This is a genomic window from Sulfurimonas sp. (genome assembly GCF_028713515.1).
Taxonomy (GTDB): Bacteria; Campylobacterota; Campylobacteria; order Campylobacterales; family Sulfurimonadaceae; genus Sulfurimonas.
Window position 1 is genome coordinate 113,679 of sequence record NZ_JAQTOD010000002.1, and the last position, 57,671, is coordinate 171,349.

Here is a 57,671-nt window from a genome sequence, read left to right on the forward strand (position 1 = left end):
TATTTTTTAACGCCGATAGCATAAACAGACTCAATTTTCTCTAGTCTTGCCATCTCTTCATATGAAGCTGTAAAAATGTTAAAGCGGTGGGCAAATGGTACCAAAAAGAGCAAAAACATAATCCAAATTGTGTAATTAAAACTATCAACTATAAGTGTGTATCCAAAAGCTTCCTGCGACACGCCAAGAGCCGAACCGACGGCTATCATGTTTGCTGTTCCACCAATCCAGCTTCCGCTCAACGCACCAAAAGAAGCTGCCATCTCTTTGTTAAAATCAAAAATCAAAGAGACAGAGATAAAAGCAACAAACAGTGAAAAAATTGCCAGTACATAGGCTATAAGTAAAGATTTGCCGAGTTTAAAAAAGTCTCTTAAATCAACTCGCAGCAGCATCAAAAAAAGCATAGATGGGAGCAGAATTTTTTGCAGATTGCTATAAACTTCATCTATATTTTTGTTTTGCTCAAACACTCCAATGCCAGCCAGAAACATACATGAGAGATAAATCATAACAACCACAGGAACAAATTTAAATACTTTTAGCTTGGTTTTTCTCTCCAGCAAAACAAACAACAAGACAACCAATGCAAGAGTAGCGAGATAGGCAAATGTGGAACTAATCATCTGTCTCTTTGGCACATAAAGCACCCTTGAATCCCTCTATCTTCTCTCTCACTTCTCTCATAAATCTCTTTGATGGGTCATCTTTATATGTCCTGTAGCCTCTATCTGCCTCGAGCCAAAGTGGGCTTTTCTCTAAGCACTTATACTCATAATGCCCTATCACATACTCAATTGTTGGGAATTTCTTCTTAAGCTCATTTATAAGCTCTATGTTTGCCTTAAGTTGCGCAGGAGTTAAGTTGTCTTTTGAGTGCGCACCACCAACATTTTCTATACCGATGGAGTTGTAGTTTAGCCCTATAACATGTCTTGCCATGATGTCAAGCGGCATCAACTGATGGATGGTTCCATCTTGCTCAACCATAAAGTGAGCGGAGACATTTACGCTTCCGCCTTTGGTGATTTCTGGTCTATCACTAGGAAGTGTTTGCGAGGTGAAACGAGATAGTGACTCGTTAAAATCGTCTATTGCAGTATGATGAATAACTATAATTTTTGGAACTATCTTGATGTTTTGAACATCTAGTTTGTAGTGCTCTTTTATGTATTGCTTTGTCAGTTCAACTCTTGTTTCACCAAAATTTATGGGCGTTTGTGTCATCTCAATGGCGCCAACTTGTAAGCAAAGTAGAACCGATAGTAAAATAGTTTTATACATCAAATATCCTCATCTAGGGTAGGAGTTTAACATATTGCTATTTTAAAGCTAATAAAGTCTAGGGTTTATTTTATCTTCAAACCCTAGGCATCTTGTATATTAATCTTTAAGTACAAACCTACGATAGAGTATAGGAAGCAAGATTAGAGTTAGAAATGTTGAAGAGACAAGCCCATTTACGACTACTATTGCTAACGGTTTTTGTATCTCAGAACCAGGGCCAGTTGCCAAAAGCATAGGAACAAGCCCGAGCGCTGCAATGAACGCAGTCATCAGAACTGGTCGAACTCTTCTTATTGCACCCTGTTTTACTACCTCTAGCGGATTATCAATCTTCTCTGCTAACTGATTAAAATAACTTACCATAACAATTCCATTTAAAACCGCAATACCCATCAGAGCAATAAATCCAACACTTGCAGGAATACTCATATACTCACTGTTTAGATAAAGCCCAATGATTCCGCCAATAAGCGCAAAAGGAATATTCATGATAATAAGAAACGCTTGAAGCGTTGACCTAAATGTAACAAGCAACAAAATAAAGATAAGCAAAATTGCAATTGGAATGACAATAGTCAATTTTTTAGAGGCTCTTTGTTGATTTTTATACTCTCCGGCATACTCTATAAAATATCCACTAGGAAGTTTTATCTCTTTTTCAATCTTTGTGCTAAGCTCATCAACAAAACCAACCAAGTCACGACCCTCTACATTTATCATAACTGAACTTTTTCTCATTGTGTTTTCATGCTCAACTTGAACTGCGCCTTGAGTCATTTTAAACTCAACAAGCTCATTTAACTCAACGCTTGAGCCATCTTTTAATATGTATTGAAGATTTGCATTTTGACTCATGCTTGTTCGCATCTCATTTGAGCCACTTATTACAAGAGGTATTCGTCTGAGTTCCTCTTGAATAATACCAACCTTAACTCCATCAACAACACTCTTTAGATAGGCGGAGAGCTCATCTCTGCTTACTCCATATCTTGACATCGCATCATCTTTAAAATTCAGCTCCCAGTAGGCAACCCCCTCATTGCTCTTCTTGTAAACATCGCTATTTCCCTTTATACTTTTTGCGATTTTTACTACATTTTTTGAGATACTATCAAGTTTCTCGCTCCCTTCGCCATATGTTTTTACAACAATATCTCCCCTTGAACCGCTCAGCATTTCCGATATTCTCATCTGAATCGGCTGAGTAAAACTATACTTAACCCCTATAAATTCATCGAGTACTTTGCGGATTCTCTCCAATAATACCTCTTTTGATGGATTGCGCCACTCCTTTTTTGGCTTTAGAACTAAAAATGTATCTGTCTCATTTAGTCCCATAGGGTCTAGTCCTATTTCATCACTTCCACTACGAGCGACAATTGAGATTATTTCCGGTACATCTCGCATAAGAGCTTTTTGAATTTTTGTATCAATCTCTCTGCTTGCTTCAAGAGAGATAGATGAGCTCTTTTCAACACTGATTATAATGTTACCCTCATCAAGATTTGGCATAAATGTTTTGCCGACCTGCGTAAAAGCCCCGATTGTTGCTATCCACAAAATCAGCACTGCAATAAAAATATGTTTCTGATGAGACAGCGCATAATCAAGAACAATTCCATAATTTTTCTCTAAAAAAAGCACAATAGCAGACTTCGCATGAGTCTCTTGCTTTAAGACATACAGACTCACAATTGGTATAAATGTAAGTGTGAGCAACAGCGAAGCAGCAAGAGCAAAAACTACACTTAACGCAACTGGAACAAATAGTTTTCCCTCTAAGCCCTCAAGCGTAAGAAGAGGTAAAAAAACTATGATTATGATTAGCACGCCGATAAAAATTGAGTTTGAGACCTCTTTTGCGGACTCTAAAACAACACTATATTTTGGAATATTTTTATATCTCTCACTCTGGAGTCTCTCACTTATATTCTCAACCATAACAACACTTGCATCAACAAGCATTCCAATGGCAATAGAAACCCCGCCCAAACTCATAAGATTAGCACTTATTCCAAAATAATCCATAGAGATAAATGTCATCAAAATTGCAAACGGAAGTATGATTGCAACATTAAAAGATGCCCTAAAGTTTCCTAAAAAAACATACAATATTATAACTATCAGCAAAAGTGCCTCTAAAAGCGCTTTTGCTACTGTATTTATAGCTTTTCCAACTAGATCGGAGCGGTCATAAAATATCTCTATTTTTGTACCTTTTGGCAAATCTTTTTGTATCTTTTGAATTTCCGCCTTTACATTTTTGAGCAGTAACGAAGCATCAACACCCTTTCTTGCAAGAATCAAGCCCTCAACAGCCTCGCCTTTTCCGTCTTTTGTTACAAATCCAGAGCGAACAAGCGAACCTATCTCAACGCTACTCACATCAGAGATTCGTATGTTTGCTCCACCGTCTTGCTTGATAATCAGATTTGAAATTTCATCTATATTTTTTACTCTTCCCTCAGAACGCACAAATAGACTCTGCTCTCCAAGCGAAAGCCTTCCAATACCATCATTTTGGTTATTTTTGATGATAGTATCTTGAAGATTTTGCATCGTAATGCCATGTTGCTTCATCTTAAGATAGTCTGGGATTATCTCATAGCTTTTTACAAATCCGCCAAGAGCATTAACTTCAGCAACTCCGTCAATAGGACGAATTCTCTTGTTTATTACCCAATCAAGTAGAGTTCTTTTTTCTGTTAGACTTAGCGTTTTTGACTCCACGCTAAACATCAAAACTTCACCAAGCGGAGTCGTAATTGGTGCCAATCCACCACTTATGCCAGAAGGCAGATCATCCATTGCTTCGCTAAGCTTTTGTGCAACTTGTGCCCTCGCCCAGTAGATATCAACCCCATCCTTAAAATCAATCGTAATATCACAAATACCATACTTCGACAAAGAACGAGTTACTGTCTGATTTGGTATATTTTGCATATTCTGCTCAATCGGAACCACTACACGAGACTCTATTTCAGCTGGAGTCATTCCAGAGGATTTCAATATAATTTTTACCTGATTTGGTGACACATCTGGATACGCATCAACGGGCAACCTTGTAATAGAGTAGATACCAAAAGCAATAATAATCAAAGAGACAATAAGTATAAAGACTCTCTGAGATAGTGCAAAAGTGACTAATCTTTCACTCATCTCGTGCTCTCTAATGCGCTATGAAGAGCAGAAGTTGAGCTTATGGCTAGCTCATCACTCTCTTTTAGATTTGAATCTACAATATAACTATCTGCTTCTTCACTAATAATTTTTACCTCTACGGCATCAAAACCAGATGTAACTCTCTTAAAAACCAAAGATCTACTTCCATCAAACACTAAGGCACTTTTTTTAATCTTGAGAGCTCGTTTTATAACTTTTGATATAGTGACTCCATAGATTCTGTTTATCAAAACATCTCCACTCTTTTCAATCACCGCCCTTACTTGAACTGATTGTGATGAACCATTAACTACATTTGAGATGTTGACAATTTTGGCACTATACTTATCAAAAGAGCAGATGTCGCCACGAGATAAATTCTGCGAAACCCTCAAAGGTACACTCATCTCTATAAATCTTTGTCCAACTCCATTTATTGTTAAAATTGGGCTTTGTGGCATAATAATTCCGCCAGTATTTATGTTGATTTTATCCACAAATCCATCTCTGGGTGCCACAATACTTATCTCAGCAATAGGCATATGTGTTTTTTGCAACCTAGCAAAAAGTGCCGCTGTAAAACCACTTTGAAGAAGTTGATTTTTACTCATGTTCACTCTCAAATCACTACTTTGTTTCTCGCTTTGTGAGCTAAGAACCCTTTTTTGCGCAATAACTCCATCACTATAAAGTTTTAGATCTCTATTATAAATTCTATCTACACTTTGACTCTGAATTTGTGCCTCAAGATAATCTTTTTGAAGACTCAAAAGCTCACTAGAGCGAATCGAGAGAAGTTTTTGACCTTTTTTTACAAAATCAAACTCTCTAACATATATAGCAGACGCTACTGCTTGTATGTTTGAACTGACAAGCAAAATATCTTTTTTATCCAGAGTTACACTCCCATTATATGGTCCATATAAAATATTATTAACTCTCTGCACAACCTCACTTTTCACTCCCAGATCACTCTGCTGTTTTTGTGTAATAACAACACTCTTTGCTCCAAATAGTGATAGATTTATTAAAATTAAACTAACTATTATTCTCATATTATTTCTCCAAATTCTTTGTCGGCTACTTTATAGAGCTCAAACAGCTCTTTATAGTAACTTTTTTTTATCTCTAACATTTCCAACATATTTTCTGAATAAGAGCGACTAGCATCTATGTACTCCAAAATCATCCCCTCACCCTCATCAAGTGCTATTTTTGAGAGTTTTACCAACTCTTCGCTAAGAGGTATCACCTCATTTTTCAGATTATAATGCTCATTATAGAGCGTTTTGATGCGTATCTGAAGTGATTTTGACGATAGTTCTATCTCTTTTTTTAATGACTCTTTCTGTAAGCCAATCGACGATGAGTGATTGAGATACTTTGTTCTCGCTTGTTCTTTTTGCGCCGTCAGTGAACTAAGAGGGATACTTATGCCAACTGCATATCTTTTTGTGTCAAGTTCATCAGCAAATGAAGCAAAGTATCCAATAGAGCTAAGCGGTGCACTATAAACATCATAAGAGGCAAGGGAAGATTTCTGTTGAAACTCTAAATCTTTTATCTCATCATGCTCATCAATATTTCCAAGCTTTACATCTTCCGTTAGATTTAGAAGGTCACTACATGAGAGGCTGTTTATCTCTATATTCTCAGCACTCTGTTGCAGTGATGAGAGCTCTTGAAGATACTCTCTTTTGTAGCCATTAGTTTTTTTACTCAACTTTACCAAATCTAGCTTATTAAAAAGCATATCTTTTTTAGAAACCTCTCCTAGCTCATAAGCTTTTTTAACCTTAGCAAATCTCTCATTTTGCATAGAAAGAAGCATAGCGGCACTCTCTTGCATCTCCTTCGCAACACAAGCGCTATGATACTTTGACGCAACCTCCAATGATGCAATGTGCATATCATGAACTGCTGCTTGTTTAAATGATTTTGTTGCAAAGTCAGTTGCATTTTTCTTACTGCCAGAGGAAAAAGGGTGGGATATATTTTGTGAAAATATAACTGTATATTCGCTCCCACTTCTTTGTGTATCTTTTGCATGAGCAACTGTTGCTCCTAACGATGGAGCATCATACGAGAAGAGCAGTTCATTGTTGGCTATCTCCGAATCTCGCTTAGCTTTTATGGAATTTATCTTTTTGCTTTTAGCTAGTGAGTCTAAAATCTCCTGCAGATTTTGAGCATACACACTAACAGCCATCGATAAAATTAGAAATATTTTTAATCTCATTATGAGCCTTTATTATGATCTGTTTGTATTAACTGATTTTTATAACTGTGACTAAAATAGCATTAAAGCGATATTTAGTATTTTATATTAGAGGGGGGTGATTAGTTGATTGGTGGTCGCTGAAGAACGAGTTTGCTTATTGAGGCTAAACTATCTCTAAAGAAGAAAAGTTCTTTTTTTTTGGAGATAAATACTATTTTTAGCTCACTTATAATTGGGACCGACAAAATAGTGTGAATATTATCATGGATTTGAAAAGTAGCACCGATATTTGTACTAGTATGTTTTGAGCAACAGATTTCATAATTGGTATCATAGTTTTTATCTTGCACAACATAATCATGTGCAACAAGAAAGGAAAAACTTAAAAGTAGAACCAATATTATTTTAAACTTTACTCTTTTCATAGTAGGCATTATATACACTATTGTTTATTTGATACTTAAAAATATAGACTACAAATTTCTCTAGTTAATTCACAGAAGCTTTAGCAGCCAATTCTCTGGCTTTATCTTTTTTACTTTTTCCTTTGCCTTTTATAGGTTCTTTGCCTTGCTCTTTTATTGGAGTCTCTCCACTAAGTTCAAAACCTGCAATCTGCTCTCTCTCTAGCTTAACTCCAGAGCGTTTTTCTATAAGAGAGAAATGCTCTTTATCTTCATGCCCGATAAAAGATACCGCAACTCCATCTCTGCCAGCTCTTCCTGTTCGCCCAATTCTGTGAATATAATCTAGCGGTGAGCGAGGAAGGTCAAAGTTTACAACGCACGATATCCCATCGATATCAAGCCCTCTTGCGGCGATGTCCGTAGCAAACAGAATATTTATCTTTTTAGCTCTAAAGCGTTCTAGCGTAAAGATTCGCTCCTCTTGGAGTAAGTCGCCATGAAGTGAATCTGCTAAAAAACCATACTTCTTAAACTTCTGCGCAATATTATCAGCGGAGCGCCTATTTGCCATAAAAACAAGCGCTTGTTCCCACTTTTCACTACCCAGCAGATACCGTAGTAGCGGACCTCTATTTTCACGATTTACCAAAATTGCGCGCTGAAGTATGCTCTGCACAGCAACTTCTTTGCCAGAAGATGAGATGTGGAGTGGATCTTTAGTGATTTTAGATGCAATAAGTTGCATTTTTGGAGGATAAGTTGCAGAAAAAAGAAGATTTTGACGCTTTAATGGTAGCTCTTTTAAAATAAGATCAAGCTCCTCTGAAAAGCCCAAATCAAGCATTCTATCTGCCTCATCAAGAACAAAAAAATCAAGGTGCGATAAGTTCATCTGTTTTTTAGTGACGATGTCAAGCAATCTTCCAGAAGTTGCAACCAAAATATCGCAACCTTGCTGAATATCATAAAGCTGATTACCGATACTCTCTCCGCCGATAATACTAAGAACTTTTGGTTTTCTATCTAAAAAGACTCCAAATGTAGAAAATGCATCAGCTATCTGGATGGTTAACTCACGAGTTGGAGTTAAAACTAGCACTTTTATCTTCGCTTTGCCCTCTCCAACTTGCTTCAACCATAGTTCTAAAATAGGCAAAATGAAACTAGCACTCTTCCCACTTCCTGTCTCAGCCCTGACTATGATGTCGTGCTTTGCTAGAACAAGAGGAATTACCTCTTTTTGTATTGGCGTAGGCTGCGTAAATCCACGATGCTTGAGTGCTTTTTGTACAGGAGATGAAAGTCCTAGTTGTGAAAATGACATTTAAAACTCCTGTTTTGATAATCTTATTTTATACGAAATTCAATTAAATATTGATGTTACGCGCTAAAGCAAATAAGGCTCCTGCATAAGAGTGAAAAAGTTAAGGGTTTTTCTTTATAATTTGAGATTGTATTGAAGTTCTTGCAAAACCAAAGAACAGACCTGCCAAGGCTTTGCTTTGCTGCAAAATCGTTCGCTTAGTTTTTTATTTTTACAAGAAGTCTATTTAAAAACAGGATGGTAAATTTGGCAAAAAGATATATTATTTTAGATACAGAGACAACCGGTGTGGATGAAAAAGATAGAGTAATCCAACTCGGCTTTATGGTTCTTGGAGAAAAAGAGGTGGAAGTTCAAAATGAGTTTTTCAGCTCTGATGTTCCTATAAGCATAAAAGCAATGGAGACCCATGGAATCACGCCAGAGATGCTCGAGGGCAAAGCACCATGCAGAGAGAGCCAATCATATAAAAGACTTCTTGAACTAAATATAAATGACAACTATCTCATCATCCACAATGCCCCTTTTGATATAAAAATGCTTGAAAAAGAGGGCTTCAAGACGCAAATGAGAGTTATTGATACGCTAAGAGTTGCAAAACATATATTTGCAGACGAAGAGGCTCACAGACTTCAATATTTTCGCTATAAAATGCAACTCTACAAAGATGAACAAAAAGAGGCGGATACGCTGGGTGTAGTTGTAAAGGCTCATGATGCAATTGGAGATGTTTTAGTTTTAAAACTATTTTTATCCAGATTAAAAGATGAAGTCGCAAAACAATTTCCACATGATAATCCGGTCGATAAAATGGTTAGCTTAACAAATACTCCAATTCTCATAAGCTCATTTAAATTTGGAAAATACAAAGGCAAAACTCTTCAAGAGGTAGCAGCAAGCGATACGCCATACCTAAAATGGATGCTTGCAAACATGGAAAATCTAGATGAAGATATGCGTTATTCCATAAACAGTGCTTTAGGAGTTTAAGTAAATCAATGTAATATTTAGTTAGGTATGAAATTTTTGAAGCTTATTGTTAAGTTCAGCGGTATTTATACCAATACCATTCGCAACATTAGTGATTAAGCTGATACTATCTGTATTTGAGCAGGCAATAGCATTAATGGAATCAATTTTTGATGAGATTATACTCATCCCTGCTCCAATATTTATAAGCCCCATATTTGAATCATGGACACTTTTTGTAGCAATACTCATTAAAGACGAGGATGTTTTAATTATGGCTTGAACATCATTGGAATCCTTAGAAACTATTAAGATTGAACTAGTAGATTTATCCATTTTAAAACTAGTAGTAGTAATGGCATCTACAATAGTGCCAATGGTGTTATTTATTTGAGACAAACTATCTTGTGTGCGCTCTGCTAATTTACGAACTTCATCTGCAACAACTGCAAATCCTCGACCGTGATCGCCAGCGCGCGCAGCTTCAATTGCTGCATTAAGAGCCAACAGATTAGTCTGATTGGCAATATCTCCAATAATATCAAGAACTCCCTTAACCTCTTGTGCGCTAGAAGATAGGATTTTTAAGTCATCTGAGAGCAGCTTCTGTGTTTGGGCAACAGCTTGAATGTCTGTATTCATTTGAGAAATTTGATTACTTGCTTTTGCGAGATGGTTAGACGCCTCGCCAATTTTTATATTTGTATCGTCCGAGGCCACTGAAGCTGAGTGGACAATATCTTGCAGGGTAATGATCTGCCCATGAGTTTGTGATATATCCGATGCACTCTCTTCTAGTCGATCTTTAATGACTTCGCAAACTTTATTTAGTTCTTGGGCTGAAGAGATACCGTTATGAGAAGAAGATTTCATGCCATTAACTATTTTTTGCAGCTCATCCATTGAGTCATTCATATCTTTTGCAGCAGTTGAAAGTTCATCTTCTCCGCTTGAATCTATACGCTCAAGCAAATCTCCAGACCGAAGATGTTGCGCCATTTTAGTCAAATTAGCAATTTTTTTGAGTAAATATTTAGTAATAAAATGTAAGACAGTATGGACAAGTACCATGCCTAGCAGAAAAATAACAGTAATGAGAAAAAGAGTCTTCTTAAACTCTTTTTGAGCCACAAGATAAAGGTTATTTGCATTCGTGATTTGAAGCTCAATCAAACCGTCCAACTCTGCACTTGCAGGAGCAATACTGTATGGAAAATCACTTTGGAGTAGATCAAGTATGCTCATAAGCTCTTTTTTTTGTATTGCCTCTTCTAGCAAAATAATCGACTTATCGGCACGATTCATAATCTCTTTAGCTTTTAAAAATTGCTGCATTTCCTGTGCAGTCATTACACCCTTGGAATATATATTCCATTTTGTCGTAAAAAGATAATGCGATTTTTGAACAGAGTTAAGGGTTGACTCATAATTCCCAACTCCCTCGGATAGATTCTTGGCGTTTAGTAAAATATCTTTATCAAGTATGTTTTTACAAAAGCGAAGGTTCTGCAGAGGCTGGAGACTCTGTGTGTGAATTGTATTTAAAGAAGCGTTAGATAAAAAAATACCAATAACCCCAATAATGATTGCTACAAAAGCAAAAATCTGAGCCATAACAACAATCAAAGTAATTTTCTGTCGTATTGAAAGGCGAGCAAACAGTGATGATGATTTTTGAGAAACCATAAAAGAACCTTTATATAAAAAGTTCAGAAGTTTAAATACTTATGGTTACGATAGAATAACATCAAGTGTGGACAATTTAGAATGCCGAAGAATCAAAGTGACTTCTTCGTTAAAAATAAACTAAAAAATAGTCTGCTAAGAGATAAAACTAAAAACTACAAATAGCACTAAAGCAACTGCTCCGCTTATAAGTGCGTATGGCAGTTGGGTTCTTACATGTTCCATGATGTCACAATCACTTGCCATAGCGGATATGATAGTTGTATCTGAAACTGGTGAGCAGTGATCTCCAAAAACACCGCCAGAGATTACAGCACCAATACAGAGAGCAATATTTGCATCCATAGAAGCAGCCATAGGAACAGCAACGGGCATCATAATGCTAAATGTGCCCCAGCTTGTTCCGGTTGAAAATGAGATAATAGCGCCAATTAGAAAAATAACCGCTCCAAGCATATAGACACTAAGGTTCTCATTTGCTAAAGAAGAGAGATAAAGACCTGTTTTAAGTGTAACCGTACTCTCACCAAGAGCAAAAGCCAAAAGAAGTATAAAAGCGATTGGGACAAGCGTAACAGCTCCGGAAAACGCCGTTTCACCCCACTGTGTAAAACTCATATTTTTTGTACCGATGAAGTAAAAAAACATAAAAACGAGTGTGGCAACCATTGTGTAGAATATACTGCTTGAGCCACTGCCTTTAAGCATATCCCCATCTCCTGTGATATATAAAAAAACAAACACCAAACCGACCATAAGCGTTATAGGAATTAGCATTAAAAACATGCTTGCCGGTTTTTGAGAGAGCATCATCGTCTTGTGTGGCTTGAGCGTGGCATTTTTCATAGCACCTATGTCAATGTTATACCAGATAGACACAAAAGTGACAACAAGAGCACTCATAGCATAAAAGTTATAGAGTACCGAATCCATTAAAATATCTATACCGTTGCCGCTAATTTGTCCTAATGAAATCTGAGTTGCTATAAGCCCCAAAAGAAGTGCGCCCCATCCATTAAAAAGTATAAGTGAGCTTACGGGAGCAGATGTTGAGTCGCACACAAAAGCAAGCTTAGCTCGGGGGACTTGATACTTATCGCACAACGGTTTTCCAACGGCACCAGCCACAAGCGATGTTATGCTTGATTCTACAAAGATTATAACTCCAACAATATAGCTAAGCATAAGAGACGATCTTGCGTTTGTTACAAACGAGTTTTTATTGTCAACGAAATCAACAAAACCCTCAATTCCACCGGACTTTTCAATAAGTGCCATGATACTTCCGACCAAAATAGCAAAACCCAATGTTTTGAGTATCCACATTTGAGACAACAGCGATAAAAAGAGTGAAAAAATTGATTTAAGAGAGGCAAAAAATGTAAAATCGTTTAAGACAAATTGAGCCAAAACTATACCGCCAAGAAGAGCAACAAGAACATTTCTCAGGTAAAGCGCTAAAGCGATAGCAAGAACCGATGGGAGAAGAGAGAGATATGTAGGTTCTATAAATGACCCCTAAAAATAGGGATTATTTTTTGTGGTTCATTTGTGTGTATCAAAACTCATAAGCCAATAAGATTAGACCAGCTCTTCCAAATTTTTCTCTATATAGCTCACACTCTATAGTCTGAATCTCTTTAAATCCAAGCTTTTTATAATAAAGAAGTGTCTCTAGTGAGCCTATTTCTACAATGGTTTGAACTATGCGATAGCCTTTTAGTCTTGCGCTAAGGAGGCTTTTTTGCATCAATGCCTTAAGTACGCCAACATCCACAAAACCATCAAACTCTTCCATAAAATCAAACATAAGCGTTCTTTTGTTTAGTTCAAAATTACAACTATTTAAAATCTCCATAAACTCTGATTTTTTACTATCTACACCAATCTCTTCAAGAGCATCACAAAGCATCTGTCTTGTAGCGATTCTGGGCTCATAACTACACAGAGTACCAACGCTCTTTCCATTCATCTCAGCAACTAAAAAGTTACTAAAATGACAACTACTTTTTGCATTAGTTGTTGTTAATTTCTCTAAATTTTTCAGGGTTTCTTTATTATCTGATGCGCTAAATATCAAATCGTATAAACCGAATTTTTTCTCAGCCCTAGAGCTCTTTAAAATCATTTCTGCTAAAAATGGTGCATCTTCACTTTTAGCATTTCTTATGTTTATACTCATATTGGTTCCATTATTAATCTCGTTCAAATTATAGTAATAGTAACATACTTTATGGTAAAAAGTTTCTTAATTATTGCATTTGTTCAAATGTTTCTATATGCTAGCTCACAAATTATTTTAGTCGTGAGTGAAAACATAGATTCTAAAAAAGCAGTGCTAATGAGTTTTGAAAACTCAAAAGAGGTTTTTGCTCCATTTGATGTAAATATTGGCTTAAATGGACTAGCCTATGGCGTTGGAGAGATAGAGATAGGGCAAGAACAAGATGAACCACTAAAATATGAGGGTGACAAAAAAGCACCTTTAGGAATTTTTTTGCTTGATAGTCTGTTTGGGTACGAAGAGAATAACCAAAGTAAAATGCCTTATCAAAAGTCAGACAAAGAGCTTATTTGCATTGATGATACAGACTCAGAGCAATACAATAAAATTATTAGGGTTGATTTTACAAAGCCGGAAAATATCCCAAAAAGCTTTGAGTATATGAGACGGGATGATGGCCAATACGAGTTTGGAGTAGTTGTTTTACACAACAAAGAGCAGTTTAAAGGCCGAGGTTCTTGTATATTTTTACATGTCCAAGCATCACAAAATGCACCTACTAGCGGATGCACTTCAATGAGTCTAGAAAATATGAAAAAAATTGTTGGTTGGCTAGATAAGAGTAAAAATCCTATCTTAATTCAAATAACCAAATCAAGACTAGATGAGATTTTAGAACTATTTCCAGAGCTAAAAGGCTATGCTGGATTTACTAAAAAAGAAGACTAGATTGTCTCCTCTTCTTTGCTCATATAATCTTTTGCCTTTATACCCATCAAAGAGAGTCCTACTCTAAGAGAGAGGGCAACGAGAGTTAATAGTTTTAAGAATTTTGCTTCATCTTTCGTTCCAATAATTCTGCAATCGTAGTAAAATTTATGTGTTGACGCAGCTAGAGATTTCAGATACTCTGGGAGTTTTTGAATCTGTCTTGAAGCAAAAGCATCTTCTACTATTTCAGGAAGTAAAAGAGCATCAAACATCAAAATATCTGCATTTTCATCAAGATTTTTCAGTGTTGCTGACATAATCTCATCTTCAGTCAAACTACTTTTAGAGATAACTGTTTTTATCCTCGCGTGAGCATACTGAATATAGAAAATTGGATTTGAGCTATCCTGTTTTTTAAACTCAGCTAAGTCAAACTCTAAAGCAGTATCACTTTTTTTAGAAGCAAATATAAATCTAAGCGCATCAGAACCTATCTCTTCGACGATATCGCTCATCAAGATAACATTACCCGCTCGTTTGCTCATCTTGTATGGTTCGCCATCTTTAAGTAGACTAACCATCTGCGACAAAAGTATCTCAAGTTTGTTGCCGTCGTAGCCTAAAAACTCAACAGATGCTTTTACTCTGGCAATATAACCATGATGATCAGCACCCCAAATATTGATATAGTGATCATAAGCCTGCTCAAACTTTTGGTTGTGATAAACTATATCTCCTGCCAAATATGTTGGTCTGCCATCTTCGCGGACAACAACCCTGTCGTTATCATCACCCTTTTGAGTAGATGCTATCCAAATTTTGTCATCTTTTTCATAGATGCCACTACCCATCTTTACCATAACCCTATCCCAGTCGGCATAAAGTGATGATTCGTTTACAAAATTGTCAAAGAAGATATTTGTATCTGCCAAATCTTTAGTAATAATCTCCATAACGCCATCTTTAGCCCAGAGAGCTAGCTCTTTTTGGCGAGACTCATCACTCAAAATTTCTTTACCAAATCTACTTACTGCTTCCTCTGCTAATTTTGTAAGATACTCGCCACGATAGTAGCTTTGCGGATACTCTACACTCTCTTTTAATATATTTTCACGACCATCAAGTTGGATTGAGAGACCAAGCAAATCAATCTGATTTCCAGCATCATTTACATAGTACTCAGCCGTGATATCGTAACCCAAATGTTTTGCCAATCTATAAAGAGTATCCCCATAAACAGCGCCTCGAGCATGACCTATGTGAAGAGGTCCTGTAGGATTTGCACTAACAAACTCTAGAAGAATTTTCTCTTTTTTATCTTGCTTTGCAAACTCATCTTGGTTTTGTAGTGCCCATGAGGCATAATCATTTAAAAAATTTTCACTTAGGCGAAAATTGAGATACCCTTTTACAGACTCTACACTATTAAAAACATCAGATTGTTCAAAAGAAGATGCTAACTCATCAGAGATAGCCATTGGAGATTTTTTTAGCTCTTTCGCTAGTGAAAAAGCTATTGGGGTGGCAAAATGACCAAAAGAGCGATCTTTTGGCTTCTCTAAAACAACTTCACGACCAAACTTTTCGCGCAAAAGCGCCGATACTCGTTGTTTCAAAAGTTACGCTTGAGTTGTAGTTTTTGTAGTCTCAGAAGATGCTGTATCGTGATGTGCACCATTAACTTCTTTAGGTGTTGTTGTAGAAGCAGTTTTGATATCATCAGCGTCATTTGAATCACTCTTCATCTCTTCTTTGAAGTTTTTAATCCCTTTTCCTAGGCCTTTTGCTAGTTCAGGTATTTTTTTTGCTCCAAAAAGTATAACTACGATTGCCAATATTAATAATAACTCTTGTCCGCCGATTCCCATATCAAATCCTTCTATAAAATTAAGTCAAGATTATAGCCGTAAGAAGCTGTAATTTATCTTATCGTATATACATAAGTAACACTCAAGAATTATTCAACATCTTCCCAGTTTTGGACAAATTCATTTATCACATTATCTGGAATTTTCATTCTTGCTGCTTTTGCAATTATTCTTAAAATTTCAGCTGCTTTTTTAAGATCATCATTTATTAAAAGATAATCATATTCACTAATTCTTTGTATCTCTCTTTTTGCCATTTTAATTCGACGATCTATAACTTCTTGTGAGTCAGTTGAACGAGCAACTAGGCGTTTTTTTAACTCCGAGAGAGTGGGCGGAGAGATAAATACAGATGTTGTTATGTCACCAAGTCTATTATTGACAAGCGTATTTCCCTGCACATCTATATCAAAAAGGACCAACTTGCCATTATTGAGTGCTTCTTTTACAGCTTTTAGCGAAGTGCCATAATAATTGCCATGTACAAGAGCATACTCTAGAAAATTTTCTTCTTTTATATCTTTTTTAAACTCTTCTTCGCTTACAAAATGGTACTCAACACCATCTGTTTCGCCATTTCTAATTTCACGAGTTGTTGTTGAAATAGAGAAGTAACAATCTCCAATATCATTGATAATTTCTTTCAATAATGAACTTTTTCCAGCACCACTAGGACCAGATAAAACCAGTATTGCACCTGATTTCCAATTCACTATTTTCCGCCTAAAGTTATATTAATGCTTATTTTCATGCCCTTCAAAGAAGCGGCTACATTTTCATTTGAAAGAGCGCTCAGAAGTTTTTTTAATGATTCCACTCCATTACTATCGTCATTCTCATCCTCTTCTTCTATTGTCTCTTCATTTTCCATCATTTCAGACAAATCCTGATCTGACTCTTTGTTGTCTGATAGATCATCTGCTATCTCTTCTATTCCTTGTATTTCATCTTCACTCAACTCTTCGCCAATTGCAATTTTAAAGTCTCTACTAGTTAATGAATTTAAATCAAATAAAATATCTTCATCTATCTCACTCTGCAAATCTTCTTCGCTCAAATCTTGCATGGCTTCCTCTATTTTAGATTCTATATCTTCAGCTGCCTCGTCATCTTCCATATCCTCTAGGTTATCTTCGAATGCCTCTGTTTCGCTATCTGTCTCTAAAGACTCATCAATAAACTCTTCATCATCTTCAAAACTTAGCTCATCTTCTATTTCATCTTTCTTTTCATCACCAAGAACAACTTCTTCCGTTTTGTCTTCAAAATTATCTTCGTCATCTTCAAATAACACTACTCCTTGCGTAACGCTCTCTGGCTTATCAACTAATTCTTCTTCAAGCTCTTCATCAAAATCAAAACTATCTTCTAAATTTTCTTTAGCTTCTTCTATCTCTTCTTCATCATCAAAATCTAATTCAAAATCATTATCTTCTTCTTTTTCAGTCTCTTTAAGAAGCGTTTGCACCTCTTTTAGATCATCTTTGTCAAGTATTGAAGAGATATCTTCTCTTGACTCATCACTGCTAAAATCTATTTTATTACTTTGTACATCATCAAAATCATCAAAAGCATCCAAATCTTCTAGTGTCTCTGACTCATCAAGAGCATCGAGCTCATCCAGAGTCTCCAACTCATCAAAAGTATCCAAATCATCTATTGCTTCTAGCTCATCAAAGCCACTGTTTTTAATCTCTTTTGAGTACTCATCCACATCAAAATCATCTACTATCTCATCTATCTCATCCGAAACAATACTTTTGGCTATTTGTTCTGCTGGTTCATCTAAGGCAACAACCGTAACGCTTCTACTAAAGCCTATAAACAACTCAACCAAATCGGTTGGTAAAAAAGGTTTTTTTAGTGTGGCAGTAAAAGATTCAACCGGTTCTGCATTTCTTGAACATATATATAATGATTTTTTAAACTCTACTCTAGCATTTAACTCATCCATATTTTCCTGTGAATAAAGTGAATCATCGACGACGACGAGATCATATTTATCGGAAGAAATTTCATCGATGCTTTCGACGACATCAAGCTTATCTGAGCTTTTTTGTGCGCTAAGCGTCACTAATTTAGTTACGACTGGATTGTTGTTTAAAAGCAGTATGTTCATCATTAAGTTCCCTTTGGAATCCCTATTTTGACATTATTGTATCAAAAAAAACTAAAAAAGTATCTCTAAAAAATTAAATGCAGCAAGCATCTGAGTCTTTAAAATCAGCATAGTTGCGCCTAGAGTTGTGATAAGTATAACGAATGCAACTGTTATTTTTATAGGAAAACCTATAACAAGAAGGTTAAATTGTGGCATAGTTTTCATAAGCATTCCAAATATCACATCAGACAAAAGAGATAGTGCTGTGATAGGGAATGCTATAACAAAACCAACCATAAACATATTTGCTGTCGCACTCAAAATATAATTGAAAAGGTTTTCGCTCATCACAAAACCACCAAGTGGAACTTTATGCAAAGACTCTTCTATAAAAAGGAGTATCCAGTGGTGCATATCCATTGAAAAAAGAATCATCAAAGCCATTAAAGATAAAAACTGTGAGATAATCGGCATAGAGACACCAGACTGTGGATCTATGGCGCTTGCCATCGAAAAACCCATCATAAAAGATATTTGGCCTCCGGCAAAAGATATAACATTAAATGCAAGTTGCAACACAATTCCTACTGCTAAACCAAACAGTATTTCGCTAAGTATTGCGATAGCTATGCTTGGAGTTGTTATTGGAATATTTATTACCGGCATTGAAGAGTAAAAAACTATCGCAAAGAAAAATGCCATAGCCGCTTTTAGGCTCGGAATAATTGAGTTGTGAGAAAATATAGGAGTGGCTATAAAAAGTGCAGCAAATCTAAAAAAAAGTAGAATAAAACCAACTATGTATGCCTCACTAAAAACATGTGCCCAATCCATTATTTGACTTTTATCAGCTCTCTATTTTCAAGTCTATAAACTTTATGACACTTAAAAGCTAGCTGTTCATCATGAGTAACAAGCACCATGCCGGCGCTATTTTCTTCTATATATTCAAAAAAAATATCCATAACTTCACTTGCAGTTATTTTGTCCAGATTTCCCGTTGGCTCATCAACAAATAGTATCTTTGGTTTTTTAGTTAGCACTCTAGCAATTGAGACTCGCTGCTGTTGTCCGCCGGAGAGCTCTGTTACCTTTTGATTTATAACCTCATTTATATTTAATCTCCCAAGTAACTGCGCGTCAATATCTTGACATGAGAGAATAGAAGCTACTTCAAGGTTTTCAAGCGCACTAAACCCCTTAAAAAGGTAGTGGGATTGAAAAACAAGACCTATATCATCTCTCTTTATGTCTGCTAATTTTTTTCTATTTAAATCCTTAATATCACTACCAAAGAGAGATATGGAGCCACCGTTTGGGATTAAGAGAGTGGATAAAATATGTAAAAGAGTGGATTTACCACTTCCACTAATGCCAATAATTGCTATAGACTCTTTTGCCTCTAAATCAATATTAACATTACGAAATAATTCATATTCAAATGTGTGAGATAGGTTTTTTGCGGATAATAAATTCATGAAACGATTATAGCAAATTTAACTACAAAATATCTTTTTGCATCCTCTATGTGAGCGAATATCCAACCTTTTAGCATAGATTTTCTCAACTAATTTTTTTAGAATATAGGCAAAATAACCGCTAAAGTAGAGATCAAAAATCTTTGACGCAGCATAATTTCTTCCAAGTGCAACTAACACGCCACGAGATTTTATACTGTGTTCAACTAATACTCTGCCATATATTAAATTTTCTATATTTTTAGCACATATCTCCGCCATCTGTTCTGCTGTATCTGCGGTAGGAGCAACTATTCTGTCATTGTGATAGATCGTTGTACAATCTCCTATTGCAAAAACATCGCAATATGTCTCTGTTTGTAAAAATTTATTTGTTGCTATGTATCCAGCGCTATTTTTTTGTAAATTAAGATTATAAACCAAAGCACTTGGCTCTATTCCACCTGCAAAAATTAAAAAATCCATAGGTATAATTTCACCGCAACTAAGCTTAACGCTATCTTTTGTTAGTTCAACAACTTTTCTATTGTTTTTAACAACAACTTCCAAATCATCTAACCTCTTTGCCGACTTATGCACCAAACGCTTATCAATTCCCTTTAGTATGTGCTCGCCGGAATTTACTATCATTATATTTAGTTTTCTACAAATAAAGTTATTGTTGCTATAAAACTCTCTGGAATAAGATGCCATTTGAGCCGCTATCTCAACCCCACTAAGTCCACCTCCTGCAACAATAATATTTAAAGCATTGCAACTAGTGCCATTTTCTTCTACTCTATTAAACAGAGACATTTCAAATTTTTGTTTAAAGTACATAGCACGATAAAGGGCTTTTACGCCGTATCCATACTCTTTAAGCCCTATAACATCTGGTAAAAACTTAGTACGAGAACCAACTGCAATAACTAAATAATCGTATCTATATCTCTGAATAGGGGTAATAATTTTTTTATTTGTAAAATCAATGTTCGTAACATCTTGTTTTATGAATGTTACATTATTATCGAAACCACTGCAAAAAGTAAAGAGATCAACACTTACATGAGCAAAGTCCTCTTCGTTTGCAATTAAGTCATAGACATCTGTTTGCATAAAGTGATATGAATTCCTATCAAATAAAACTATCTCATTTTTAGGATTTTTGGCTAATTTCTCAATAGTTCGTAAACCTGCATAGCCACCACCAATTACAACAATTTTATTTTTATTCAAAAGTAGCCCTTTGGATTATTTGAAAAAATTATATCTATTTTTTATTATTTTGAAGTGAATTTTGAATTATCTGATTGTGGAATATAAGAACTGTGGGGAATTGTGACGAGTTAAGGGAAATCCCTTAACTTATTTGAGCTGCAACTTCAGCAGCGAAATTGTCGACTTTTTTCTCTAAGCCTTCACCAACTTCATATTTGATAAATTCTACTAACTCAGCCGTTCCGCCATGTTTTTCTGCTTCTTTTGCGATTGCCTCTGCAACGCTCATAGAGTCATCCATTACATAGTTTTGGTCTAGTAGCGCAAGCTCTTTATCTAAAGTTGTGTTATCAGCGATAAAACGAGCCATTTTCCCAGGAATAATATTTCCCCAGATTTTCTCAGGTTTACCCTCCGACGCAAGTTCTGCCTTGATTGCATCTTCTGCTGTTTTTAAAACATCAGGAGTTAGTTGTGACATTGAAATATATAATGGAACATTTTTCAATGGTTTTTTCAAACGACCAAGCTCTTCATTTTCTGTCTTAATAGCTTCGATGCGACCAATAGTTTCAGCCTCTACAAACGCAGGATCAAAATCTTTTGATGTAAGAGTTGTAGGTTTCATAGCTGCTGCGTGCATTGCAACATTTTTAAGCATTGGAGCAAGTGCTGCTGCAACTTTTGCATCACTACACTTTGCAGCAACTAAAACTCCTATGCGTCCATTTGAATGAACATAACCATTAACACAACCATTTTCAGCTGCATTAAGAGTTATGAAGCGACGAACTACAATTTTTTCACCAATGCGTGCAACTTGAGCACTGAAATATTCAGAGAAAGTATCAGTCTCGTACGATGACTCATTTAACTCTTCAACACTGCTTGATTTAGTTACAAAAACTTGTGCCGCTGTGTTATTAACAAGGTTTATAAAACCATCATTTTTTGCAACAAAGTCAGTTTCAGAGTTAATCTCTACAAGTGAAGCCGATGTAAAAGTATCTGAAACTTTAAGACCTAAAAGTCCCTCAGCAGCGATACGGTCAGCTTTTTTAGCGCTTTGAGCCATACCACGATCGCGTAACCACTCTTTAGCTTTTTCCATGTCGCCATTAGATTCACTAAGAGCTTTTTTACAATCCATCATTGGTGCATCAGTTGCCTGACGCAAATCTTTTACCATTCCTGCTGTAACTTCCATAATTACGCTTCCTCTGATGTTTTTTCTTCAAACGATGCTTCGCTTAACTCTTCTGTAACTTCTTCAGAAGCAGCAGTTGAACCACCATTAGCTAGTGCTTTACCTTCGTTTATAGCTTCTTTCATCTCATTACAGAAAAGTTGAATGGCACGGATTGCATCATCATTTCCAGGAATTGGGTAAGTGATAAGGTCTGGATCACAGTTTGTATCAAGTGGAGCAACAACTGGAATACCTAAACAACGAGCCTCTAAAACAGCGATGTGCTCTTTTGCAGCATCCATGACAAAAAGCATATCCGGAAGCTTTTTCATATTACGGATACCGCCAAAATATGACTCTAATTTCTCTTTTTCACGAGAAAGCATTAACGCCTCTTTTTTAGTTAAAAGGTCAATTTGTCCATTTGCTTGCATCTCAGAGATGATGTCAAGTTTACGAATAGATTTTTGGATTGTTGGAAAGTTTGTAAGCATACCACCTAACCATCTGTTATCTACATAAGGCATATTACAGCCAATAGCAGCGTCTCTTACTGAAGCACTTGCTTGCTTTTTTGTACCAACAAAAAGAACGGTTTTACCTTCATGTGCAGCATCTACAACGATTTGGTAAGTGTTACGGAAGTAACGAAGTGTTTTTTGTAAGTCAATAATATGAATATTTTTACGAACACCAAAAATATATTTTTTCATTTTTGGATTCCAACGACGAGTTTGGTGTCCAAAGTGAACGCCACATTCCAATAAGTCTTTCATAGTTACCATATAAGGTCCTTTAAGGGCTATTTTTCAAGCCAGAAATTTGTCAGTTGTCTTCGGTAATATCTGGCAAATCTACACCTAAAGAGGGAGTTGCACTGACTTATGATACATACCTGTCTAATATTTTCATCATTAAAACGAAGAAAAATCTCGGAATTATAGTTAAAATATATTTAAGGCTAGCTTTTTGTATACTGTTTGTGTGCCTATATATAATATATTTTTATAAAAAATAGAGCCTTCTTAAAATAAAATTTATATTTTCTTGGTATAGTGTTGTGAGAATAAAATTATAAAAAAGTATTATATAACTAAAAATACTTTTTATCATAAGGAATGAAAATGAATAGACCGCTTCTGCTATCTCTAACCGTAGCATCGTTACTTGTACCAAACTTAAAAGCGCAGTCAATGCTAGAGAGATTTGACGCTATGGAAAAAGAGCTTAACAGGCTAAAACAGGAAGTTGTAACACTCAAAGCTTCCAAACAGACAGCAACAACTACTTCAGCAAAATCTATTGCTCCAACTAAAGTAGCCAAAGAAGATGACGACGAAGATGATGAAGATGAGCCTAAAAAAACGACTGTTGTTAAAAAGCAAGATGGCGATAAGCAGCCTACTGTTGCAGACAAAGAAGGAGATGATAAAAAGCCACTAATCATGGCTAAATCCAGCAAAAAAGAGCTTGATGAACCAACTATAGAAGAGAGACTTGATGATATTGAAGAGAGCATCTCTGATATAAATAGAAATACATCTGGAAACCATGTTAAATTCAATCTTGATTATAGATTTGCGATTGAGAACATGAACTATAAAATGGCAAATGGGGATACACACAAGAACAACGCGTTTATGACGAATAGACTCTGGATGAATATGGGCTATCAAGCTACAAATCATCTAAGTTTTAGTGCTCAACTCGCATACAATAAAGCATTTGGCGCTCGTTCAGGCGCATCGGATCCAGCAAATGCCTCACTTGACTCATTTGACTGGGTAGCAAATGAAAATGCTTACAATGACACATTAAGAGTTCGTTCAGCTTATCTTTTTTACAAAGATGTAGAGTTTATGGGACTTGATATTCCATGGACATTTAGTGTTGGTCGTCGTCCATCAACCAATGGTCACCTTGTAAATCTTAGAGATGATGACAAAGAAGCATCTCCACTTGGACACAGCATTAATGTTGAGTTTGATGGAGTCAGCTCACAATTTATGTTAAACAAAGCTACTGGAACCTACATAAAGTTTTGTGCTGGACGAGGTATGAGCAACGCTGCTCCAAAATTTTCATCAACTCCTTATGCTGATGTTAACGATGCAACAGCAAACGCGGGCATAGACTTGTTGGGCCTAATCTTTGTTCCGTACGACAACAAACAGTATTCCATAGCTACACAATACTACTATGCAAACAATCTAATTGATGTAAAGAATGCGGCAGATTACACTCAAGGATTTAACACAGTTGGCGGTATGCATAGTGGAACTATCAACTTTGTGGCAAAAGGAATTGGTAATAAGTGGAACAAATTTTTAGATGATACAACTCTATTTTTTAGTGCCGCTATGAGTATTACCAATCCAAACGACAACAATGGTGTCAGCAATGGAATGTTAGGCTCAACAGAGAGTGAAGTAGGAACATCCTACTGGGTTGGCACACAGTTTCCATCGCTTCTCACTAAAAACGGAAGATGGGGTCTAGAGTATAATCATGGTAGTAAATATTGGAGAAGCATAACTTATGGTGAAGATACAAACATAGGTTCAAAACTTGCAGCTCGCGGTGATGCTTATGAAGCTTATCTTACAGAGTATTTAGTTGAGGATATTCTCTCTCTTCAACTTCGTTATACATATATAGATTATAAATATAGTGGAAGTAATGGGTTCTTTGGAAATACTACGGGTACACCTATGACCATGGAGCAAGCAATTGGCGCTGGAATGGGTGGCAATATTGTTGACAAAGCACAAGATATCCGTCTTTATCTTCGCTATAGATTCTAATTTTAACTTATGCTAAAAGATCTACTCTTTTAGCATAAAGAAAATCTTGCTTTTATAGTCAAAAAATTAGCTTTTAGCCAGCTCCTCTAACTTCTCTCTCACCTCTTTAGCGTGATCTTTTACTTTGACCTTCTCCCAAATCGCTTTAATTATGCCATCTGGATTTATGATAAGAGTTGTACGAGAGATTCCCATATACTCTTTACCGTAGTTCTTTTTTAGTTGCCAAACACCATACTCATGCAGCATTGTTTTACTTTCGTCACTTAAAAGAGTTATGGATAAATCTTTACTCTCTATAAAAGCTCGGTGTCTTTTTGTACTATCTGCACTAACTCCTATGACTACAGCATTGAGTGCACCAAAGTCTGAAGCTGTATCGCTAAAGTCACACGCCTCTGTTGTGCATCCAGGGGTGTTATCTTTTGGATAAAAATATAGCACTATCCACTTTCCTTTTAAGTCTCTAAAACATATCTCTACATCATCTTGATTTGGCAGACAAAACTCTGGTGCCATACTTTCTAGTTTTATCATGTTCTATTCTACCTTTAAACTTTTTTTCCATTTATCATAGTTGAAATCAGACCATTTTCTTCTGTTGCATCTGCAATCACAACTCCTGCAATATGTAAAGGAACAAAAACCAATATAGCAACATAAATACTCTCGTGCATCTCTTTAATATTTTCAACAAGCTCTTTAGTGATACTAAGTACTTCATGAAAATGTATAGCAAGACCACTCACACTCATAAAAACAATTGCTCCATAAAAAAGGCAATATAGTACTCTTACTGCTTTTTTATGAAGAGTAAGTGAGCCAAAACTCTCTCTTTGGCTATTGTCTATAAAAATTAAAATAATTCTATACACAACCAAAAATGCAAGTGCATAGCCAAAAATGATATGCCACTGCCACATATTTTCACGAAGCGCCTTTGCCAAAATGGTCGCATCTTCTATGGTAATATCATTTCCCATATCAGAGAGCTTTGTCATCAAAAGCTGAGCATTCTCTTTTTTGTTTAAAAATGTCTCTCTTAAAAAAACAGTTCCAAGCATAATAAGAACAACAAGCGCATTTAGCCAGTGCCATAACCTAAATTTTAAAGTGTATTTCATCTTAAGCTCCATTTAGTTGATTTAGTTGATATTATGCACTTTTATAAAAAGTTCATAAATAGACCTAATGATTCTCAAAAAACTTGTTTTTCGTGGCTTTAGGGGGTTGGAATGGACTATGCGTCCCTCCCACTAAAACGGACTTATTTGCTTTAGTGCATAATATCAACTAGTATACAAACATCAAAAAATAGACCCATATACCAGTCAGGGATGTAAGAACAACTCCTGAAAATGTTATAAGTCCAGCTTTTTTGTGCTTTTTTGATTGTAGCATTTTCTTGGATAAAAAGATGGTAGCTGCCCATAAGAAAAGTGTTATTGAAGATATAACAATATGAAAAACAAGAACGACAGAAGCGTAACTATGCGAAACACCGCTGCCCTCCATAAAAGAGTTAAATCCACCACTTACTCTAACTCCATACTCAAAATATGTCAGCACAACAACAGAAAAGGCAAATATAAGTATTTGAAAAAAGATGTGAGTTTTATACTGCTTTTTTCTGGCAAACCATATAGCAGTTGCTACTAGAAGTGGCAACAAAGAGACTATAAATGTTACCATATCCATAAAAAATGGTGCTCTGGTGTTAAAAAAACCTTGATGAAACATATACTCTAAATGGTTCAAAATCTACTCCTCTTGTGAAATGAGATCTAAAATCATCTTTTGTGCTACGGCTTTTTCTGAGTGTTCTTGAAGTGCCATACTTTTTTGTGAAAGATTTTCATGTAAAAGTGAAATAAAAAGTGACCTTATATCTGAGTCCTCTCTTTGGCACCATCCCATATTGTTATCGACTATAAATCTTGCATTGTAATATTGATGGTCGGACGCAGCATATGGATATGGGATAAAAAGAGCAGGCAAAGCATTTGCGCAAAGCTCCCAAAGAGTGCTTGCACCTGAGCGACTAATCGCCAAATCAGCTTTTGACATCAACTGTGGCATCTCTTTCGTAAAGGCATATAGCTCAACCTCAACACCAAGCTCATCATACGCTTTTTTCACTCTATCAAAGTCTATTTTGCCTGTTTGATGGATAATCTTAATCTCTAAATCTTTAAGCTCTACTGCAACACTCAAAGCCAAATTATTTATACTTTTTGCCCCCAAAGAGCCTCCAAGAAATATAACCGTTTTTATCTCTTGCCTTACTCTAGCGAGCTCAAAAAAATCCTCTTTTACTGGGTAACCTTTGATTGGCGAACTTTCATCATATGCACTTATAAATCTTTTACTAAAAGGTTTTAAAAGTGAATTTAGCCTCCCCTCAACCGCATTTTGTTCATGTATAAACAGTGGGATTCCTCTGCTAATGGAAGCAAAAGATGCGGGTGCTGCAGAAAAGCCACCAACGCTGTAAGTGGCTCCTATGCCATGTTTTTTTAGAAGTTTTCTTGAGATAAAAAAAGCTTTTATGACTCTCCAAAGTGCTTTTACTTTAGCAAAGCCCCTTTGGTTTACAACGCCCGTAGTATTCAAAAAATAGGTGTGCGCAAATGAGTTGTGAGAACCAAAGTAGTCTCTATCTTGTCCACTTGTTGAGCCTATAAAAATCACCTCAAGTCCATTTTCAACAGCAGCGTTAGCAAGAGCTTCTGCGACTGCCAAATGTCCACCAGTTCCGCCGCCCGTTATACATAACTTCATGTAAAATTACTCCATTTTCGCTTTTTTTGAAGCCATCAAAATCATCCCTATCCCAAAAGACGCCGCCATAACAGCTGAGCCTCCATAACTTAAAAATGGAACAGAAATACCTTTAATTGGAGTAATTCCGCTTATACCATAAGCATTTACTAGAAATGCAAATGCTAAAAGAAGTCCAATGCCTATGCTAAAAAGGTATGTTGATGTACTTCTTGTACGGTTTGCAATTTTAAAAATCCTCTGCAACATCCACATAAAAAGAAGCGTTACAAATAAAATCCCCATAAAACCAAACTCTTCAGCCAAACCTGCTAAAACAAAGTCTGTGTGAACCTCACTTAAAAATCCAAGCTTAAAGGTTCCATTTGCAACACCAGTACCAAAGAGTCCTCCATTATGGATAGCATTTAGCGAGTGTCCAATCTGATAAGGTTCAACTTCTGTCGGAACCCTAAGTGCGGTTGCTAATCGCGCCGGAAGCATATCTAAGACGCTATTTTGCGCCAATGCCCACCATGATTTTATGCGTAATATTCTATGTTCTGCTGTGAAGATAAAAAATAGGAAAAAGAGGAGCGCACCCAAAAGGAGTGAGAGGAAAAATCTAAAACTGCTTCCTGCAAACATAAGCATAAACAAAAGAGTAAGCCCAAGAACAACAACTTGACCTAAATCGTTTTGAACAAATGCTATAACAAACATAGCGCCAATAAAAACGATTCCATATGGAGCAAATCTTATAAACTCCTCTTTTATTCCCATATCGCCGTGGTGGCCAAGTTTTCTTGAGAAACTCCATGCTAAAAAGTAAACAAACCCAACCTTAAAAAACTCAACTGGTGCGAGTGAGAATCCAAAAACTTTTATCCATCTCTTTGCTCCACCAACTGCCGTAACCAAAAAATCTGGCAAAAATGGCATTATAATCATAAGAAATGCAGAGCCTATAAAAAGTGTAAAGCCGACAGGGGAGAGATGTCTATCTGGGTCACCTTGGGCTAAAGACCACATTATAAAAATACTTATAGTCCCAAAAATAAACTGTCTAATAGCAAAGTGAAACTCACCAACTCCACTAAAAATTGTAAAATATACGCTTAGGGAGTATGTCAAGAGAACACTTATGCCAATCAAGACACAAACTAACGCAAAGAGCTTTCTATCCGCCACTGCTGTTACTTAATCTTATTTATTTTTAGCACAAATTCAACTTCTGCTTTGGATATATGAAGCTCTCTTGAGATGCTGTCAAGATCAATACCTCTCTTAAAGAGTGAGATAACTTTTTCATCATCTTTTGCATGTATAGAAGTTGGAAATGATATCTGCTTAACACCACTCTCTAAAGATGAGATTCTTGATTCAATCTGCTCATCAATCTTAAGAACACTATCTTCTAGGCGTTTTAGTCCAACTGCAAGAGGCTTTACCATATCATAAACAGTTCTCTCAACCTCTTGATAAATATCTTCATCGCTCATTCGTCCAGAACCTATTTTTATGCTCTCCTGCGTCTCTGTTACTTTTTTCTTTAGATAGAATATTTCTCTATTTAACTCTTCTGTTAGTGATGCAACTGTGCGGATATTTTTGCTATATTCTGAATCTTTTGTATAGACATAGTAGATAAGATACAAAATTATAGCCGACATAACAACTATAAGGTGCTCTGCTCCAACAGCTATATTCATCTTAAGTTCTCTTTTGCTTCACGAATAAGAGCTCTCTCTCTTGATGTAAGATAAGCACTCCACTCTCTCTCATCTCCGTCATGTATTTTAGTTATTTTTGCAAGGGATTTGTCCATAGCTACGAAGAAAATAGCTATATCTCTTTTTGGATAAGTTGGCATATCCACTCTGCCGTAGTAGCTCACACCCTCTTTAAAAATATCCTCTTTTATTTTGAAGTGTTCAAATCCAATAGATTCTATTGTTGTTGATTTTGCTAGTGGCACTCTTTTTGGCTCTTCATTTTTTAAAAATCTCTCTAAAGAATCAACTTTTCTATGAAGTTCAAGGATAAGATTAAGCAAAACTGGATCCGTTTCTGTTGTATCTCCTTTTGCCCTTGCTTGTCTTAACCAATGCGATATCGCGTTGTTTTCGCTATCGTTTAAGTGATGATACTCTTTCAAGTACTCATCTTCATTTACACTAACTTCACTAAAAAGCAAGCCAACGGGTGCTTCAACCAAATGAATATTCATGAAACCATCCTATCTATAATTATTAAAATAAAAAAAACTATCCCAAGATAGCCATTTACAGTAAAAAAAGCACGATCTATCTTTGTGAAATCTTTTCTAACAAGATAGTGCTCATAACTCAACATAATAGCGCTAAGAATAACCGCAGTGTATGCAAAAATCCCAAGATTTGCCATCCAAACAAACATGGCCCAGAAAAATATTGTCGAGATGTGGAACAAGGATGAGAGAAGAAGTGTTATGCGCGCGCCATATTTTGATGGAATCGAATGCAGTCCTTTTTCTCTATCAAAATCCATATCTTGAAGTGAGTAGAGCAAATCAAATCCCGCAACCCAAAAAACAACGCCAAGACTAAGCATTACAGACCAAGGTGTTACCTCTGAGAGGACCGCCACAACTCCAGCAATTGGTGCTAATCCAAGCGATACACCTAGGATAATATGGGCTAAAGATGAAAATCTCTTAAAGTATGAGTAGCTCCCTAAAACTACAAGGATTGGAAAACTTAGATAAAAGGCAAGAGGGTTTATAAAGTAAGCAACGCCAATAAAAGCAATAGCGTTTATCGAGTTAAAAATTAAAATAGTTAAAGCACTTAGTCTTCCATCAACATTTGGTCTTGAAGAGGTTCGTGGATTTTGAGCATCTATATCTCTGTCGGCATATCTGTTTAGTCCCATAGCAAAGTTTCTAGCAGTGATTGCCGCTAAAATCCCTAGCAATAAAAGAGTAAAACCAAACCAACCATTCTTTGCAACAACCATTGCAATAAAGATAAATGGAAGTGAAAAGATAGAGTGTTTAAACATTACCAACTCGTTTAAATCTCTAAGTTTTTTGATAAATCCTTGCAAAATTGCCCTTGTTAAGTAGTTTATTGTTATTTTAGCCAAAGTTGATTTAAATTCTATAATTGAATGTGATTAAAAAAATCAAAAGTTATATTACTTTCATACTAGAAATAAAAAAACAGTGTTTATTTAAAATTATTGATATTTTTTAACATTTTTACATTACAATAGTCAAAACTATCTTAAGGAGTGTTACATGAAAATTCTACCTACTGTTTTATTGGCTTTAGCTGTCTCTTCTACTGTTGTTTTAGCAGAAGTTGTTACAACTACCCAAGAGCAAGTTAAAAGTGAGGTCCAAAATCGTTTTAAACAGATGAGCACTGATGAACTACTAGAAAAACGAGGGACAATAACTTCCAAACAAGAGCGAAATCAACTTCACGATGAGCTAATGAGTCGTCAAAAAGAGATGACAAAAGAGCAACAAGAGAAGTTTAATAAGCGTCCAGAAAATAGAACGCCAAAAAGAATGAACCAAAATTCAGGCGCTGGAATGGGCAGCGGAATGGGCAACGGTGGTGGCAGAGGTAGATAATTACCTTCTGTCAAAATAATTTAAAATTCTCTAGACATCATACTCTACACCGAGCTCCATACGAGCTTCTCTAAGTCGTGTTGCAAGCTCAGTGGCTAAAGCGTCCATAAAATGCAGAGATGCTTTTTTGTGTTCTACTGAGAGTTTTTTAAAAGCGTTGCGCGAAATCATAAAAAGATGAGTATCTGTGGTCGCAATAGAAGTAGTATAGTGTGGACTGCCCTCTAAAAATGAGAATTCTCCAAAAAAGTTTCCTTGTCCCAGCGTGTTGAGATGAACACTCTTTTGATCATCGAATGGGAGCATTATACGAATGGATCCTTTGCGTATCAAAAATATACCTCCATCTAAATCTCCAGCTTTATACACTATATCTCCTTTGTGAAATGATTTCTCTTCAACTATATTTTGAATTTCTATCATAGTGTCTTCATTGCGTCCTTTAAAAAATTCAAAATCACTAAGCTCAAGAATGGTTTCATTTTTTTTCTCAAATGTGTGCTCCTTGATTATCCTCTCTTTGGCCCACTCTATCGCATCGTCCAAATCATCAAATACCATAATGGGACTTAGATGCTTAAGAAGACCGACTTGGTTAAAATAATTCTCAACATCATCTCCAGTAGGAAGCTTATGAGGCAGTCTTGAGAGCAATAAATAACCTCCTCTATCATGAAGTATATCTTTGATTTGCAGAAGAATATGGGCTGCAGTTAAATCTACACTTTGAACTCGCTTCATATCTAAAATAATATATTTTTTATGTTGCAGGTCTTGCTTTAATGCCAAATAAAGCTGGTTTGCTGTTCCAAAGAAAAGTGCTCCATGAAGCTTATATAGTGAAAATTCACTACTATTTTTACTCAAGAAAGACTCTTCTTCTTCTGAGCGCACTATTTTACTTTTTACTTCACTGCCATCTTGCTTGCGATATACAATCGAAGTACCAATTTGTTGTATGATATACAAAACAGCTGCAAGCGCTAAGCCAACTCCAGTAGCCGCTATTAAACTTACTTTTAGCGCAGTAATAGCAACAGATATAATGATAAAAAAATCAAAAATTGTTTTTTGTGAACGAAGAAGTCTTGCACTATTTTTATCAATCATCCTAAAGCCAACAACTATCAATATCCCTGCAAGTGTTGCTACTGGAATCCATCCAACAAAAGCGCCCAGCAGAACAAACACAACGATTGACATTACTCCCTCAACAAAGGCCGAAAGGCTAGATGAGGCTCCACTAGAGAGATTAATCATGGTTGGCCCCATAGTTCCAGAACCGGGCATTCCACCAATAAGTGATGCTGTAATATTGCCTGAGCCTTGTGCAATCAACTCTTTATTGGAGTCATGAAACGAGTGAGTCATTGAGTCTAAAACAATACAAGTCTTTAAAGTGTCTATTGAGAGCAGAGTAGCCAGTGTTAGTGCTGGGAAAATAAGAAGCATTAAATTATCCCAAGTAATAAGAGAGATGGATCTAAAGCGCTCAACAAACAGAGCAAAAAAATCCATTCCACCACTTCCTCCAAGCTCGCCTATTACAAAAGCGTTGTTGGGTTGCAAGAGAGATGAGTCAAAAATAGCAAGCGAAAAATAGGTTAGTAAACCTGTAGTTAAAGCGCTAATTACAGGAGGAATAGTGCGGAGTATTTTATGACCATAAAGCATAGTAAGCATGGTGACAAAACCCACAACAATACTCTGCCATTGCCACATTTGAGGCGACTGCAAGCTACGCAGAAAATGCCACTCTATAGGCACCCCTAAAAACTTTGGCATTTGAGATGCAATAATGTAAAGACCTACGCCACTCAAATAGCCACTAACAACAGGAAAAGGGATATATTTAATCAGTCGCCCCAAACCAACATAACCAAATAAAACCTGAAATATTCCAGCAAGAAGTGCCACAAGCATCAATGAGATAAAAATCACAGATGAGTCAATTCCAAGAGCCACAGACTCTAGAACAAAGGCAGATAAAACAGCTGCGGCAGGAGCACTTGGAGCTGAGATTAGACGACTAGTTCCACCCAAAAGAGGTATAATAATGCCAAGTGCCGCTACGCCTAAAATACCAGCGATAGCACTATAAGAGATATAACTTCCACCAATACTCCCATACACAACTACTCCAAAAGCAATAGCGGATGGGAGTGCAACCAACATTGAGGCAGTTCCACCCCAAAAATCACCTAAAATATTGTTTGATTTAAGCACTACTATTTATCTATTTTTCTTTCTTTTTTTACTCTCATCAACAGATGCCGCGTGCTCCATAAGCTTAATCTCCTCATCTCCCCAGATAAGGACTTTTCTTGATGTATGTAAATCTAATGTTGTTTTAGATGGATATGAAATGTTTGAGAGAATATGCTTTATACAGTTAATACGGGCTTTTTTCTTATCATCAGAGCGGATGATAATCCAAGGTGCCGTTCCAGTGTGTGAAGCGCGAAGCATAGAGCGTTTGGCTTCTGTATATTTTTCCCACAAATCTTGTGACGCCGCATCAACAGGAGAGAGCTTGAACTGTTTTAGTGGATCTACTTTTCGTCCCTTAAATCTAGCAGCTTGCTCTTTTTTAGAAACGGAAAAATAAAATTTAAAAAAGATAATACCAGAATTAACAAGCATTCTCTCAAATTCACCAACATGATTTAAAAATTCTTGATGCTCTTCTTCGCTACAAAAGCCCATAACAGGCTCTACCCCGCCGCGATTGTACCAACTACGATCAAAAAGAACTATTTCGCCAGCACCAGGGAGATGTTTAGTATAGCGCTGAAAATACCATTGTGTCTTTTCAACATCCGATGGCTTCTCAAGAGCAACAATACGGGCACCACGAGGATTCAGGTGCTCAGTAATTCGCTTTATTGTCCCACCTTTGCCTGCCGCATCACGCCCCTCAAAAATCATTAAAACTTTTAAACCTTTCTCTTTTACATGGTTTTGAAGTTTTAATAGTTCAATTTGTAAATTTTTAAGCTCTTTCTCATACTCTATAATTGATTTTTTAACCCAAACAGAGACTCTCTCCTCTTTTTTACTATTTTTTTTATTTTCTAACTTATTCTCTTCGTTTGATTTTCTTCGATCGTTGTGAACTATCTCTTCGGTACTTTCATTATTGATAATTTCAGCTGTTGCCATAGCATGTTTTGCACCCATAAAAACTCCAATCTAAGCATATTTATTTACACATAGTATAGCAAAAAAATAGTTTGAATACTTACTGTTAAAATTTCCATACTATTGATGTTTTCGTCATCGTATCTCTCTTTTCTACACTAATTGCTGGCTTTGAATCATACTCATGTCTGTAGATTAAACTAAGATATATCTCTTTAATAATGCGAAGCTCAAGCTCTGCCGTAAAGGATGCATAATAATCAGAACCCTGCTCTAAACTAGGTTGATAATAACCTATCATACTAAGTTTTGTGCTTGGGTTTAAATTATGCTTATACGCCATATATGAGTTAACCCGCAGTGAATTTTCATCTGGCTGTACTGCGGTACCAGCTGGGTCGTTTGGGCTGTTTACATACTGAATATTTTCAAGTAAAATACCAGCGCCCAAGTAAAGCTTTCCAAGTTCGGAGCTATCCACAAAACGCCATCTTATATTTGCACCATTAAGCCATCTATTATCAATATCTTTAAAAATATCCTGTTTATATTGAGAAAATATCTCACCGTAGAGTGATTCATTATTAAGCTTATGCAGAAAACGAAAATGAAAAAATTTCTGATCTTCTATCTTCACGCCTTTTGACTCAGTAAGCTCGTATGAACCCTGCAAAAATGTCAAAAAATTGCTTTCGTTATCGTACTCTATCTTGCCACTAAAGTCATACTCGTTCTTTTGGGTATTACCACTTTTTCCAGTATATGAACCTGCGATATTGCCACTAAACCCAGGCCTTTCTCCGACTTCTTGTGGAGCTATATCAACTATGGCCAAAAGAGGCATCAATGCAATAAATAGTAGTAATAGAATTTTTTTCATTAATTTCCTTAAAAACAAAAGAGCATGTTTATTTTTTATGGCATCCAAAGCAGAGAGAAGAATCTTTATTTAGCGTGCGCAAATATCCAGTTTTTCTAGTATGGTGTGGAATATGGCAACTTACACAAACAATCTTTCCATCACGAAGAAGATCATTGATTACAGTTGCCCCAATCCATTTTCCAGGCAAAGATTCCCAGAGGGATCTTAAATCTTTTTTTCCATTTGGATATTTAAGTAAAACTGGATGATTCTTAATTATTGTATAGCATCTATTTTCTGCTGAAGAGTGAGAGTTTGAGAGACTAATAGGGGCTTCATTTGCTGTATTTCCATCATGGCAGTTTATGCAAGCCAAAGATAAAGCATCTGGCTCTTCACTGTTGTGCTTTATCTCTTGAGCCAAACTTCCCTTAGCATCTTTAAACAAAACTGGATGACATTTACTGCAAAGAGGCTCACTTGTATCTTTAATATTAGGAGGAAGAGATACATGAAAAATCTCTTCTGCAGCAAGATTGTGCACAAAAAGAGTTAGCGACATAAGAGCCAAAAGCAAATATGCTCCCATTTTCATCTCCTAACCTTATACTTACTTAGTCAAAAATTATACTCTAATTTAATTTAATTTTATAGTGGATTTATCCGCTTGTTTAATTGACATTGAAACAAATATTAAATAGACTTCTTTTAAAATAGGAGTGGTTATTGGATGCAGAAATAAAGCAACTTGCCATAATTGGTCCTACTGCTTCTGGGAAGAGTGATTTGGCGATTAAAGTTGCAAAAAAAATAGACGCTTATATCCTCTCTATCGACTCACTTAGTATCTATAAAGAGATAGATATTGTCTCCGCAAAACCCTCAAAAAAGGAGCTTAGTGAAGTGCCTCATTTTGGCATTGATGTTTTGGCACCAGATGAGTATTTTAGTGTTGATATTTTTATAAATTTATATAAAGAGGTTCTCTCAATCTGTAAAAGAGATGGAAAAAATCTCATCATCGTTGGCGGAACAGCTTTTTATCTTAAATCACTTCTTGAGGGTCTCTCTGAGGTTCCAAAGATGGGGTTTGAAGCAACAGAAAATATGAAAAAAAAGTTGCTTGATTTGGAGAAATGCTATAACTTTTTGTACTCCATAGATGCTGAGTATATGAGAAATATATCTAAAAATGATAGTTATAGGGTAGAAAAAGCTCTTGTTATTTATGAGGGGTCTGGAATGGGTCCCAGTGAGTGGTTTAGGCTAAATCCACCAAAGCCAACTATAGAAAATCTTAGCATCTACAACATTGAAGTAGAGCGGGATGTGCTTAGAGATAGAATACAAAAAAGATGTGCCAAAATGTTAGGGATGGGACTTTTGGATGAAGTTTGTCATCTAGAGCGAAAGTACACAAGAGCACCGCACTCTATGGGTTCTGTTGGAATTGTTGAAGTTTTAGAGTACCTTGATGCAAAAGTTACAAAAGAGCAGATGCTTCAAAATATCTCTACACATACAGCACAACTTGCAAAAAGGCAACAAACTTTTAACAAAACTCAGTTTAAAGATGTTGTTTCTGCGCCGCTAGAAGAACTTGAAAAAATAATCCTTATTCATTTTAGCTAAGCACTTAAAACGGTAGCATCTAAATCTCTTTAGCGCCTCTAGAGAGCTTTGCCCATGCAGAAGTTGGGTCGGCTTTTATGGAGTCGGTATAGGCTTTTTTTGCATCATCATTTTTCCATAGTTTGTCATATATGCTTCCTAATAGATACTTTTGTCTTGCTCTATCAGTTTTATTTAGCTTAACGGCGTCTAATGATTTTATAATCTCCAGCGCTCTTTTGTTATTCTCTTTCTCAACATATGCCTGATAGAGAGCAAACTCTGCAAATGGACTTTGAGCATTTGATTTTGATGATGCTTGTATCTTCATAATCTGCTCGCCATATCTAATGACTAAGTTATTATCTCTCTTAACGCTTCCTGCACTTAAGAGTGCCACATATCTGTCTATATCTAGATAGTCTTGCCCATAAACTCTCTCTATATCAGCAATGGCGTTAATCATCTTGTTGCTATCTTCTAGTCTCTGGTAGGTATCAAATATATATCTATAAACATCTTTGTACTTTGAGTTCTTATCACCTTTTGTAAGAGTTACTATCTCTTTCGAGGCCTCAAGCACATTACTGTAGTTTCCAGTTGCAAAATCAATCTTCATGTATCTATAAAGCCAAAGTTTTCGTAGCTCCAAATCTTTTGATTTTAGATTTTTATTTGCGACTTTTTTTGCAAGCGTGTAGTCTGCACCTTTCATGGCACACTCATAAACTCCATCATCCCACTCATTTGAGAGTTGGATTTTATATTTTGTTGAGAGAGTCAGTACGCGGTTACACTCTTTTTTACCTAGGGACTGCTTCATGGCCCCTATTGCTGCATCAATTATTATCTGGCCGGTATCTTTAAAATGCTCTTTGTTGAGCGTTAAAACTCTATTTTCTAAAGCAAGAGTTTCATCAAATCTTCTGTTTTTATTTAGAAGTTTTGCCTTTTCATATACGGCCCTATCACCTATGCTGTCCTTATTGTATTCTGACATTAGCTTGTCGTATGTGGACATTTTTGTGCTATTATTTGAGTCATCCAGATCAAAAAATAGAGAATCTTTTATTGTCTGCACCTCTTTTGTATAAGTCCCATCACTATAACTTTTTAGATATCTATTGAGCATAACAAGAGCTTCTTTTTTTTGCTCTGTTTTACTTAACCAAACTCCACTGCTAGCCAGCAGCGACTCATAGTTGTCATCTTTTGTATCAATATTATCTATTAATGATTTTGAGATTGTTGATGCGCTTATATAATCTCCTCTTTCAGCAAAACCATTCATTATATCTATAGATTGTGCTAAATTCAATGCAAAGTGTTTAGGAGTTGCGTTTGCAAGTTTTTGCACAAATGGAGCTGCTTCTTTATACTTTGATGCGCCAGCGAAGTTACGAATCATTCTAAATGTTACTTCGCTGCCTATCTCAACACTTTTTGTCTTGCTCAATAGATTTTTATATATTGAGATTGCTTTCATAGATGCACCAGAGGACTCTAGCATCTCTGCTTTATAGATGTAACCCCACTCTGCATACTCTGAGTCATCATGTTCGCTAAAGAGTCTATCGAAAAAGTAATCAGCATCAGAGATTGCACCCGCTTTAAAATAGGCTCTTGCCACCAAAGAGAGAACTTCTGGCACATTCTCGTCTGATGAGAACTCTCTTAAGTAAACTTTTGAAGCCTCTATTACACTCTCATATCTCTCTAGCTTAGCGTTTACTCTAATCTTGTAAAACATAAGTTCTGCGTTAAACAAAGAGCCTGGATACTCTTTCATTACGCCATTTATCATATCAAGACAATTTTCATACTCTTTGTCTGCATATAGTTTTTTTATCTTGATATACTCTTTAACATCCCCGACTCTTTTTATATAAACAGGGTTCCCATTAAAATCCAAACTTCCTACATATGGGAGTTTGTCTGCCATCAGAGTAAAGGGAAAATCAATAGAAGTATCACTTTTTTTACTCTCTTTCATAAATGGTATATTCTCTTGATATCCTATGACTATCCACTCTTTAGCTGTTTTTATTTTAGAGTTAAAAACAGTGTCCTCTTTTGTTAAGTCAAAAATCATGGGGTAGAGTTTCATTTTTTGAAGTGGTTTTATTGTTATAATAAATGTTTTTTTACTTATCTCTGTTTTTATTCTGAAGTGAGTATTTGTTATATCTCTTAATTTTCTTGGTGGTACTTTCAATATTGTGCAGGTTATTTCCGTTGTTGTGCCAAACTCATTTTTTTGATCTTCGCATGAAAACTTATCTTCATTTTTTATATGTAGAGTCGAGTATGATTGATGCTCCTCTTTTGCGCCTTGGATTGATATCTCGAGTGCAAAAAGAGAGTAGTTAAATATACTAACTAAAGCAAAGAGAACTGTTTTTAACAAATTATCTCTCCCTCTTCTCTTAATTCTTGAAAATTCATTTTTATAGCTTTAAGGGGTTGGAAGAAATGAGAGTCTCTCCCACAAAACGAAGTTTCCTTAAAAAAATGGACTTATTCGTTTTAGTGTGTAGCATAAGCTATTAGTAACCGCTATTGTAAACAAAAGATGTTATAAATTCTAACAGCGGATTTAGTGCTAAAAAGACAAAAATAGTTCCTACCGTTGCGATACCGATAATAACCCTTAAAGACATAGTTGCATTTATTGAGCTAACATCTCCTCTATACCCTACAACAGGGTCTTTCATAAACATATATACTATGAGCTTTATATAGTAGTAGCCTGCGATTGCGGAGTTTAGCGCCATTGCCAACGCCAATACTGTGTACCCAGCGGATACTGCAGAGCCTATCATATAGAGTTTGCCCCAGAAAAGGCTAAATGGTGGAATCCCTGCCAAACTTAGCATGAATAGCGCCATAATAGAAGCCGCAACAGGAGATATTTTTACCAAACCTGCAAACTTCTCAAATGTATGGTCAGAACTTTGCCCTGGTAGAAGGTTCTTTTGACGAGAAATCCAAAGCATTGAAAATGCACCAAGATTAGTAAAACTAAACAGAACCCAATATAAAAATAGAGCACTATTCGACTGAGTCGTGCCTATCAAAATAGCCGCCATTACAAAACCAGCATGCGAGATTGAACTGTATGCCAACATCCTTTTTACATCTGTTTGAACAAGTGCCCAGATGTTTGCCATAGTCATTGTAACTATCACGAGAATATACAAAACAGCCTCTAGCCAGACTACACCGCTATGGATTAAAAACTCAAAAAGTCTCATAGCAACCACAAATGCTGCTATTTTTGGAACGATTGACATATATCCAGCTAATGCCGCAGATGAACCCTCATAAACATCTGGCGTCCATGTATGAAATGGAACCATTGAGAGCTTGAAGCCAAAAGAGGCAAGTAAAAACACAACTCCAACCAAAACAAATCCAATGTCTGCATAGTTGTTTCCAGCCAGAACAGTAGCGATTTGGTTAATTTCGATAGAGCCCGTAAGTGCGTAAAATACCATTGAACCAAAGCTATAAAAACCGGCCGCCAATGCGCCCATTGTAAAATACTTAACAGCCGCTTCAAACGATTTGTCACGGTTGTGCATTGCAATAAGTGTATATAGAGCCAATGACGCCGTCTCTAATCCTACAAAGATTAGAATCAGATTATCGGTTGCAACCATAAACTGGAAACCTGCAATCATAAACAGAAATAGTGCAAAAAATTCAGGGTATGAAAACTCATGAAATCTTTTTTGACTAAGTGCAAGTGGTATAAAAAGCATAGAGGCTATAACAATAATAAACTGAGATAAGATAGCTAAACCATCTACAAGCATTACATCAAAAACACCCATAATAGTGCCATTTGCTCTGAACATACCAGCTGATTCTATTAAGAGTGCAAAGTCAATTCCTAAAACCAAAAGGCTTAGCATTACAAACATAGATTTATCTAATCCACTCTTAAACATATCTATAATAAGGATAAAAAGAGCACCAACTATAGGAAGGATCATTGGAGCAAGTGTAATTAGGTTTAGTGACCCAATTGAAACATTTATTGGCGATAACATTAGTGCGCCTCCCCTGTTGGAATTTTAGTGTTATCTACTTTTACTGCCATTGTAGAAATTCTTGCTTTTGCTTCTGCTGTTATAGCTTTTTCGTGCATAAACTCAACAAGAGGCTTAACGCTTGTGCTTATAGGCTCAAGCAATACTTTAGGATAAACTCCTAGCCATACAGTTACAATAGCAAGTGGAATAAGTGCCAACAGTTCCGTTTTATTTACATCTGGAAGATTTCTGTTTTCATCTTTTGTAACTACTCCAAAGAACATCTTTTTGTAAGCAGTTAACATATAGATAGCACCAACTATAATTGCAACTCCTGCAAGAAGCGTTAAGATATGTGACTGTTTATAGAAACCTAAAAGACTCATAAACTCACCAACAAAGTTAATTGTCAGCGGAAGCCCAACTGAAGCCATCATCATAATTCCAAAGATAGTTGCATATCGTGGCATAACAGAAGCAAGACCGCCAAACTCACTCATAAGCTTAGTGTGTCTTCTGTCATAAATAACACCAACAAGCAAGAACAGAGCACCAGAAACAACACCATGTGCTATCATCAAGAAAATCGAACCTGTAATTCCCTCAACATTTAGAGCAAAAGTACCAAGAACAATAACACCCATGTGTGAAACAGAAGAGTAAGCAACAACCTGCTTAATATCTTTTTGAGCATAAGCTACCATTGCTGTGTATATAATCATAATAATCGCTAAAACCGCGATTGGATACATAAAGTAAACTGACGCATCTGGAAACAGTGGTAAAGAGAAACGAATAAACGCATAAGTACCCATTTTTAGAAGTATCGCTGCAAGTATTACAGAACCGATGGTTGGTGCTTGACCGTGAGCGTATGGCAACCATGTATGAAATGGAAACATTGGTACTTTGATAGCAAAACCAACAAAAAATGCCAAAAATAACCAAATCTGATACTCAAATGGAAGCTGTAATCTATACCACTCTAAGATAGAGAAGCTCCAATTTCCTGTAGTTCTATGATATAAGTAAGCCATAAAGAGCATACCAACTAACATCACAAGCGAACCTGTAAATGTGTATAAAAAGAACTTAACAGAAGCGTAAATTCTTAGAGGTCCGCCCCATGCACCGATTAGGTATAACATTGGAACAAGTGAGAGTTCCCAAAAAACATAAAATACAATTGCATCAAGTGCTAAAAATACACCAACCATAGTCATCTGTAAAAACAGCAGTGTGATAATCATATTTTTAATATTTTTTGTCTCACCCAAAGATGCAATACCGAGCATTGTAAAAAACGCTGCTAGAATTACAATAAAGAGTGAAATACCATCAACACCAACAATATAATTTATACCAAATGTTGGAACAAGAGCTATCTGCTCTACAAACTGCATACCTGAGAGTGTTGGGTCAAAAACAAGCCAAAGCCACATTGACAACATAAATTCTATAGTAGCAACGGCTACACCATACGAACGAACGCTATCTTTATGAACAACAAATCCAAGCACTGCTGCGAGCGCTGGAAAGAAAATCAGAATTGATAAAATATGTTCTACCATCTATTAAACTCCTAAACCTGAAAGAAATAGTTTTATCTCTGTAGCATATTTAACTGAAAGTCCAAAAACCACAGCTAATGATAGCAAAGCAACGGTTCCGGCTACCATCCATTTAAGCATTATAGAGAGGTTACCACTTTGCATATCCCTTGTCTCTTCACCAATTTTGTAGAATGTGTGAGCAATTCCATCAACGGTTGCATCAACGATTTTTTGGTCAACATGCGTCCAGAACAGTGATGAAACTTCTCTATACGGTTTTACAACATACTCTTGATACGCAAAAGGTATGTAGTATTGGTTGATTAAGAGCTTATATGCAAAACTGTTTTCCATTTTACTCGTTCCATCAGGAACTTTTATATCTCTTCTTGTGTATTTTTTGTATGCAAAAAGAATAGCAGCTGCTACAAAAAGTTGAGTTCCGATTGTCATAATCCAAAAAGTTAGTGATGAGTGAACATGGTATTCGCTCGCTGGCAGAACCTGTGTTACCATTTCAAAATATGTCATCTTGAACGACCCTGCAATAACCGCCAAGAAAAGAAGTGGGCTCATAGCGATTAACATAAACTTATATGCCTCATGTGGGTGAATTCCAAACAACTTGTATCTCTCTTCACCATGGAAAATAAGCGCAACAAGTCTAAATGAGTAGAATGCGGTTAAACCTGCAGTAAATAGTAAAACTGTATAGATAATATAGTGATTTTCAACAAACGCAACCTCTAAAATAAGGTCTTTTGAGAAGAATCCAGCTAATGGATAGATACCAGCAAGAGCAACAGAAGCGATAGTCATCATTATAAATGTACCCTTCATCGCCTTATTTAATCCACCCATTTTAAATGGATCTAGCTCATCGTGCATAGCGTGCATAACATTACCAGCGCCCAAGAAAAGAAGCGCTTTAAAGAATGCGTGAGCCATCAAGTGAAAAAGTGCAACCCAATAAGCACCCAAACCAGCAGCTACAAACATATAGCCTAGTTGTGAGAGTGTAGAGTAAGCGATAACGCGTTTCATGTCACGGTTCACAAGCGCCATTGAAGCGGCAAATAGAGCAACAAAAGCTCCCAAAGATGCTATAAATATCCCAATATTAGGAATCAGATGATAAAGAGGATGTGCACGGACGACAAGGTAAACACCTGCCGTAACCATAGTTGCTGCATGAATAAGCGCAGAAACTGGAGTTGGTCCCTCCATCGCATCAGCTAACCAAGTGTGAAGTGGGAATTGTGCTGATTTACCCATTGCACCAATAAATAAGAATACCCCCATCCAAGTTAAAACATCATTCTCTAAAGATGGCATTGCAGCGAACGCTTGTTCATACTGAAGGGTGCCTGTATTCCAGTAAACAAGGAAAATACCGATTAGCATTCCGAGGTCAGCAATACGATTCATAATAAACGCCTCATTTGCAGCCCAAGTAGCGCTCTCTTTGTGGTACCAGAAGCCAATAAGTAACCATGAACAAAGACCTACACCTTCCCAACCAATGAAGAGTCCTGCAAAGTTATCACTCATAACAAGAATCATCATTGAGAAAACGAAAGCTGAAAGGTACGAGAAGAATCTATTGAATCCTTTGTCATGGTCCATATAGCCGATAGCATACACATGAACAACAGTTGAAACAAGAGTTACAACCATCATCATAGTTACGCTTACCTGATCAACTACAAATCCAAAAGGGATGTAAAGATTTCCTGCGCTCATCCATGTCATCATCTCTACATGCACAGCTCCATTGCCACTCAAAATAGAAACAAGAAGTATCGAACTGCTTATAAATGACAATCCGAGCAATGCACTTGGGATAATACCTGCTATTTTTGTTTTTGGAGATGCGCCAAAAAGTGCAGCAAACAAAGAACCTACAAGCGGTGAAAATAGTGCTGTATATAAAAATAACTCCATCTTTTATCCTCTCATCGTTGACATAAAGTCAAGGTCAATATTGTTATGTTTTTTATGCCAAACAATTAACAATCCAAGTCCAACAGCAACTTCGGATGCAGCAATTGCAATCACGAAAAATGCAAACATTTGCCCTGTTAAATCACCATAGTAGTGAGAAATAGCAGCAAAAGAGATGTTTACAGAGTTGAGAAGTATCTCGGTTGCAAAAAATAGCATTAAAAGATTTTTTCTTCTCATAACACCAATTAAGCCTATGCTAAAGAGTATAGTCGAGAGTACAAGATAGTGATTTAGTCCAATTTGCATCATGAGTGAACCTTTATGTTTTTTTCTCTTAGTGTTTTAATCTCATCTTCTTCCATAGTTGTAAGTGATCTGTCCATTTTTTTACCAGCAAGAACGATTCCTGCAATCATGGCAACAAGTAGCATTATGGCAGCTACTTCAAATGGAACAAGATACTTTGTAAAAAGAACCATACCTACGGCTTGAGTGTTTCCTATGCCATCAACTACTGGATATATTGCAGTGATATTTTCACTTACCATAGGAGCCGCAAAAATTGCAACAACTAAAATAGCAGACAATGCGCTTAATCCCACAACAATATATTTATTGCCCTGCTTCTCTTTAACCTCTCTTGTTGTATCAAAAAACATCATACCAAAAGCATAAAGAGCCATGACAGCACCAGAGTAAACAACGATTTGAACCGCACCTAAAAAATCAGCACCTAAAATAAAGAAAAATGCTGATATAAAAATCATTCCTGCCGCTAATGCCGTCAAGGCGTATAACGCTTGAGATGTTGTTACAGTTATGTAAAACATCACAATCGTTAAAAAAGCAAAAAGATAAAAAGCTATAGCTTCAAACATATTCCGACTCCTTAGTATGCTAGAGGTGTTTTTTTAACACGCTCATCTTCATGTGGTGTAATGGCACCAAAACCTTCAAACTCTCTCTGCGCTCCAGCTTTCATTGTGTCAAGCGGAGTTAACATATCTTGGTACATTATAAAGTGCTCTCTTTGATCACTTGCATTTTCATACTCACCACCATGTGTGATGGCAAGCTCGGGACAAACCTCAGCACAATAACCACAAAAGATGCAGCGACCAAGATTTATGCTATATTCTGAAACCTCTTTGCGAGAATTTTCATCTATTTTAGTGTCTATTCTGATACAGTTTGATATACAGATTTTCTCACAAAGTCCACATCCAATACATCTCTCAGTATCCGACTCCCAAAGACGCTTCATCTCATGAACAGCTCTATAACGAGGTCCTATTGGCATCTTCTCTTCCGGATACTTTACTGTATGGATATCAAATCTAATCATCTCGCGAAGAACTACCCAAAGACCAACAAAAAGCTCGCCTCTAAAACTTCTTTGAACCACTCTTTTAAACTTACCCCAACTATCAGTCGGATAATCTTTGATGTCCACCATATAGTAGTTGACATCCAATTCACTTACATTTCTGTTTTTTAAATGTTCATTATGTTCATTGTGCATACTTACTCCTTACATCATTACGATAGCAGTTATAAGTATGTTTAGTACTGCTATTGGCATTAAAACTTTCCAACACAACCACATAAGTTGATCTGGTCTAATATCTGGCCAAGCTGCTCTTGTCCATAAGAAAAAGAAGAAGAAAAATGCAACTTTAGCGAGTAGTCCGATTGCTCCTAAAAAGCTTCCATCACCATATCCACCCAAGAAAAGAAGAGGAATAACAAAAGATATAAAGAACATATTTGCGTACTCACCGATAAAGAAAAGCCCCCATCTCATACCAGAATACTCAGTTCCAAATCCATCAATAATCTCATGGTCATTTGCTATTAAGTGGAATGGTGTTCTTCCAGTTTCAGCAAATGCCGCTATCCAAAAAAGCACAAATGCAACTGGTTGTGACCAAACTAACCAACTTGTTATACCACCTGACTGGTAGTTATTAAAGTCGATAAGCGATAGTGAACCAACCATCATAATTGGAGCTAAAATAGAGAGACCAGTTACAACCTCGTAAGAGATAAAAACAGCTGCACCACGCGCCGCTGAGAGCAGAGAAAACTTATTTGCAGAAGCCATACCACCTAGAAGCGGTCCATAAAGTCCGACTCCCATAATTCCCAAAATATACAAAATACCGATATTTATATCTGCTACAATCGGATGAACTTCATACCCAAAGAGTGTAAATGATGGCAAAAACGGTATTGCCGCTGCTGCCATAAATGCCGTTGCTGCAGTAATAACAGGTGCGATTTTAAACACATTTGCCACTACATTAGTAGGGATAATATCCTCTTTTGTAAAGAGTTTTATACCGTCCGCTGCAACTTGAAGAAGTCCAAAAGGTCCAACATTCATAGGTCCTAGTCGGCGTTGCATAAATGCAAGAATTTTTCTCTCAAAGTAAGTTCCAATTCCCGCTAATGCAGAAAAAATGAGTAAAATCACGACGATTTTTATAACCGTCTCAATTAAATATGCTGTTTCCATTATTACACCCTTTCTATTGAAGCTGTTGCAAAGCGGTATGAGCTAAACAGCGCCTCTGAATTTATTTTAGAATCAAATGTCGGCAGAAGTGCGATATCGCCGCTAATTTTATTGTCACTTACGATATTTACAATAATCTCACCATTTTGGTTTTTAACTCTCACGCTATCCCCCTCGTTAAATTCAGATCTGCTTAAAAACTCTTCGCTCATATACAGACCTGCCACCTCATCAAGATTTGTAGCCTTGTTTGTAAAATCACTAAATTGTCTTACAGGGTTTGCAAGATAAATCAGAGTTCCCTCTAAAATCTCATCGTTAAATTTCGCAACGCTCTCATCGCTCTGCGCTGATACTGCCATATTTTCAAGTAAGTATCCACGATGTTCAGTGCCGTCATTGTCATAGTGATTTGGTAAATCATCAAAATTTTTAGCTTTAAACCCTTTTTTGGTAGGCAATTTTGAAGTATAATCAATCACAAGCTCACTTATTATACCAAGCTCATTTGCAATATCATTAAGCTCATAACCCTTATAGCCAACTGCCGCATTTGTAGGATTTACTCTTTTATTTATGCTTGTGAGCGTTCCCTCTTGCTGATTTATAGCTGGCATATCCAAATCACCATCTCCCAAAGCAGATAGAGTAAAGTTACCTTTTGTGTTATAGCCTATTGTGTATGTTCCTCTATCATCGTCAAGTTCACAAATAAGCGAAACACCAAGCGTATTTGTAAGATTTGGTATCATAACTAGCTCAAAAGCGCTATATTTTTCAATCAATGCCAAAAGACGAGCAAGGTTTTTAGAGTTTGGATGAGTATATAAATCTGCTCCAGCGATTAGAGCAAAAGTATCTTTTTTAGCTAGATTTTTTTCTAACTCTTCCATAAACTTCTCTCCAGCTCCAACGATTTTTAAGAGTCTATTGTCATCAACTACAACCTCTTTTGAAATCTTTTTAGGAACCATTGTCTTCTTCTCTTGCTCTATCTCTTCCTCTTCACCTGTCTCTTCATTGACTTTTTTAACTTTAACAATCTCGATAATCTCTTCTTTGATAATCTCTTCAACAGTTATAGTTTTTTCTCCATGAAATGATGCTAAATACTCAACAATCTCGGATGGTAGCTTTGTTTTATCTCCAAAGAGGTCTAAAATCAGATAGAGTATAGCTTCCTCTTGAAGTGGTGCATGATAAACGCTCATAATACTTTTCCCAAGCCCCTCGATTACTGGATCTTTTACTGGATGAAAATATATACCTGCACCTTTGTTTACTGTCATAGAGTTGTTTAGTGCGTATCTTGCATTTGGATTATCGCTTTTTAGTGCTGTTCCAACAGAGATAACAAAGTTTGCGTTGTGTGTTGCTTCTAAATCATAACCATAAAGCATAGTCCCACTAATTTTACTATATTCGTCTAAGAATATTTGAAATGATTTTGCTTCACTATTTATAAGCTTATAGCCAAACTTCTCTTTTAATTGCTGTAAAAGGTATGCCTCTTCATTTGTTATAGTAGATGTAAACGCTATGGTATCGGCTTTTTTAAATGCTTCAATAGCTTTTTTAAATACAACTTCATCTTTAGCTTCAACCATATTTTGATAATCAAAGCCGTATCTTCCTGCGCCACAAAGTGCAACATAGTTCCACTCATTCATAACACGATAGATTTTTTTCTCTGTATTATCAATACCTGTGTGTTTAACATCATAAGTTATCTGGCATCCAGCAGAACAGTGTCCGCAAGTAGCAGGAATTTGTTTTAACTCCCATGCGTTTGACTTGTAGATAAAGTGAGTATCAACAAGCGCGCCAACAGGACAAACTGCAGCACACTCGCCACAACTTGTACAATCAAGCATCTCTTCGCCACTTGTTAGTCCAATAAGAGATTTATTTAGCTTATTCCACATCGCATAAGCATCTTTTGGCATGCTATCTTTATACTCAGCTTCAAGTGCATCGGCTCCGCGAGGAACTGTTTTTAGAGCGTTATCGCCTATCATATCTTTACATGTAGTTACACATCTCTCACAAACTATACAAAGACCTGGATTGTAATGGATATGTCCCCAATCTACATCTTTTCTGTTTACATCTTTTACCGCGTAACTTTGCGCATCAACACCCATCTCTAAAGTATAGTTTTGTAGTTCACACTCACCTGATTGATCACAAACGCCACACTCCAATGGATGATTCACATCGTAAACTTCCATAATCGCACGACGCTCTTTAGTGATACCCTCAGTTACTGTTACAACACTCATGCCCTCTTTGCTTTTTGCATTACAAGCATAAACCTGCTTTCCATCTGCCTCAACAAGGCACAGTCTACAAGCTAGCGTAGGACTACATCTCGTTAAATAACAGATAGCAGGAATAAAGATATCATTAGCACGAGCGGCGTTAAGTATATATTCGCCCTCTTGTGTCTCAACATCTCTTCCGTCAATATTTATAGTAATTTTACTCATTTATTACTCTCGCTATTTTTGATTTTTCAAATCTATATCCGCTAAAATCACTATTTAGGTCATATGTCGGACTAAGTGCAACAGTTCCTTTTAATTCACCGTCTAATTTAAACACTCTTCTAATTGTTGATGAATCTGTTTTTATCTCAACCAAGTCGCCATCTGCAATCCTAGCTGCAACACTAAACTGCTCAGATCCTCGCAAATAGCTATCTTTTGGCAGTTGTGTTGTGATGTTTGTGTAGCTGTTAAACTGAAGAACTGGGTCTGCATGATAAATAATAGTGCCGTTAAACTCTGGCATATCATCAAGCTCATCCAACTCTCCATCCATCAAACACTCTACTTCATCGAGAATATATCCGCGATTATCCTCACCAAACGGTGATAAGAAGTTCTCTAAATTATCAAATTCTATCTCTTTAAACCCACTTTTTTTGTTGAGCAATTTTGTATAATCTATGGTATTTTCTCTATCAATCCCAAAAGCTTTTGCGATGTCATTTAGCGTATATCCATCAAAACCAAGAGCAACATTTATAGGCAGAACTCTGTTGTCAATACTCACAACCGTTCCCTCTTGTTGGTTAAATGCAGGTACAACTAAATTGGCATCAGCCAAAGATGATATTTTAAAATCTCCATTTGCGCCATAGCCAACAACACCAGATATGTTTTCATCTGCGTCAAGAGAGTTGATAAGTGAAACGCCCAGAGTATTTACCTCTCTAGGAACTACAACCACACAGAAATCACTATACTTTTCAATAAGAGCTGCGAATTTTGCGATGTTTTGTGAGCGAGCATGTGCTATCAAGTCATTACCAATAATAAGAGTTTTTTTAGTAGCTCTTGAGAAAGATTTTATCATAAGCGAAAACTCCTCTTCGCCAATATTTGTCTCAGCACAAAGATAACCTAAATCCAACTCATCGATGATAGCTCTCTCGCTCTCATCCAAATCAGCGCCGATAAGTATGGAGTGCGTTAAAAGCGCCATAACGCCCTCTTCTGTTCCAACTTCATACTTCATCATCTGAGTTATAACATTTTGCATCAAAATATCTTCTAGTGGATGCGCATAAACTATCTTTGCACCGCTATGTTTTGAAGCAGTTGTTAGAGCGTATCTAACACCTGGATTGTCAGTTGCTATTCTGCTTCCAATCACTATGACTGCATCAGATTTTTTGATAGCATCCAACGAACCGCTGTGATGAAGTTTTCCACTTACAGAGCTGTATGCCCTCATAAACTCTGCAAATTTTCTTGCATCTTCATTGAAGAGTTTTAGCCCAAGCTTATCTTTTAAAAGCTCTAAAATATGCGCCTCTTCATTTGTAATAATTGATGAAAATCTTATAGCTTTTGCGCTTTCAATCGCTTTTATAGCTAATTCAAACGAAGATGCTTCTTTTTTTGCACTAGTATCAAAATCAAATCCGAATCTACCAGCACCACAAAGTGAACTAAATTCAAAGTTGTTTTTAACTCTATATATTTTCTCATTTTCGTTTATTGAAGCGTGTCTTGTTTCATACTCTAGCGGGCAACCAGCAGAACAGTGAGCACATGTTGATGGGATTTTCTCTAGCTCCCAGGCATTTGCTCTATATCTAAAACCACTGCTTGTAAGTGCGCCAACTGGGCAAACCGCGATACACTCTCCACAAAAAGTACAATCTAGCATCTCGGAGTTTTTTGGAATAATTGTTGAGCTATAACCGCCGAATTTTACCTCAATAGCATCATCACCGATAACTTCATTACAGACATGAACACACTTTTCACACATAATGCAGAGTGACGGTTCATAATCTATAAGTCCCCAATGCTTGATGGGTCGGAGTTGATCTTTTGCTGAGAAACTTTGAGCAGATAACCCAAACTCTAAAGTCTTGTTTTGAAGGTCACAATCCCCAGATTTATCGCAAACACCACACTCTAATGGATGATTTACATCATAGAGTTTCATGATATTTACTCTCTCATGATTTAGTGCGGCACTATCTGTTGTTATCTCCACGCCCTCAACTGGTGGAGTATTACAACTAAGCACAAATCCATCCATCCCGCTAGCTTCAACAACGCACATACGACAAGATGCGCATGGCGAGGTTTTAGAGATATAACACATAGTCGGGATATATATCTCATTTTTTCGAGCAACACTTAGGATTGTCTCGCCTTTTTGTGCAACAACAGAGATGCCGTTTATTTTAAAATTTACTAAATTTTTCATATCACTCATCTCCTAAGCCTGAACCATTGCGATATAGTAACAACGCATACATCGTTCAGCTTCACTCATAGCTTCTTCTTGAGTAAATCCTAGATTAACCTCTTCGTTATTTTGTTTTCTATACTCAATGTCAAGCACTTCACTGTGTTGTCTTGGAACACCTTTAAGCCAGCCTGTAACTTTCTCTTTTTTGTCATAAACACGAAGTTTTTTCAGGTGATCTTCCATAATCTCATCATCAGTTAGAGTAATCTCTCCAGTTTGAAGATATCTACTCATAACTGAAGCGGCGCGTTTTGCCTGACCAACTGCATTAACAATTGTCATAGGACCATACTCACAATCCCCTGAAGCAAAAATACCCTTTCTTGATGTCATGTAGTCTCTACCGTTTGTCTTAATTGTCGCCCATGATGTCATCTCTATCTCCCATTCAGGAGGTAAAAGTTTCAAATCAGCTGATTGAGAAACAGCTGGAACTATATAATCTGCTTCGATTACATAAGATTCGCCCTCAACTTTAAGAAGTTGCGCGCGACCACCATTTGGATCTGGAACTAGTTCAAATTTATCTATCAGGAGTGATTTTAAAACATTATCTTCGTCTCTCATCTCAGCAACTGCGGAGTGGAAAAGAAACTCAACTCCCTCTTCTACGGCTTCGTGATACTCTTCATAAGTTGTGTTGCCGATAATTGTTTTCTCATCTCTACGATAAATCATATAAACTTTTTTTGCATTTGCCCTAATTGCACAACGAACCACATCCATAGAGGTAAATCCGCCACCAACACAAACAACCACCTTGCCAGTCAAATCAACAAAGTCAGTAGTTAAAAGATTTCTCTCTTGATCCTCTTTTGATATTTTATGACCATACTTCTCATAGAGGTTTACCTTATCAAGGAAGTCTATTGCCCCCCAGTAACCCTTCATGTCCATCTTCTCATTGTCACAATAGACTTTTTTAGATATTCTAGTCCCAGTTGCAACCATAACAGAGTCGTACTCTTGCTCAAATCTTCTCATATCATCGGCATTGATTTTTGAGTTAGTTATAAAGTTCACGCCCATATCTCTAACACACTCAATGTCTTTGTTGTATTTGTCAATCGGCATACGGTACTCAGGAACACCAACGGCAACCTCACCGCCAAGCACTGGAAGTTCTTCAAAAACATCCACAGCAATACCCTCAGCAGCTAAATAATAAGCCGTCGTAAGTCCTGCAGGACCAGCACCAATAACCGCAACTCTCTTGCCATTATCAGGTTTTTTCTCCATTGGATGGAAGAAATCATACCCGTGATCAGTCTCCCAATCTGCACCCAATCGCTTAAGCGCCATAATGGATACTGGCTCGTCAAGATTACTTCGTCTACAAGCATCTTCACATGGGTGTGGACAAACACGACCACAAACATGAGCCAGAGGCATAGTTTGACGAGTAGCCATCAAAGAGTCATCCATCCTAAGGTCTCTTACTCCCTCTATATATGCAGGAATATCAACATGTGATGGACAAGCATCCGTACAAGGTGCCGTTATCTTAGCTATGTAAGCAATAGACTCACTATAGTGAATCGATGGTTTTTGCTCATCAATACACTCTAAAAAGATATGCTCGAAGTGAGTCATCAAATCAATTATGGGATTTGGAACAGTTTTCCCAATCTCACATTTTGAAGTGATCTGCATACTTTTGCCAATCTCTCTTAGATGATCAAGATCAGCTCTACTGCCTTCACCACGAGCGATTTTATCTAACTGATCATATAAAATTCTGCCGCCCCATCTACCAGGTGCGCATCTTCCACATGCTTCAGAATAGACTTGATACTGTGCAGCATACTCCATAGCCAAACGAATAACATCTACATCTTTATCAAATAGGGAAACTCCGTCCCAACCTATAAAAGCCTTGGATTCGCGGTGCTCATCATATTGCGCTGGCAAATTATAAGCTGATTTTTCCCACTCATCTTCAGGCTTGTTGATGTTGTTGATAAACTCGCCATTCCAAGTAGAAAAATATACTTTACTCAATTTACTACCCTACCTATTTTTTAGTTACGATAGTCCAGTCGACTTCGTTAAACTTTAAAGAGTTCATTAACTCATAGCCGCACTCTTTTACCAAATCAGCTGATCTTTGAATCGGCGAGAAATCTCCGATTTCAAACAAAAATATTGCAACTTCTCCTGCTTTATGAGCAGATAAAATCTCTTTCATTCTCGGCTCAAAGTTATCTTTGAGATGTCTTAAGTCATATCTTTTCATTAACGGTCAACCTCTCCAAATACGATATTTGTAGTTCCAATAATAGAAACAACATCCGGAATATAGTGTCCTGGTAAAAGGTCAGTTAAAATTCCTGTGTGCCAAAAAGATGGTGCACGAAGTTTTAGTCTATACGGATATGGTCCGCCTTGTGAGTTGATGTAAAAACCAAGTTCACCTTTTGGTGATTCAGTTGCCACATAAACCTCTCCAACTGGAGGTCTCATACCTTGTGTTACAAGAACAAAGTGTTGCATCAAAGAGTAGTTTTGTGTCATGATGTCTAACTTTGAAGCTGAGATATATTTTGGTGAATGAGCCATAAGCTCAGTTTGTCCATCTCTAACACACTTCTCATACATCTCAATTGTTTGATAAAGTATTTTAGCAGACTCTCTCATCTCTTCCATGTAGATGCGATATCTTGCGAAATTATCGCCTTTGTCTGAAAACGGCACTCTAAACTCTACTTCATCATAAAGCTCATAAGGCTCCTCTTTACGAAGATCCCACGCAACTCCACTTGCTCTAAGCATCGGTCCTGTACAACCCCATGAGATTGCCATCTCTTTTGAGATAGTTCCAACCTCTTCCATCCTCATAAGCCAGATTCTGTTTGTATCTAACAAATCTTCATAGTCTTTAATATTTGCAGGAAGCTTATCTAAGAATGTTCTTAGTTGTGAGATAAATGAGTCTTGAATATCTAATGGTACACCACCGATACGAATAGCAGAGTGCGTAAGTCTAGCACCACAATACCCCTCAATAATATCCATCAAATACTCTCTTTCGCGGAATGCGAATAAAAATACAGTCATAGCACCGATATCAAGAGCTGTTGTTGCCAACCAAAAAAGGTGAGACATAACACGGTTAATCTCTAAGAGCATCATACGAATAACTTTTGCACGACGAGGAACTTCAAGCCCTATAAGTCTCTCAACTGCAAGTGCAAATCCGTAGTTGTTTGAAGATGAAGCGATGTAATCCATACGGTCAGTTGTCGGCATAAACTCATTGTAAATCATATTTTCAGCCATCTTCTCCATACCGCGGTGAAGGTAACCTATATCTGGATGAGCTTTAACAATCATCTCTTGCTGAAGATGCAGCATCAAACGAAGTTGTCCATGAGCTGATGGGTGTTGAGGACCAAAGTTTAGAATCATCTCATTATCAACTCTGTCAAACGAAATATTTTCAAAAAATGGGTTTAATCTATTTTTTACTTGCATATTATTACCTATCTTTGAGGATCGTCAATAACGACCGAATCTTTTTTATCGAATTTTTTAATCATAAATACGCCACCATCTTCTTGATAGTTTTGAACAACTTTTGGCTCATTGCCAGTTATTTTTGTTCCTTTTGGCACTTCATGTCCAAGTCTTGCAAATCTCTCGCTGTCATATCTGTCAACTTTAGCTGGATCACGGAGTTCAGGTCCAATAGCATCTCTTGCCTCTTTGCCGTAAATCTTATCAACTTCATACCATGCAGCAAACTCATCGCCTTGCAATGGATAAGTTTTTAGAAGCGGATGACCTTGCCAATCGTATGGCATAAGGATTCTTTTCATAAACGGGTGTCCGTTAGCTTCAATACCGAACATATCAAACATCTCTCTCTCTGACCAGTCAGCAGAGCGGAAAAGTTTCTCAACAGAGTTAACAGCTTCACCTTTTTTAATAAACATCTTTATACGGATTCGTTTTCTTTTATCCATACTAAGCATCTGGTAAAAAACCTCAAATCCGCCTCTTTGTGCAATCCAGTCAATCGCACTCATCTCAGTAAGCTGCGTATAAGTCAGCTCTTTTTTCATAAGTTTTAGAACCCTGAAATTGTCCTCTGGCTTGATGTAAACAACCATCTGTCCAACTTGAATATAAGCGTCAAGAACTTCAAATTTAGATTTTATGGCCTCTAAATCTTGTGCAAAAACTTCATCACTCTCTGGTGAAAATTTTGCAACTTGTGGAGATACGAAAAATCTGTCTGTATAGTAAGCTTTTGCTTGTACATTATCTTTTGGTTTATAAGCTCTCATATTACATTAGCCTTTTTGCTTTTTGTGCTCTTGAAGCGTGATTCGCACGGATTTTCTTTTGTAACAACATAACACCATACTGAAGTGTCTCAGGACGAGGTGCACAACCGGGGAGATACAAGTCAACTGGAATGATTCTATCAACACCTTGAACAGTTGCATAAGTGTTAAACATACCGCCAGTGTTAGCACATGAACCCATAGAGATAACCCATTTTGGCTCAGTCATTTGATCATAAAGTCTTTTTATGAACTCTGCGTGTTTTTTTGTAAGTGTTCCGGCTACAATCATAACATCAGCCTGACGAGGAGATGCTCTAAAGATTGTTCCAAAACGGTCAAAGTCATAACGAGAAGCACCAGATGCCATCATCTCAATACCACAACAAGCAAGACCATAAGTCAGAGCCCAGATTGAGTTTGAACGACCCCAGTTTACAATTTTATCAATACTTGTAAGTGCAACAGGCAAGCCGCCATTTTGCGTATAATTTACTTTATGTTGTGCCATTCAAGTGCTCCTTTTTTCCATGCGTAAACAAATCCGATAGTCAATAAAAGTATAAACATCAACATCTCAGCAAAACCAAACCATCCAAGCAATTTAAAATCAACAGCCCATGGAAACATAAAAACAATCTCTACGTCAAATAGCAAGAAAAGTAGTGCAAATAGGTAAAACTGTGGAGAGATTCTGTTTGGTTGTTTCGTAACCTCTGGTCCACACTCATAAACTGATAGTTTTATCTTTTCGCTATCTTTAGCTGCTAAAGCGCGACTTGCTAAACGAGCGATGATTGTCGTTATCGTAAATGCTCCAAATGTTAGAAGGAAAAGTACAAATACACCGAAATACGGATTTGAAGTCACTATATGTTCCATATAACCCACCTTTATATTATTGTTTGTTATGCGCTAAAACGAAAAAGTGCACAACATCAGTTATTGTTCTTCTTAAATCTTTACATAATTTTAGAAAAAACAGTTGGGCGGAGTATAGCAAAAAGAGCTTTAAAATTATAAAAAGTCTCTATTTCAAGTGCTATGCTGTTACAAATCACTACATATTTTTTAGATTAGGTTACCCTTGTGTGTCTACTTGAAACAACCAACCATGAGCAAATGCCTAATGTTTACAAATACCGTGCCGACAAAATTATTTTTTAGGTTTTGATTTAAATATCTTCTCAACCCAACCAGCTTTTTTTTGCTCTTTATTTTGAAGAATGGCAGGTTCTATTAAGGTTTTACCCTCTTTTTGGTTCCACGCTCCCATCCCACCATTTAAAACTCTAACTTTGTATCCTAAATTTGCAACTCCCATGGCGCCCGCCATAGCAAATTGACCATTTTCACTAACCAAAACAATAGTTGCTCCATCTGTTAACTTTGGCATTAACTGGATTTTATCTCGTGAAAATAGCTGAGTCATAGGAATAAAAACGGCTCCTCTTATATGCCCTTTTTGAAAATTAGCAGCTACTCTTAAATCTATAATTTTAATTTTTTCACCCTTTTCTATCCAAACCCTAAGTTGTTCTGGTTCTAAAAGCCATGTCGTTGGATTGTTCGTGCTACTAAAGAGTTTCGCTGTTGCTTCGTACATACAACTGTGTCCTTCTATTGGGAATCCTTTTTTAATCCATCCAGACTGTCCATCTTGAAACCAATAAACACTCACATATCCTATCTGTGCCGCTACTTCGGAAGCTTTATATGATTTCCAACAATTTTCTCCTTCGCAGTAAAAAACAATCGGAGTGTTTTTATCTTTCGGAAGAGCAGACCAGTCAAAACTATCATCTTCTATGTGATAATCTATACTAGGTCTTGAACGCTCAGTAAAAGGCAAAAATTGTGCTCCAGGAATATGTCCTCCAAAATAGTAATCACTATAATTGTCTCTTACATCATAGACAATACCGCC

53 protein-coding genes (2 of these 53 cut by a window edge) are annotated in these 57,671 nt (G+C 36.6%); 5 read left to right on the forward strand and 48 right to left on the reverse strand.

Going from position 1 to position 57,671, the window contains the following annotated elements; all coding sequences use genetic code 11:
- From PHV22_RS04735 to PHV22_RS04765, 7 genes are all read right to left on the reverse strand, one after another.
- Window positions 1-626 carry the 5' portion of a DUF819 family protein gene (locus tag PHV22_RS04735; protein ID WP_295022121.1) on the reverse strand. It extends 508 nt beyond the left edge of the window, so 626 of the gene's 1,134 nt are visible here — the first part of the coding sequence; its start codon is at window positions 624-626; its stop codon lies beyond the left edge, outside the window.
- Window positions 619-1,284: a peptidoglycan recognition family protein gene (locus tag PHV22_RS04740; protein ID WP_299946100.1), complete on the reverse strand. Its 666-nt coding sequence runs from the start codon at window positions 1,282-1,284 to the stop codon at window positions 619-621. The genes PHV22_RS04735 and PHV22_RS04740 overlap by 8 nt, the downstream gene beginning before the upstream one ends.
- A 99-nt stretch (window positions 1,285-1,383) precedes the next feature.
- Window positions 1,384-4,446 (reverse strand): CusA/CzcA family heavy metal efflux RND transporter, encoded by a 3,063-nt coding sequence (locus tag PHV22_RS04745; protein ID WP_299946104.1) that lies wholly within the window; start codon window positions 4,444-4,446, stop codon window positions 1,384-1,386.
- Window positions 4,443-5,504 (reverse strand): efflux RND transporter periplasmic adaptor subunit, encoded by a 1,062-nt coding sequence (locus tag PHV22_RS04750; protein ID WP_295022116.1) that lies wholly within the window; start codon window positions 5,502-5,504, stop codon window positions 4,443-4,445. The genes PHV22_RS04745 and PHV22_RS04750 overlap by 4 nt, the downstream gene beginning before the upstream one ends.
- The gene (locus PHV22_RS04755; RefSeq protein ID WP_299946107.1) at window positions 5,501-6,688 is read right to left on the reverse strand and encodes a TolC family protein; all 1,188 of its coding nucleotides are present in this window, start codon (window positions 6,686-6,688) and stop codon (window positions 5,501-5,503) included. Before PHV22_RS04755 ends, PHV22_RS04750 begins: the two co-directional genes overlap by 4 nt.
- Before the next feature lie 101 nt (window positions 6,689-6,789).
- Complete coding sequence (locus tag PHV22_RS04760; RefSeq protein ID WP_295022113.1) at window positions 6,790-7,095, reverse strand: hypothetical protein; 306 nt, start codon at window positions 7,093-7,095, stop codon at window positions 6,790-6,792.
- 64 nt (window positions 7,096-7,159) lie between these two features.
- The gene (locus PHV22_RS04765; protein WP_299946110.1) at window positions 7,160-8,401 is read right to left on the reverse strand and encodes a DEAD/DEAH box helicase; all 1,242 of its coding nucleotides are present in this window, start codon (window positions 8,399-8,401) and stop codon (window positions 7,160-7,162) included.
- 246 nt (window positions 8,402-8,647) lie between these two features.
- Here PHV22_RS04765 and PHV22_RS04770 point away from each other — a divergent pair, with 246 nt between their 5' ends.
- A complete protein-coding gene (locus tag PHV22_RS04770; RefSeq protein WP_295022111.1) occupies window positions 8,648-9,391 on the forward strand; it encodes a 3'-5' exonuclease in 744 nt (247 codons plus the stop codon).
- 21 nt (window positions 9,392-9,412) lie between these two features.
- Here PHV22_RS04770 and PHV22_RS04775 read toward each other — a convergent pair whose 3' ends face one another.
- From PHV22_RS04775 to PHV22_RS04785, 3 genes are all read right to left on the reverse strand, one after another.
- Complete coding sequence (locus tag PHV22_RS04775; protein WP_295022110.1) at window positions 9,413-11,056, reverse strand: methyl-accepting chemotaxis protein; 1,644 nt, start codon at window positions 11,054-11,056, stop codon at window positions 9,413-9,415.
- A 135-nt stretch (window positions 11,057-11,191) separates the two neighbouring features.
- Window positions 11,192-12,466, reverse strand: a complete 1,275-nt coding sequence (locus tag PHV22_RS04780) for a Na+/H+ antiporter NhaC family protein (RefSeq protein ID WP_295022108.1) — start codon at window positions 12,464-12,466, stop codon at window positions 11,192-11,194.
- Between the two features lie 148 nt (window positions 12,467-12,614).
- Window positions 12,615-13,238, reverse strand: a complete 624-nt coding sequence (locus PHV22_RS04785) for an acyl-CoA acyltransferase (protein WP_295022106.1) — start codon at window positions 13,236-13,238, stop codon at window positions 12,615-12,617.
- 51 nt (window positions 13,239-13,289) lie between these two features.
- Here PHV22_RS04785 and PHV22_RS04790 point away from each other — a divergent pair, with 51 nt between their 5' ends.
- On the forward strand, window positions 13,290-14,009 hold the full coding sequence (locus PHV22_RS04790) for a L,D-transpeptidase family protein (protein WP_295022104.1): 720 nt from the start codon (window positions 13,290-13,292) through the stop codon (window positions 14,007-14,009).
- On the opposite strand, the gene argS is transcribed toward PHV22_RS04790, so the two are convergent.
- From argS to rpsB, 9 genes are all read right to left on the reverse strand, one after another.
- Window positions 14,006-15,607 (reverse strand): arginine--tRNA ligase, encoded by a 1,602-nt coding sequence (gene argS / locus PHV22_RS04795; protein ID WP_295022103.1) that lies wholly within the window; start codon window positions 15,605-15,607, stop codon window positions 14,006-14,008. The two genes, PHV22_RS04790 and argS, sit on opposite strands and share 4 nt — an antisense overlap.
- A 3-nt stretch (window positions 15,608-15,610) precedes the next feature.
- Window positions 15,611-15,859, reverse strand: a complete 249-nt coding sequence (locus tag PHV22_RS04800) for a twin-arginine translocase TatA/TatE family subunit (RefSeq protein ID WP_295022101.1) — start codon at window positions 15,857-15,859, stop codon at window positions 15,611-15,613.
- Between the two features lie 89 nt (window positions 15,860-15,948).
- Entirely contained in the window at window positions 15,949-16,572 is a 624-nt protein-coding gene (gmk, locus tag PHV22_RS04805) for a guanylate kinase (RefSeq protein WP_295022099.1), read from the reverse strand.
- Complete coding sequence (locus tag PHV22_RS04810; RefSeq protein WP_295022097.1) at window positions 16,572-17,981, reverse strand: hypothetical protein; 1,410 nt, start codon at window positions 17,979-17,981, stop codon at window positions 16,572-16,574. Before PHV22_RS04810 ends, gmk begins: the two co-directional genes overlap by 1 nt.
- 48 nt (window positions 17,982-18,029) lie before the next feature.
- Entirely contained in the window at window positions 18,030-18,794 is a 765-nt protein-coding gene (gene fliR, locus PHV22_RS04815) for a flagellar biosynthetic protein FliR (RefSeq protein ID WP_295022096.1), read from the reverse strand.
- The gene (locus tag PHV22_RS04820) at window positions 18,794-19,438 is read right to left on the reverse strand and encodes an ABC transporter ATP-binding protein (protein ID WP_295022094.1); all 645 of its coding nucleotides are present in this window, start codon (window positions 19,436-19,438) and stop codon (window positions 18,794-18,796) included. The genes fliR and PHV22_RS04820 overlap by 1 nt, the downstream gene beginning before the upstream one ends.
- 18 nt (window positions 19,439-19,456) lie before the next feature.
- On the reverse strand, window positions 19,457-20,653 hold the full coding sequence (locus tag PHV22_RS04825) for an FAD-dependent oxidoreductase (RefSeq protein WP_295022093.1): 1,197 nt from the start codon (window positions 20,651-20,653) through the stop codon (window positions 19,457-19,459).
- Between the two features lie 124 nt (window positions 20,654-20,777).
- Window positions 20,778-21,842 carry a translation elongation factor Ts gene (tsf, locus tag PHV22_RS04830; protein ID WP_299946120.1) on the reverse strand — a complete coding sequence of 355 codons (1,065 nt, stop codon included), beginning with the start codon at window positions 21,840-21,842 and terminating at the stop codon, window positions 20,778-20,780.
- A gap of 2 nt (window positions 21,843-21,844) precedes the next feature.
- Window positions 21,845-22,609, reverse strand: coding sequence for a 30S ribosomal protein S2 (gene rpsB / locus PHV22_RS04835; RefSeq protein ID WP_299946123.1), 765 nt, complete (start codon window positions 22,607-22,609; stop codon window positions 21,845-21,847).
- 339 nt (window positions 22,610-22,948) lie between these two features.
- On the opposite strand from rpsB, the gene PHV22_RS04840 reads away from it, so the two are divergent.
- Window positions 22,949-24,628, forward strand: coding sequence for a DUF3373 family protein (locus tag PHV22_RS04840; protein ID WP_299946125.1), 1,680 nt, complete (start codon window positions 22,949-22,951; stop codon window positions 24,626-24,628).
- Window positions 24,629-24,694: 66 nt separating this feature from the next.
- Here PHV22_RS04840 and bcp read toward each other — a convergent pair whose 3' ends face one another.
- The 8 genes from bcp to mqnP form a co-directional block, all read right to left on the reverse strand.
- Window positions 24,695-25,165, reverse strand: a complete 471-nt coding sequence (gene bcp / locus PHV22_RS04845) for a thioredoxin-dependent thiol peroxidase (RefSeq protein WP_295022087.1) — start codon at window positions 25,163-25,165, stop codon at window positions 24,695-24,697.
- Between the two features lie 14 nt (window positions 25,166-25,179).
- On the reverse strand, window positions 25,180-25,752 hold the full coding sequence (locus PHV22_RS04850) for a cytochrome b/b6 domain-containing protein (protein WP_295022086.1): 573 nt from the start codon (window positions 25,750-25,752) through the stop codon (window positions 25,180-25,182).
- Between the two features lie 169 nt (window positions 25,753-25,921).
- On the reverse strand, window positions 25,922-26,386 hold the full coding sequence (locus PHV22_RS04855) for a DUF420 domain-containing protein (RefSeq protein WP_299946128.1): 465 nt from the start codon (window positions 26,384-26,386) through the stop codon (window positions 25,922-25,924).
- A 3-nt stretch (window positions 26,387-26,389) separates the two neighbouring features.
- The gene (murG, locus tag PHV22_RS04860) at window positions 26,390-27,409 is read right to left on the reverse strand and encodes an undecaprenyldiphospho-muramoylpentapeptide beta-N-acetylglucosaminyltransferase (protein ID WP_299946131.1); all 1,020 of its coding nucleotides are present in this window, start codon (window positions 27,407-27,409) and stop codon (window positions 26,390-26,392) included.
- Window positions 27,410-27,415: 6 nt separating this feature from the next.
- Window positions 27,416-28,579, reverse strand: coding sequence for an FtsW/RodA/SpoVE family cell cycle protein (locus tag PHV22_RS04865; protein WP_299946134.1), 1,164 nt, complete (start codon window positions 28,577-28,579; stop codon window positions 27,416-27,418).
- 5 nt (window positions 28,580-28,584) lie between these two features.
- Window positions 28,585-29,100, reverse strand: a complete 516-nt coding sequence (locus tag PHV22_RS04870; RefSeq protein ID WP_295022079.1) for a hypothetical protein — start codon at window positions 29,098-29,100, stop codon at window positions 28,585-28,587.
- Complete coding sequence (locus PHV22_RS04875) at window positions 29,097-29,618, reverse strand: hypothetical protein (protein WP_295022077.1); 522 nt, start codon at window positions 29,616-29,618, stop codon at window positions 29,097-29,099. The genes PHV22_RS04870 and PHV22_RS04875 overlap by 4 nt, the downstream gene beginning before the upstream one ends.
- Window positions 29,615-30,475 (reverse strand): menaquinone biosynthesis prenyltransferase MqnP, encoded by an 861-nt coding sequence (gene mqnP / locus PHV22_RS04880; RefSeq protein ID WP_295022345.1) that lies wholly within the window; start codon window positions 30,473-30,475, stop codon window positions 29,615-29,617. Before mqnP ends, PHV22_RS04875 begins: the two co-directional genes overlap by 4 nt.
- Window positions 30,476-30,668: 193 nt before the next feature.
- Here mqnP and PHV22_RS04885 point away from each other — a divergent pair, with 193 nt between their 5' ends.
- Complete coding sequence (locus tag PHV22_RS04885) at window positions 30,669-31,010, forward strand: hypothetical protein (RefSeq protein ID WP_295022075.1); 342 nt, start codon at window positions 30,669-30,671, stop codon at window positions 31,008-31,010.
- Window positions 31,011-31,040: 30 nt separating this feature from the next.
- On the opposite strand, the gene PHV22_RS04890 is transcribed toward PHV22_RS04885, so the two are convergent.
- The 4 genes from PHV22_RS04890 to PHV22_RS04905 all read right to left on the reverse strand — a co-directional run bounded on the left by PHV22_RS04890 (window position 31,041) and on the right by PHV22_RS04905 (window position 35,608).
- On the reverse strand, window positions 31,041-33,236 hold the full coding sequence (locus PHV22_RS04890) for a SulP family inorganic anion transporter (RefSeq protein ID WP_295022073.1): 2,196 nt from the start codon (window positions 33,234-33,236) through the stop codon (window positions 31,041-31,043).
- A gap of 6 nt (window positions 33,237-33,242) precedes the next feature.
- Entirely contained in the window at window positions 33,243-34,190 is a 948-nt protein-coding gene (gene ppk2, locus PHV22_RS04895; RefSeq protein WP_295022071.1) for a polyphosphate kinase 2, read from the reverse strand.
- Window positions 34,191-34,257: 67 nt separating this feature from the next.
- A complete protein-coding gene (locus PHV22_RS04900) occupies window positions 34,258-35,031 on the reverse strand; it encodes a DUF481 domain-containing protein (RefSeq protein WP_295022069.1) in 774 nt (257 codons plus the stop codon).
- A 28-nt stretch (window positions 35,032-35,059) separates the two neighbouring features.
- On the reverse strand, window positions 35,060-35,608 hold the full coding sequence (locus PHV22_RS04905; protein WP_295022067.1) for a cytochrome c3 family protein: 549 nt from the start codon (window positions 35,606-35,608) through the stop codon (window positions 35,060-35,062).
- Window positions 35,609-35,739: 131 nt separating this feature from the next.
- On the opposite strand from PHV22_RS04905, the gene miaA reads away from it, so the two are divergent.
- The gene (gene miaA, locus PHV22_RS04910; protein WP_295022066.1) at window positions 35,740-36,645 is read left to right on the forward strand and encodes a tRNA (adenosine(37)-N6)-dimethylallyltransferase MiaA; all 906 of its coding nucleotides are present in this window, start codon (window positions 35,740-35,742) and stop codon (window positions 36,643-36,645) included.
- Window positions 36,646-36,664: 19 nt separating this feature from the next.
- On the opposite strand, the gene PHV22_RS04915 is transcribed toward miaA, so the two are convergent.
- The 17 genes from PHV22_RS04915 to PHV22_RS04995 all read right to left on the reverse strand — a co-directional run.
- Window positions 36,665-39,031, reverse strand: a complete 2,367-nt coding sequence (locus tag PHV22_RS04915; protein ID WP_295022064.1) for a flagellar protein — start codon at window positions 39,029-39,031, stop codon at window positions 36,665-36,667.
- A gap of 139 nt (window positions 39,032-39,170) precedes the next feature.
- Window positions 39,171-40,679, reverse strand: coding sequence for an NADH-quinone oxidoreductase subunit NuoN (gene nuoN / locus PHV22_RS04920; protein ID WP_295022063.1), 1,509 nt, complete (start codon window positions 40,677-40,679; stop codon window positions 39,171-39,173).
- Window positions 40,679-42,232, reverse strand: coding sequence for an NADH-quinone oxidoreductase subunit M (locus tag PHV22_RS04925; protein ID WP_299946142.1), 1,554 nt, complete (start codon window positions 42,230-42,232; stop codon window positions 40,679-40,681). Before PHV22_RS04925 ends, nuoN begins: the two co-directional genes overlap by 1 nt.
- A 3-nt stretch (window positions 42,233-42,235) precedes the next feature.
- Window positions 42,236-44,158 carry an NADH-quinone oxidoreductase subunit L gene (nuoL, locus tag PHV22_RS04930; RefSeq protein ID WP_299946145.1) on the reverse strand — a complete coding sequence of 641 codons (1,923 nt, stop codon included), beginning with the start codon at window positions 44,156-44,158 and terminating at the stop codon, window positions 42,236-42,238.
- A gap of 3 nt (window positions 44,159-44,161) precedes the next feature.
- A complete protein-coding gene (gene nuoK, locus PHV22_RS04935; protein WP_295022059.1) occupies window positions 44,162-44,470 on the reverse strand; it encodes an NADH-quinone oxidoreductase subunit NuoK in 309 nt (102 codons plus the stop codon).
- Complete coding sequence (locus tag PHV22_RS04940; RefSeq protein WP_295022058.1) at window positions 44,467-45,039, reverse strand: NADH-quinone oxidoreductase subunit J; 573 nt, start codon at window positions 45,037-45,039, stop codon at window positions 44,467-44,469. Before PHV22_RS04940 ends, nuoK begins: the two co-directional genes overlap by 4 nt.
- 11 nt (window positions 45,040-45,050) lie before the next feature.
- Complete coding sequence (nuoI, locus tag PHV22_RS04945) at window positions 45,051-45,683, reverse strand: NADH-quinone oxidoreductase subunit NuoI (protein WP_295022057.1); 633 nt, start codon at window positions 45,681-45,683, stop codon at window positions 45,051-45,053.
- Between the two features lie 9 nt (window positions 45,684-45,692).
- The gene (nuoH, locus tag PHV22_RS04950) at window positions 45,693-46,679 is read right to left on the reverse strand and encodes an NADH-quinone oxidoreductase subunit NuoH (RefSeq protein WP_295022055.1); all 987 of its coding nucleotides are present in this window, start codon (window positions 46,677-46,679) and stop codon (window positions 45,693-45,695) included.
- 2 nt (window positions 46,680-46,681) lie between these two features.
- Window positions 46,682-49,168, reverse strand: coding sequence for an NADH-quinone oxidoreductase subunit G (locus PHV22_RS04955; protein WP_299946151.1), 2,487 nt, complete (start codon window positions 49,166-49,168; stop codon window positions 46,682-46,684).
- The gene (locus PHV22_RS04960; RefSeq protein WP_295022051.1) at window positions 49,161-51,410 is read right to left on the reverse strand and encodes an NADH-quinone oxidoreductase subunit G; all 2,250 of its coding nucleotides are present in this window, start codon (window positions 51,408-51,410) and stop codon (window positions 49,161-49,163) included. The genes PHV22_RS04955 and PHV22_RS04960 overlap by 8 nt, the downstream gene beginning before the upstream one ends.
- 12 nt (window positions 51,411-51,422) lie before the next feature.
- Entirely contained in the window at window positions 51,423-53,456 is a 2,034-nt protein-coding gene (locus tag PHV22_RS04965) for an FAD-dependent oxidoreductase (RefSeq protein WP_299946154.1), read from the reverse strand.
- 13 nt (window positions 53,457-53,469) lie between these two features.
- Entirely contained in the window at window positions 53,470-53,691 is a 222-nt protein-coding gene (locus tag PHV22_RS04970; protein WP_295022047.1) for an NADH-ubiquinone oxidoreductase subunit E family protein, read from the reverse strand.
- Window positions 53,691-54,929 (reverse strand): NADH dehydrogenase (quinone) subunit D, encoded by a 1,239-nt coding sequence (gene nuoD, locus PHV22_RS04975; protein ID WP_295022045.1) that lies wholly within the window; start codon window positions 54,927-54,929, stop codon window positions 53,691-53,693. Before nuoD ends, PHV22_RS04970 begins: the two co-directional genes overlap by 1 nt.
- Before the next feature lie 8 nt (window positions 54,930-54,937).
- The gene (locus PHV22_RS04980; protein ID WP_295022043.1) at window positions 54,938-55,744 is read right to left on the reverse strand and encodes an NADH-quinone oxidoreductase subunit C; all 807 of its coding nucleotides are present in this window, start codon (window positions 55,742-55,744) and stop codon (window positions 54,938-54,940) included.
- A gap of 1 nt (window position 55,745) precedes the next feature.
- Entirely contained in the window at window positions 55,746-56,255 is a 510-nt protein-coding gene (locus tag PHV22_RS04985; RefSeq protein WP_295022042.1) for an NADH-quinone oxidoreductase subunit B family protein, read from the reverse strand.
- On the reverse strand, window positions 56,237-56,626 hold the full coding sequence (locus PHV22_RS04990; protein ID WP_295022040.1) for an NAD(P)H-quinone oxidoreductase subunit 3: 390 nt from the start codon (window positions 56,624-56,626) through the stop codon (window positions 56,237-56,239). Before PHV22_RS04990 ends, PHV22_RS04985 begins: the two co-directional genes overlap by 19 nt.
- A gap of 274 nt (window positions 56,627-56,900) precedes the next feature.
- Window positions 56,901-57,671, reverse strand: partial view of a rhodanese-like domain-containing protein gene (locus PHV22_RS04995; protein ID WP_295022039.1) — the 3' portion only. Its footprint extends 144 nt past the window's final position; the window shows 771 of its 915 coding nt (coding positions 145-915); the start codon falls outside the window, past its right edge — the gene reads right to left on this strand; the stop codon is at window positions 56,901-56,903.

Excerpts from the sequence above, each read along its gene's own strand:
- PHV22_RS04740 (WP_299946100.1), bottom strand. The coding sequence starts at position 1,284 with ATGTATAAAACTATTTTACTATCGGTTCTACTTTGCTTACAAGTTGGC.
- PHV22_RS04745 (WP_299946104.1), bottom strand. The coding sequence starts at position 4,446 with ATGAGTGAAAGATTAGTCACTTTTGCACTATCTCAGAGAGTCTTTATA.
- PHV22_RS04750 (WP_295022116.1), bottom strand. The coding sequence starts at position 5,504 with ATGAGAATAATAGTTAGTTTAATTTTAATAAATCTATCACTATTTGGA.
- PHV22_RS04755 (WP_299946107.1), bottom strand. The coding sequence starts at position 6,688 with ATGAGATTAAAAATATTTCTAATTTTATCGATGGCTGTTAGTGTGTAT.
- PHV22_RS04760 (WP_295022113.1), bottom strand. The coding sequence starts at position 7,095 with ATGAAAAGAGTAAAGTTTAAAATAATATTGGTTCTACTTTTAAGTTTT.
- PHV22_RS04765 (WP_299946110.1), bottom strand. The coding sequence starts at position 8,401 with ATGTCATTTTCACAACTAGGACTTTCATCTCCTGTACAAAAAGCACTC.
- PHV22_RS04775 (WP_295022110.1), bottom strand. The coding sequence starts at position 11,056 with ATGGTTTCTCAAAAATCATCATCACTGTTTGCTCGCCTTTCAATACGA.
- PHV22_RS04785 (WP_295022106.1), bottom strand. The coding sequence starts at position 13,238 with ATGAGTATAAACATAAGAAATGCTAAAAGTGAAGATGCACCATTTTTA.
- PHV22_RS04790 (WP_295022104.1), top strand. The coding sequence starts at position 13,290 with ATGGTAAAAAGTTTCTTAATTATTGCATTTGTTCAAATGTTTCTATAT.
- PHV22_RS04800 (WP_295022101.1), bottom strand. The coding sequence starts at position 15,859 with ATGGGAATCGGCGGACAAGAGTTATTATTAATATTGGCAATCGTAGTT.
- PHV22_RS04810 (WP_295022097.1), bottom strand. The coding sequence starts at position 17,981 with ATGATGAACATACTGCTTTTAAACAACAATCCAGTCGTAACTAAATTA.
- fliR (WP_295022096.1), bottom strand. The coding sequence starts at position 18,794 with ATGGATTGGGCACATGTTTTTAGTGAGGCATACATAGTTGGTTTTATT.
- PHV22_RS04820 (WP_295022094.1), bottom strand. The coding sequence starts at position 19,438 with ATGAATTTATTATCCGCAAAAAACCTATCTCACACATTTGAATATGAA.
- tsf (WP_299946120.1), bottom strand. The coding sequence starts at position 21,842 with ATGGAAGTTACAGCAGGAATGGTAAAAGATTTGCGTCAGGCAACTGAT.
- rpsB (WP_299946123.1), bottom strand. The coding sequence starts at position 22,609 with ATGGTAACTATGAAAGACTTATTGGAATGTGGCGTTCACTTTGGACAC.
- PHV22_RS04840 (WP_299946125.1), top strand. The coding sequence starts at position 22,949 with ATGAATAGACCGCTTCTGCTATCTCTAACCGTAGCATCGTTACTTGTA.
- bcp (WP_295022087.1), bottom strand. The coding sequence starts at position 25,165 with ATGATAAAACTAGAAAGTATGGCACCAGAGTTTTGTCTGCCAAATCAA.
- PHV22_RS04850 (WP_295022086.1), bottom strand. The coding sequence starts at position 25,752 with ATGAAATACACTTTAAAATTTAGGTTATGGCACTGGCTAAATGCGCTT.
- murG (WP_299946131.1), bottom strand. The coding sequence starts at position 27,409 with ATGAAGTTATGTATAACGGGCGGCGGAACTGGTGGACATTTGGCAGTC.
- PHV22_RS04870 (WP_295022079.1), bottom strand. The coding sequence starts at position 29,100 with ATGAATATAGCTGTTGGAGCAGAGCACCTTATAGTTGTTATGTCGGCT.
- PHV22_RS04875 (WP_295022077.1), bottom strand. The coding sequence starts at position 29,618 with ATGAATATTCATTTGGTTGAAGCACCCGTTGGCTTGCTTTTTAGTGAA.
- PHV22_RS04885 (WP_295022075.1), top strand. The coding sequence starts at position 30,669 with ATGAAAATTCTACCTACTGTTTTATTGGCTTTAGCTGTCTCTTCTACT.
- ppk2 (WP_295022071.1), bottom strand. The coding sequence starts at position 34,190 with ATGGGTGCAAAACATGCTATGGCAACAGCTGAAATTATCAATAATGAA.
- PHV22_RS04900 (WP_295022069.1), bottom strand. The coding sequence starts at position 35,031 with ATGAAAAAAATTCTATTACTACTATTTATTGCATTGATGCCTCTTTTG.
- PHV22_RS04905 (WP_295022067.1), bottom strand. The coding sequence starts at position 35,608 with ATGAAAATGGGAGCATATTTGCTTTTGGCTCTTATGTCGCTAACTCTT.
- nuoN (WP_295022063.1), bottom strand. The coding sequence starts at position 40,679 with ATGTTATCGCCAATAAATGTTTCAATTGGGTCACTAAACCTAATTACA.
- PHV22_RS04925 (WP_299946142.1), bottom strand. The coding sequence starts at position 42,232 with ATGGTAGAACATATTTTATCAATTCTGATTTTCTTTCCAGCGCTCGCA.
- nuoL (WP_299946145.1), bottom strand. The coding sequence starts at position 44,158 with ATGGAGTTATTTTTATATACAGCACTATTTTCACCGCTTGTAGGTTCT.
- nuoK (WP_295022059.1), bottom strand. The coding sequence starts at position 44,470 with ATGATGCAAATTGGACTAAATCACTATCTTGTACTCTCGACTATACTC.
- PHV22_RS04940 (WP_295022058.1), bottom strand. The coding sequence starts at position 45,039 with ATGTTTGAAGCTATAGCTTTTTATCTTTTTGCTTTTTTAACGATTGTG.
- nuoI (WP_295022057.1), bottom strand. The coding sequence starts at position 45,683 with ATGCACAATGAACATAATGAACATTTAAAAAACAGAAATGTAAGTGAA.
- nuoH (WP_295022055.1), bottom strand. The coding sequence starts at position 46,679 with ATGGAAACAGCATATTTAATTGAGACGGTTATAAAAATCGTCGTGATT.
- PHV22_RS04955 (WP_299946151.1), bottom strand. The coding sequence starts at position 49,168 with ATGAGTAAAATTACTATAAATATTGACGGAAGAGATGTTGAGACACAA.
- PHV22_RS04960 (WP_295022051.1), bottom strand. The coding sequence starts at position 51,410 with ATGAAAAATTTAGTAAATTTTAAAATAAACGGCATCTCTGTTGTTGCA.
- PHV22_RS04970 (WP_295022047.1), bottom strand. The coding sequence starts at position 53,691 with ATGAAAAGATATGACTTAAGACATCTCAAAGATAACTTTGAGCCGAGA.
- nuoD (WP_295022045.1), bottom strand. The coding sequence starts at position 54,929 with ATGCAAGTAAAAAATAGATTAAACCCATTTTTTGAAAATATTTCGTTT.
- PHV22_RS04980 (WP_295022043.1), bottom strand. The coding sequence starts at position 55,744 with ATGAGAGCTTATAAACCAAAAGATAATGTACAAGCAAAAGCTTACTAT.
- PHV22_RS04985 (WP_295022042.1), bottom strand. The coding sequence starts at position 56,255 with ATGGCACAACATAAAGTAAATTATACGCAAAATGGCGGCTTGCCTGTT.
- PHV22_RS04990 (WP_295022040.1), bottom strand. The coding sequence starts at position 56,626 with ATGGAACATATAGTGACTTCAAATCCGTATTTCGGTGTATTTGTACTT.